The sequence below is a fragment of the Bacteroides finegoldii DSM 17565 genome, from assembly GCF_000156195.1.
In the GTDB taxonomy this organism is placed as follows: Bacteria; Bacteroidota; Bacteroidia; order Bacteroidales; family Bacteroidaceae; genus Bacteroides; species Bacteroides finegoldii.
The window spans coordinates 115,343-173,013 of the sequence record NZ_GG688317.1; the positions used below are offsets into that span (position 1 = coordinate 115,343).

34 protein-coding genes, 1 tRNA gene and 2 pseudogenes (2 of these 37 running past the window's edge) are annotated in these 57,671 nt (G+C 42.1%); 29 read left to right on the forward strand and 8 right to left on the reverse strand.

The genetic code is table 11. The features are described from left to right. From BACFIN_RS18805 to xerD, 4 genes are all read right to left on the reverse strand, one after another. A protein-coding gene (locus BACFIN_RS18805) for a YifB family Mg chelatase-like AAA ATPase (RefSeq protein WP_007747744.1) crosses the window boundary here: on the reverse strand, nucleotides 1-249 show its start. 1,290 nt of this gene lie to the left of the window's left edge; only the first 249 of its 1,539 coding nucleotides appear in the window; the start codon lies at nucleotides 247-249; its stop codon lies beyond the left edge, outside the window. A gap of 13 nt (nucleotides 250-262) precedes the next feature. Beyond that, nucleotides 263-1,333, reverse strand: coding sequence for a thioredoxin-like domain-containing protein (locus BACFIN_RS18800; protein ID WP_007747745.1), 1,071 nt, complete (start codon nucleotides 1,331-1,333; stop codon nucleotides 263-265). 112 nt (nucleotides 1,334-1,445) lie between these two features. Beyond that, entirely contained in the window at nucleotides 1,446-3,140 is a 1,695-nt protein-coding gene (locus BACFIN_RS18795; protein ID WP_007747747.1) for a tetratricopeptide repeat protein, read from the reverse strand. 136 nt (nucleotides 3,141-3,276) lie between these two features. Continuing rightward, entirely contained in the window at nucleotides 3,277-4,236 is a 960-nt protein-coding gene (gene xerD, locus BACFIN_RS18790) for a site-specific tyrosine recombinase XerD (protein WP_007747748.1), read from the reverse strand. A 72-nt stretch (nucleotides 4,237-4,308) separates the two neighbouring features. Between xerD and aroQ the strand changes: the two genes are divergently transcribed. The 28 genes and pseudogenes from aroQ (at nucleotide 4,309) to BACFIN_RS18650 (ending at nucleotide 49,174) form a co-directional block, all read left to right on the forward strand. Then, nucleotides 4,309-4,731: a type II 3-dehydroquinate dehydratase gene (gene aroQ, locus BACFIN_RS18785; RefSeq protein ID WP_022275603.1), complete on the forward strand. Its 423-nt coding sequence runs from the start codon at nucleotides 4,309-4,311 to the stop codon at nucleotides 4,729-4,731. A 31-nt stretch (nucleotides 4,732-4,762) separates the two neighbouring features. Beyond that, on the forward strand, nucleotides 4,763-6,220 hold the full coding sequence (pyk, locus tag BACFIN_RS18780; RefSeq protein ID WP_007747758.1) for a pyruvate kinase: 1,458 nt from the start codon (nucleotides 4,763-4,765) through the stop codon (nucleotides 6,218-6,220). Between the two features lie 8 nt (nucleotides 6,221-6,228). Continuing rightward, nucleotides 6,229-6,867: an O-methyltransferase gene (locus BACFIN_RS18775; RefSeq protein WP_007747759.1), complete on the forward strand. Its 639-nt coding sequence runs from the start codon at nucleotides 6,229-6,231 to the stop codon at nucleotides 6,865-6,867. Nucleotides 6,868-6,879: 12 nt separating this feature from the next. Continuing rightward, a complete protein-coding gene (rbfA, locus tag BACFIN_RS18770) occupies nucleotides 6,880-7,212 on the forward strand; it encodes a 30S ribosome-binding factor RbfA (protein ID WP_007747761.1) in 333 nt (110 codons plus the stop codon). A 17-nt stretch (nucleotides 7,213-7,229) separates the two neighbouring features. Beyond that, nucleotides 7,230-8,456: an FtsX-like permease family protein gene (locus tag BACFIN_RS18765; protein ID WP_007747762.1), complete on the forward strand. Its 1,227-nt coding sequence runs from the start codon at nucleotides 7,230-7,232 to the stop codon at nucleotides 8,454-8,456. A 124-nt stretch (nucleotides 8,457-8,580) separates the two neighbouring features. After that, nucleotides 8,581-9,123 (forward strand): RNA polymerase sigma factor, encoded by a 543-nt coding sequence (locus BACFIN_RS18760; protein WP_007747763.1) that lies wholly within the window; start codon nucleotides 8,581-8,583, stop codon nucleotides 9,121-9,123. Nucleotides 9,124-9,290: 167 nt separating this feature from the next. Beyond that, complete coding sequence (locus BACFIN_RS18755; RefSeq protein WP_007747764.1) at nucleotides 9,291-10,400, forward strand: FecR family protein; 1,110 nt, start codon at nucleotides 9,291-9,293, stop codon at nucleotides 10,398-10,400. Between the two features lie 154 nt (nucleotides 10,401-10,554). Next, nucleotides 10,555-13,945 (forward strand): annotated as a pseudogene (locus BACFIN_RS18750) (TonB-dependent receptor). 11 nt (nucleotides 13,946-13,956) lie between these two features. Continuing rightward, on the forward strand, nucleotides 13,957-15,903 hold the full coding sequence (locus BACFIN_RS18745; protein WP_007747767.1) for a RagB/SusD family nutrient uptake outer membrane protein: 1,947 nt from the start codon (nucleotides 13,957-13,959) through the stop codon (nucleotides 15,901-15,903). Nucleotides 15,904-15,935: 32 nt separating this feature from the next. Beyond that, nucleotides 15,936-17,576 (forward strand): SusE domain-containing protein, encoded by a 1,641-nt coding sequence (locus tag BACFIN_RS18740; protein WP_007747769.1) that lies wholly within the window; start codon nucleotides 15,936-15,938, stop codon nucleotides 17,574-17,576. Between the two features lie 98 nt (nucleotides 17,577-17,674). Beyond that, the gene (locus BACFIN_RS18735; protein WP_032839002.1) at nucleotides 17,675-19,237 is read left to right on the forward strand and encodes a hypothetical protein; all 1,563 of its coding nucleotides are present in this window, start codon (nucleotides 17,675-17,677) and stop codon (nucleotides 19,235-19,237) included. Nucleotides 19,238-19,248: 11 nt separating this feature from the next. Further along, a complete protein-coding gene (locus BACFIN_RS18730; RefSeq protein ID WP_007747780.1) occupies nucleotides 19,249-20,898 on the forward strand; it encodes a hypothetical protein in 1,650 nt (549 codons plus the stop codon). Nucleotides 20,899-20,948: 50 nt separating this feature from the next. Next, complete coding sequence (locus BACFIN_RS18725; protein ID WP_007747781.1) at nucleotides 20,949-23,156, forward strand: glycoside hydrolase family 3 N-terminal domain-containing protein; 2,208 nt, start codon at nucleotides 20,949-20,951, stop codon at nucleotides 23,154-23,156. A gap of 87 nt (nucleotides 23,157-23,243) precedes the next feature. Continuing rightward, the gene (locus tag BACFIN_RS18720) at nucleotides 23,244-24,356 is read left to right on the forward strand and encodes a glycoside hydrolase family 88/105 protein (protein WP_007747783.1); all 1,113 of its coding nucleotides are present in this window, start codon (nucleotides 23,244-23,246) and stop codon (nucleotides 24,354-24,356) included. A gap of 228 nt (nucleotides 24,357-24,584) precedes the next feature. Continuing rightward, on the forward strand, nucleotides 24,585-25,127 hold the full coding sequence (locus BACFIN_RS18715; RefSeq protein ID WP_007747785.1) for an RNA polymerase sigma factor: 543 nt from the start codon (nucleotides 24,585-24,587) through the stop codon (nucleotides 25,125-25,127). A 146-nt stretch (nucleotides 25,128-25,273) separates the two neighbouring features. Continuing rightward, complete coding sequence (locus tag BACFIN_RS18710) at nucleotides 25,274-26,200, forward strand: FecR family protein (protein WP_007747787.1); 927 nt, start codon at nucleotides 25,274-25,276, stop codon at nucleotides 26,198-26,200. A 143-nt stretch (nucleotides 26,201-26,343) separates the two neighbouring features. Continuing rightward, on the forward strand, nucleotides 26,344-27,900 hold the full coding sequence (locus BACFIN_RS18705; RefSeq protein WP_007747789.1) for a DUF4832 domain-containing protein: 1,557 nt from the start codon (nucleotides 26,344-26,346) through the stop codon (nucleotides 27,898-27,900). Nucleotides 27,901-27,964: 64 nt separating this feature from the next. After that, entirely contained in the window at nucleotides 27,965-31,354 is a 3,390-nt protein-coding gene (locus BACFIN_RS18700) for a SusC/RagA family TonB-linked outer membrane protein (protein WP_007747790.1), read from the forward strand. Nucleotides 31,355-31,373: 19 nt separating this feature from the next. After that, nucleotides 31,374-33,098 carry a RagB/SusD family nutrient uptake outer membrane protein gene (locus tag BACFIN_RS18695; RefSeq protein ID WP_007747792.1) on the forward strand — a complete coding sequence of 575 codons (1,725 nt, stop codon included), beginning with the start codon at nucleotides 31,374-31,376 and terminating at the stop codon, nucleotides 33,096-33,098. Between the two features lie 20 nt (nucleotides 33,099-33,118). Then, nucleotides 33,119-34,783, forward strand: a complete 1,665-nt coding sequence (locus BACFIN_RS18690) for a SusE domain-containing protein (RefSeq protein WP_007747795.1) — start codon at nucleotides 33,119-33,121, stop codon at nucleotides 34,781-34,783. An 89-nt stretch (nucleotides 34,784-34,872) separates the two neighbouring features. Then, the gene (locus BACFIN_RS18685; RefSeq protein ID WP_007747797.1) at nucleotides 34,873-36,474 is read left to right on the forward strand and encodes a DUF4832 domain-containing protein; all 1,602 of its coding nucleotides are present in this window, start codon (nucleotides 34,873-34,875) and stop codon (nucleotides 36,472-36,474) included. 21 nt (nucleotides 36,475-36,495) lie between these two features. Beyond that, nucleotides 36,496-38,364 carry an FAD-dependent oxidoreductase gene (locus BACFIN_RS18680; RefSeq protein WP_007747798.1) on the forward strand — a complete coding sequence of 623 codons (1,869 nt, stop codon included), beginning with the start codon at nucleotides 36,496-36,498 and terminating at the stop codon, nucleotides 38,362-38,364. A 7-nt stretch (nucleotides 38,365-38,371) separates the two neighbouring features. Then, on the forward strand, nucleotides 38,372-40,438 hold the full coding sequence (locus BACFIN_RS18675; RefSeq protein ID WP_007747800.1) for an alpha-galactosidase: 2,067 nt from the start codon (nucleotides 38,372-38,374) through the stop codon (nucleotides 40,436-40,438). Between the two features lie 25 nt (nucleotides 40,439-40,463). Then, nucleotides 40,464-41,765, forward strand: a complete 1,302-nt coding sequence (locus tag BACFIN_RS18670; protein WP_007747802.1) for an acetylxylan esterase — start codon at nucleotides 40,464-40,466, stop codon at nucleotides 41,763-41,765. Nucleotides 41,766-41,793: 28 nt separating this feature from the next. Further along, entirely contained in the window at nucleotides 41,794-43,590 is a 1,797-nt protein-coding gene (locus tag BACFIN_RS18665) for a glycoside hydrolase family 2 protein (protein WP_007747804.1), read from the forward strand. A gap of 21 nt (nucleotides 43,591-43,611) precedes the next feature. Then, nucleotides 43,612-44,466, forward strand: coding sequence for a DUF4886 domain-containing protein (locus tag BACFIN_RS18660; protein WP_007747807.1), 855 nt, complete (start codon nucleotides 43,612-43,614; stop codon nucleotides 44,464-44,466). A gap of 15 nt (nucleotides 44,467-44,481) precedes the next feature. Further along, nucleotides 44,482-46,688: pseudogene (locus BACFIN_RS20375) on the forward strand (glycoside hydrolase family 3 N-terminal domain-containing protein). 14 nt (nucleotides 46,689-46,702) lie between these two features. Continuing rightward, entirely contained in the window at nucleotides 46,703-49,174 is a 2,472-nt protein-coding gene (locus BACFIN_RS18650) for a beta-glucosidase (protein WP_032839080.1), read from the forward strand. A gap of 168 nt (nucleotides 49,175-49,342) precedes the next feature. On the opposite strand, the gene BACFIN_RS18645 is transcribed toward BACFIN_RS18650, so the two are convergent. Together BACFIN_RS18645 and BACFIN_RS18640 are read right to left on the reverse strand one after the other, a co-directional pair. Next, a complete protein-coding gene (locus tag BACFIN_RS18645; RefSeq protein WP_007747818.1) occupies nucleotides 49,343-50,347 on the reverse strand; it encodes a 2-oxoacid:ferredoxin oxidoreductase subunit beta in 1,005 nt (334 codons plus the stop codon). Nucleotides 50,348-50,359: 12 nt separating this feature from the next. Further along, nucleotides 50,360-52,207, reverse strand: a complete 1,848-nt coding sequence (locus tag BACFIN_RS18640; protein ID WP_032839008.1) for a 2-oxoacid:acceptor oxidoreductase subunit alpha — start codon at nucleotides 52,205-52,207, stop codon at nucleotides 50,360-50,362. 203 nt (nucleotides 52,208-52,410) lie between these two features. Here BACFIN_RS18640 and BACFIN_RS18635 point away from each other — a divergent pair. Beyond that, nucleotides 52,411-52,482 (forward strand) — tRNA-Arg (locus BACFIN_RS18635). Between the two features lie 172 nt (nucleotides 52,483-52,654). Here BACFIN_RS18635 and secDF read toward each other — a convergent pair. Next, a complete protein-coding gene (secDF, locus tag BACFIN_RS18630; RefSeq protein WP_007747821.1) occupies nucleotides 52,655-55,669 on the reverse strand; it encodes a protein translocase subunit SecDF in 3,015 nt (1,004 codons plus the stop codon). Nucleotides 55,670-55,834: 165 nt separating this feature from the next. Further along, a protein-coding gene (locus BACFIN_RS18625; RefSeq protein WP_007747823.1) for a M3 family metallopeptidase crosses the window boundary here: on the reverse strand, nucleotides 55,835-57,671 show its 3' portion. It continues 251 nt past the right edge of the window; only the last 1,837 of its 2,088 coding nucleotides appear in the window; its start codon lies off the right edge, out of view; the stop codon is at nucleotides 55,835-55,837.

The following is a 57,671-nucleotide window of genomic DNA, read 5'->3' on the forward strand; positions in this document are numbered from 1 at the left end:
AAGGGGTAAATCGTAGGCTGAACCTTCTTTGCGAATATCTGCCGGTGCCATGTTGACTATCAGGTTACTGGTCGGTATCTTATAACCGTTAACTTGAAGAGCGGAGATTATGCGTTGATGGCTTTCTTTGACCGCAGAATCCGGAAGGCCGACCAGATAGAACATACAGCCACGTGAGCTGTTTACTTCGATTGTGATGAGTGTTGCACCAATTCCTTGAACAGCCGCTCCGAATACTTTGATTAACACGTTTGGTTACTGATTATTTTTTCTTTTTGTTGTCTTTTTTATCTTTCTCTTCTGCTGCGGAAACGACTTCTTCGATTTTCTTCTTCAAATCTTCTCCACTGAGATTTTTAGCCAGGATTTTTCCGTCTGCCGACAGAAGAATGTTTGCGGGAATTTGCTTGATGGTATATTGTTTGGCAATCTCTGAATTAAGTCCGCTGAAATCACAGACTTGCTCCCAATCCAACGTGTCACGTTTTATTGCGTCTTTCCATTCTTTCTTGTCCACGTCGAAAGAGATACCGAGCATACCTATATATTTACTCTTTTTGTACTTCTTATAAAGTTCCTTTAGTTCATTGTTGTTGCGACGGTTGGAAATACTATCTCCCCAAGAAGCCCAGAAGTTGATTAAAAGGTTTTTCTTTTTGAAGTCTTCTGATGTGCGGGTAATTTTTTCTCCTTTGGTATTAGGCAAACTAAAGAAGGGGGCATATTTCCCTATTTCGGTTTTTTCGGCTTGGGATATGGTTTCGTTCAACTTCTCAATATATAATTTATCTTGCAATATTCCTGTCATGACTTCAATTAGTTTTTTTATCTTATTGAAGTCCGGAGATTCTTTTTGGACAAAATATTTATCTAGTAGATAGAGGCTTACGAAAGATGAATGATGTTGCTGTATGAATTCTTCTGCTTTTTGTTCTAAATCCTTTTCGGACGGGCTGTTTAAGCCGTTCAGTTCTTTTTGGAAGGCTGTAAACTCTTCATTGTATATATTGCCGTCGATGGTTAGGACTTTCAAATTGCCGGTATCTCCCTTTATTTTGATTTTATTCCCTTTATCAAGGAAAATAGGGTATTCTATCTGATTTTTAATGAGCAGAAAAGCGGAGGTAATAGTGTCTATTGGGGTTGAATAAGAGAACTTGTCGTCTTTGGTGAAAATAGTATCTATTTGGTCGTGCAATTCGTCCATACCGTATAGATAAAGTGTATCTGTTCCCAATCCTTCGATTTCTCCGGTTATGTTTACTTCCTTAGAAGACTTGCTGCAACCGAATAGACAGATGGCTATGAGGATTAAAATGCTACTCTTTTTCATTGCTTTTATTTCTTTTCTGCGAAAGTACGGTTTTTTGCAGATAAAAAAAAGAATTGCCCGTCATTTGTAATGACAGGCAATTCTTAATATTTAAAATAGAGTGGTAATTCTATTATTTAACGATGTTCATGAAATCTGCATTTGTGAAGTATTTTGCAAATTCCAAGTCTGTAGCTGCTTTCTTAGCCAATGAAGAATCTTTAGCAACTGCGCTTTTCAAGCTGCTTGTTACCATAGAAGAATTATTAGTTCTAGCGCCTAAAACAGCCATCAAGTAGTCTGTGTAAGCATCCGGTCTTTCTACGTTAGCCAAAGTATTTTTAGCTTTGTTGTAGTCTTTTGCCAAGATCTGAGCCAATGCGGCACTATTAGTCTTAGAGTCACCGAATGAGTTTACAGCTCTTTCATATTGACCTTGAGCGATGTACAGGTTACCCATAGATTCGCCAAGTTCTTTAGTACCGGCAGCTTTACCGAAGTAAGCTTCTGCAGCTGCTTTGTCACCCTTCATCAAAGAAACCAAACCTAAGTTCATGTTTACTTCAGGAGAAGCGTTTACGTTGGCTGCTTTCTTGAAATAAGATTCAGCTTTATCGATGTTGCCAGCTTGATAAGCTAATTTACCCAAGTTATTGTAAGCACGGTAATCGTTCGGGAATTGTTTTGTAGCTTGAGTATAGATAGCTTCTTGTTTAGCAGGATCGTTAGTCAGTGTAGCTGCGTACAGCAATTCTTCGATATTCAATTCAGAAGGATTGGAAGAAGCCAGCTTAGCGATTTCTTCGTCAGACTTACCGATGATTTCGTAGTTCAAAGTCAAACGAGAACGACGTAACTGAGGCAGGATTTCGTCAGCCAAAGTTTTGTAAACAGAAGAAATGTTTTTGATTTCTTGTTCTCTTTGTGCAGGATCTTGATACATAGACAATACGCGGAGGATCAACTCTTTGTCTTGAATGTTAGACTTAGAAACCAGTTCTTGGAAACCTTCCCAGTCCTGTGCAGTATATTTTGCATCGATCGGAGCATCGATTTTTGCTTTCTTCAGGTCTTTGTTCAACATCTTAGTAGTGTTGTTCTCACGGTTTTCAGCCAGTGTAGTATTCAAGCTTACACCACCATCTGGAGAAGCGTATGCAGATACTTCGATGTTGCTGATCTTCTTGTTAGCTGCTTCGTTTACGTTAGCAACTTCTTTGTTGAATTCTTTAGCAGTCTTCAACTCGCTTGAACGGATGTTAGCTTGTTGGATCAAGAACATGATGTTAGCATCGTGCTTTTCTTTGATGATACGTTGGAAAGCGTCTTCGCCCAATGCAGGATTAGCATTACCTAAAGTATTGTTAACTAATTCTGAAGTAGAAATTACACCATCAGCTATTTTCACAGCAGGAATAGTAACTTCTTTTTTACCGATAGTAGCTTTGAATTCGAGGTATAACTCGGACTTAGCCATTTCCGGAACATAGTCAAAAGAGGTTTTCATTGTGTAGCTACCACCCATCTTATAAGAGATAGATTGGTTGTTACCTTCCACCTTTTCACCTTGGAAAGTAGCCGGTTGGCCTTTAGCTTCACCGCCATTCCATTTCAATACCGGAGTAACTTCTACAACCGCTTTCTTGTTGAAATACTTTTCAGGGAATTTACCATTGATGGTAGCAGGAACTTTACCACTTACTGCTTCCAGCACTTGCGGAGTAACAGTGAAGTAATCAGCTGACAGCGGACCCATTTTTTTGCTGCAAGAAGAGAATAATGCAACAACCATTGCCATGAGTAAAGGCAAGTACAACTTCTTAGTCATTTTAGGTATAAATTAAATGTTTGTAATTGAAATATCGTCTATTCACAAATCTTCTTCTACTTTACGTAGAAAAAGTAACGCAAAGATATTAATTCTTAATATAAATATATGGATAAGGGGGCGATTTTATCATAATTTAATGAAATAATGACTCTTTTTCTTTCCGATACTTAATATTTCGGGGATGATGTTCAATAATCTCACTGCGAAGCACATTGCGGTCGATGTGGGTGTAGATTTCAGTTGTTGCGATTGATTCATGTCCGAGCATACATTGGATTGCCCGTAAATTGGCGCCGCCTTCTAGTAAATGAGTCGCAAAAGAATGGCGGAAGGTGTGCGGGCTGATGTTTTTGGTAATACTTGCTTGCTGTGCTAGTTCTTTTATCATGTGGAAAATCATAATTCGCGAGAGTCTTTTACCTCTTCGTAGGCTGATAAAAACAAAATCTTCATGTCCGCTCTTGACTTCTATCTGATTCCGGTCTGTAAAATAGAGCTTTATCTCATTAATGGCTCTGGGGGAAATCGGAATAAGACGTTGTTTGTTTCCTTTTCCTTCTACCTTGATGAACCCTTCATCAAAATAAAGGTCGGATAGTTTAAGATTGACAAGTTCCGAAACGCGGAGCCCGCAGCTATATAGGGTTTCCAGAATAGCTCTGTTCCGCTGTCCTTCGGCTTTGCTGCGGTCTACAGTGGCAATGATCCGGTCAATTTCCTCTACTGTCAGTACTTCCGGGAGTTTGAGGCCTATATTAGGGCTTTCCAACAGCTCGCTGGGATCTGCTTCCAGATAGTCTGCCATGATCAGAAAGCGGAAAAATGATTTGATACCCGACAGAATGCGTGCTTGTGAGCGTGGATGAATGCCGATGTCGTGCAGGCCTGCCGCAAAACGTTGGAGGTCAGCCAGACATACATCCAAGATATTAATCCCTTCTAAGGTCAGGAAACTTAATAGCTTGTCCAAATCTGTAAGATAAGCTTCCAGTGTGTTAGGAGATAAGGACTTTTCCAATTTAAGATACTGCTGATACTTTCTGATAATCAGTGCTTGTTGTTCCTTCTTCTGTTTTTTTTCGTTGATTTCCATTTCTTTTCTCTATCTTTGCACCTTGAAATATTGTTCTTTGGATACAAAGGTATAAAAAAACAGGATTGTGCGATGAAGATACAAATTATTAATGGCCCGAATATTAATCTGTTGGGTAAGCGTGAACCTTCTATTTATGGAAGCGTTACATTTGAAGATTATCTTGCTGAGCTTCGCAAAAGATATGCTGACTTGGAGATCGACTATTTTCAATCGAACATTGAGGGAGAAATGATAGACTGCATCCAGCAGGTCGGATTTGACGTGGATGGTATTATATTGAATGCCGGTGCATATACGCATACTTCTATTGCTTTGCAGGATGCAATTCGTTCTGTGACATCTCCCGTGATTGAAGTGCATATTTCTAATGTGCATAGCCGTGAGGAATTCCGGCATGTATCTATGATTGCTTGTGCCTGTAGAGGGGTTATTTGTGGTTTCGGATTGAACTCGTATCGTTTGGCTTTGGAGGCATTATTAGAGAATAAATAAAGATTATAATATATAAATAGGTAGAAAGACTATGTTATTGAAACAGACTAAAATTGTAGCTTCCATTTCGGATAGACGTTGTGATGTGGATTTTATCAAACAATTATTTGATGCCGGAATGAATGTGGTGCGTATGAATACTGCGCATGCCAGCCGTGAAGGTTTTGAAGCTTTGATTGCAAATGTGCGTGCGGTGTCCAACCGTATTGCGATTCTGATGGATACTAAAGGACCGGAGGTTCGCACGACTGCTAATGCGGAACCGATTCCATATAAGATAGGGGAGAAAGTGAAAATAGTTGGTAATCCGGAACTTGAAACGACCCGCGAATGTATTGCTGTCTCTTATCCCAATTTTGTGCATGACTTGAATATCGGTGGTACCATTCTGATTGATGATGGTGACCTGGAATTGGAGGTTATTGATAAGACTGCCGATTATCTGCTTTGTGAGGTGAAAAATGAAGCTACTTTAGGAAGTCGCAAGAGTGTGAATGTACCGGGTGTCCGTATCAATCTTCCTTCTTTGACGGAGAAAGACCGCAACAATATTCTTTATGCTATTGAAAAAGATATCGATTTTATAGCCCACTCTTTTGTGCGTAACCGTCAGGATGTGCTTGATATTCGTGAAATTCTGGATGCTCACAATAGCGATATCAGAATTATCGCTAAGATAGAAAATCAGGAGGGAGTGGATAATATCGACGAAATTCTGGAAGTGGCTGACGGCGTTATGGTTGCTCGTGGTGACTTAGGTATAGAAGTGCCTCAGGAACGTATTCCGGGTATTCAGCGTGTGTTGATTCGTAAATGTATTTTGGCTAAGAAACCGGTAATTGTTGCGACTCAGATGCTTCATACGATGATCAATAATCCTCGTCCGACTCGTGCGGAGGTTACGGATATTGCCAATGCTATCTATTATCGTACGGATGCTTTGATGTTGAGTGGGGAGACTGCTTATGGCAAGTATCCGGTAGAAGCTGTGAAAACGATGGCTAAGATTGCAGCTCAGGCTGAGAAGGATAAGTTGGAGGAAAACGATATTCGCATTCCTTTGGATGAAAATAGTAATGATGTTACGGCATTTCTTGCTAAACAAGCTGTTAAGGCTACATCTAAACTGAAAATACGTGCTATCATTACGGACAGTTACAGTGGACGTACTGCTCGTAATTTGGCTGCCTTCCGTGGTAAATATCCGGTATTGGCTATATGTTATAAGGAAAAGACCATGCGTCATCTGGCTCTTTCTTATGGAGTAGAGGCGATCTATATGCCGGAATTGGCAAATGGGCAGGAATACTATTTCGCTGCTTTACGCCGTCTGTTGAAGGAAGGTCGCTTGCAACCTTCCGACATGGTAGGATATTTGAGTAGTGGTAAAGAAGGTACGCAGACTTCATTCCTCGAAATCAATGTGGTGGAAGATGCTTTGAAGCATGCGGAAGAGACTGTTTTGCCGAATAATAACCGCTATTTGTAAAAAGCTATATGCAAGAGACTGAATCTATAGACGAATATATTTTGCAGCATATTGATCCCGAGAATGACTATCTGAAAGCACTCTATCGGGATACGCACGTAAAATTACTCCGTCCCCGTATGGCTTCCGGGCATTTGCAAGGGCGGATGTTGAAAATGTTTGTGGAAATGATTCGGCCTCGCCAGATATTGGAAATTGGAACGTATAGCGGGTATTCCGCCCTTTGCTTGGCTGAAGGGCTTCAGAAGGGCGGAATGTTACATACGTTTGAGATAAATGATGAGCAAGAAGATTTTACTCGTCCGTGGCTTGAGGAATCACCGTTTGCGGATAAAATCCGTTTTTATATAGGTGATGCGTTGAGCCTGGTTCCCGATTTGGGGATTATTTTTGATATGGCTTTTATAGATGGAGATAAACGCAAGTATATTGAATATTACGAAATGACGCTGGCGCATCTCTCACAAGGAGGATATATCATTGCCGATAATACATTGTGGGATGGTCATGTGTTGGAACAGCCTCGTAGTGCTGATACTCAGACGATCGGGATTAAGGCATTCAATGATTTCGTAGCAAAAGATGAGCGGGTGGAGAAAGTGATATTGCCCTTACGTGATGGGTTAACGATTATAAGAAAGAAATAAAGGAGTAGATTTATGGAAACAACTAGACAGAATAAGATATCTCGACTGTTGCAAAAAGAGCTTAGTGAGATATTTCTGCTTCAGACAAAAGCAATGCCGGGTGTTTTGGTATCTGTAAGTGCTGTTCGTATCAGCCCGGATATGAGTATAGCCCGTGTTTATCTTAGTGTCTTTCCGTCCGAGAAGGCAGAAGAAATAGTGAAGAATGTCAATGATAATATGAAGACCATTCGCTATGAGCTTGGAACCCGTGTACGCCATCAGTTACGTATTATCCCGGAGCTGAAGTTTTTTGTGGATGATTCATTGGATTATATTGAGAAGATTGATTCTTTGCTGAAATGAAATAATTTGTTGCAGAGTTGAATTTTCCTTTTTATATAGCCCGGCGTTATCTTTTTTCGAAGAAGAAACATAATGCCATTAATATCATATCCGGCATTTCTGTGTGCGGAGTAGCTCTTGCTACGCTTGCATTGGTCTGCACGCTTTCTGTTTTTAATGGATTTCAGGATATGGTAGCCAGCTTTTTTACAGCATTCGACCCGCAATTAAAAATTACTGTTCGTGAGGGGAAAGTCTTTGATGGTCAGGACAAACGGATTGGCGTAGTTTGCCTGCTTCCTGAAGTAGATGTATTTACAGAAACTCTCGAAGAGAATGCGATGGTACAATATAAAGACCGTCAAGCTATGGTTGTTCTAAAGGGGGTAGAGGATAATTTTGAAGAATTGACAGCCATTGATAGTATTCTCTATGGAGCCGGTGATTTTCTTCTTCATGATTCTATTGTGAATTACGGTGTGATGGGGGGAGAGTTGGTGGCAACCTTGGGTACGGGACTTCAATTTGTTGATCCTCTTCAAGTGTATTTACCCAAACGGAATGCTAAAGTAAATATGGCAAATCCGGGTGCTTCCTTTAATCGTGATTATCTTTATTCTCCCGGAGTTGTCTTCGTTGTCAATCAGCAGGAATATGACGGAAAGTATATTCTTACCTCTCTTGATTTTCTTCGTCAACTGCTGGATTATACAACAGAGGTTTCCGCTATAGAATTGAAATTGAAGCCTGGTGCAAATGTTTCATCTGTACAAGCCAAAATTGAGAAAATACTAGGTAATGATTTTATCGTTCAGAACCGCTATCAGCAGCAAGCGGATGTTTTCCGTATCATGGAGATCGAGAAATTGATCTCTTATTTATTCCTTACTTTTATCTTGATGATTGCTTGCTTCAATGTAATCGGTTCTCTTTCTATGTTGATTTTGGACAAGAAGGATGATGTTGTAACATTACGTAGCTTAGGAGCGGATGATAAACTGATCTCCCGTATCTTTTTATTCGAAGGTCGTCTTATTTCTCTTTTCGGTGCCGTTTCCGGGATTGTTTTAGGGTTGCTTTTGTGTTTCATCCAACAGGAATTCGGAATTATCTCATTAGGTGGTGGCGGTGGTACTTTTGTTGTGGATGCCTATCCTGTGAGTGTTCACGCTTGGGATGTGCTACTTATCTTTGTGACGGTTCTAACGGTCGGCTTTCTTTCTGTATGGTATCCGGTGCGATATTTGAGTAAAAGACTTTTGTAATATTTATTGTATATACTTTTCTATAATTGATAACTTTTAATTCGGTTTTTATTTTTATATTTCCTAATATACTACTATATTTGGCACAATTTTGTTAATTAGAAGTAATCTGTAAAACACTTCCGTGAAACTTGAAAGTAATGACATAGACAGAATTGTAAACAGTGATGAAGCGGCTTTTTGCCGTTTTATGGAATATTATTCCTCACGTTTATATCACTATGTTTATGCTTTGATTGGCCAAAAGGAGCCATCTGAAGAGGTTGTAAGTGATGTTTTCTTTGAAGTTTGGAAAAATAGAAGAACTTTGGCTGGCATAGAAAATATGAATGCTTGGATACAAACAATAACCTATCGGAAGGCTCTTTCTTATCTGAGAAAAGAGAAGGGAAAGGCAGATTTATTGCTTGATGATATAGGAGATTTTATATTTGCCCCAATCCAATCACCGGATGAGGCTATGATTAGCAGAGAAGAAATGGAGAAAATAAACAATGCTATTCAACAGTTACCACCGAAATGTAAACATGTTTTTTTCTTGGCGAAAATAGAAGGCCTACCTTATAAAGATATTGCGGCATTATTAGATATATCCGTGAAGACTATAAATAATCATATAGCTTTTGCATTGGAAGAAATTGCTAAGAAACTAAATATTCGCTTTTGAGAATAATATTTTTATTCTTGCCTTATTTATTTGATTATCAATAGCCTATTCGTGAAAAAATCTGTCTTATATATTTTTTTATATGAAATGAGAAAAAAGTTCATTTTTAACTAGGAGATTCTTTTTTTAATTGCGTCTTTAATTATAGAACAACATTAAAAAAGATTATGAACTTGAAAGAATACTTTCGCCTTGCAAATTTATTTGGTAAGTTGAATTCTCAGGAAAAACTTGAGGATGATTTTACCACTATGCCTGAAGGTGAGACGCTGAGGTTCTTTTGGGAAAGCTGCGAACAAGAGAAAATTGATGCTTCTTCCATTATAGAGAGAACTCGTATGAAGATACAAAAAAGCGAAAAGAAGCGCAAACGGAACTATTTGTTGATAACTTCCGCTTCTATTGCTGCTTCTATTCTGATTTGTATGTCAACTATTTATTTTATGAATCTAGAAACTGTTGTCGATTTAGACTTACAAGCTATTGCAGAAGGTCTAGATAGCCAGACTGTTGATGAAGTAACTCTGATAACTGCTAAAGAACAATTGAACTTAGATGAAGATGCCTTTATTAAGTATTCAAAGGAAGGAAAAGTTGCGGTTAATTCTCAGGTTATTAAAGAAGAAAAGGTAAAAGATGAACAAGAATATAATCAGTTGATTGTTCCCTCAGGTAAGAGGGCTAGAATAGAGCTGTCAGATGGGACTCGTCTAGTGGTAAACTCCCAGTCTAAAGTTGTTTATCCTCGTCGTTTTAAAGGTGACATTCGTAAGATATATACTCAAGGGGAAGTTTTTCTAGAGGTTGCTCATGATAAGAAACATCCTTTTATTGTTGAATCTGAGGATTTTAAATTACGGGTACTTGGTACAAAGTTTAATATTTCCAATTATCGGGGAAGTGCGACCAATATTGTATTGGTAGAAGGATCAGTAGAAGTAACTGATAAGAATGAGAAGAAGGCACAATTGGCTCCACATGATTTATTGAATATAGCAGATGGTTCAATTGTCTGTCAGAAGCAAGTGGATGTAGCTGAATATATTAGTTGGATAGATGGAATTATGCTGTTGAATGGCAATACTTTATCGCAGATTATTCAGAAGCTAAGCATTTATTATGGTGTATCCATACAGTGTGATCCATTGGTAGGTAGTGAGAAGGTCTATGGAAAACTAGATTTGAAAGATGATATAGATGAGGTGATTGAATGTATTCAGCAAACATTGCCATTTACGATAGAAAAAAGAGATACTAGTATATACTTGAATAAATAATAACTTTTTAATTAATCTTTTAAATATGCTTGCCTATGAAGAACAGATTATCATCATGACACAAAAAATCGGATAAATATTGCCGTATTTACCCGATAGTAATTCCTTAGTTAAATCAATAAATCCAAAATTGTTAACCTAAAAAGAAATTTTTATGGTAAAGAAAAGTATTTTTTTACACTTAAAAAAAAGACTTAAGCTTTTTTGTATTATAAACGTCTTTTTTATGATTCCTAGTTCTTCGTTCGGTACTAATTCTATCCGATGGAATTCCGAAGAAGATTTGTTCTCGGTACAATATGAGAATACCACAGTTAAAGATATCTTAGATTATATCGAAAAACATAGTAAGTACATTTTTATTTATTCAGCGAATGTTCAAAAAAAATCTGAATAATAAAGTCTCCATTTCAGTTTCCAATAAGAAAATAGATGCTGTGTTGAAAGAATTGTTTTCAGAGACAGGGCTGAATTATAAGATGTTGGGAAGGCAAATTACGATTTCGGTCCCAGAAGCTCCTAAAGTACAACAAACTACACAACAAAAGGGTATTAAGGTAACAGGTAACGTTTCAGATGAAAAAGGAGAGCCGCTAATTGGTGTAACAATCATTTTGAAGAATGATTCTACAGTGCATTCATTAACGGATATGAATGGTAATTATAGCATTATGGTTCCTACGAGAAAGTCAGTACTTTCTTTCCGTTATATTGGCTTTGTGCCTAAAGAGGAAATTGTTGATAACCGAAAGGTTGTTAATGTACAAATGGTAGAGGATGTAGGCCAATTGGATGAGGTGGTGGTAGTAGCTTATGGTGCACAAAAGAAAGAATCTGTAGTAGGGTCTATTACCACAATTGAACCGGCAAAATTGAAAGTGTCTACTAGTCGTTCATTGAGTAATAATTTGGCTGGTACAGTTGCCGGTGTATTAGCTGTTCAACGTTCTGGTGAGCCGGGATATGATAACTCTTCTTTCTGGATTCGTGGTATTAGTACATTTCAGGATGCCGGACAAAACCCATTGGTTTTGATTGATGGTATAGAACGTGATTTGAATAATATTGATCCTGAAGAAATAGAATCTTTTTCTGTGTTGAAAGATGCTGCTGCAAGTGCTGTTTATGGAGTACGGGGAGCTAATGGCGTTATTTTAATTAATACGAAACGTGGACAAGTTGGTAAACCTCGTGTGACTGTAAAGGCTGAATTTGCCGCTACACAACCGGTTAAACTTCCCGAGTATTTGGGTGCGGCGGATTATATGCAGGTTTTAGATGATATCTTGATTGATACAGGGCAACAACCTAAATATACGGATCGCATTGCAAAAACCCGTTCAGGTTATGATCCGGATTTATATCCAGACGTGAATTGGATGGATGCAATTACAAATGATTATGCTTCGAATCAGCGTGTAACAGTCGATATATCCGGTGGCACAGAGACATTACGTTATTCTTTTGTTGCTGCTGCGTATAATGAACGTGGTATTTTGAAACGTGATAAAAGCTATGATTGGGATCCTACTATTAAATTGCAACGTTATAATGTGCGTTCGAATGTGGATCTGAAATTAAGTCCAACTACGCAATTGCGTTTTAATATTGGTGGATATTTGCAAGATAGAAATTCTACAACGAAAGATATATCTCAAATTTTTCAGAAAGCGTTTGTTGCTGTTCCGCATGCTTTCCCTGCACAGTATTCTAGTGGACAGATTCCGACAACAGAAGAACCAAATGTTTGGGCATGGGCTACTCAAAGTGGATATAAAAGAAAAAGCGACAGTAAGATCGAAACATTGTTTTCGGTAGAACAAGATTTGAAATTTTTGCTTCCTGGATTGAAACTAAAAGGAACATTCTCATTTGATAGGTTTTCTTCGGGTACAGTTTCTCGTGGGAAGACACCGGATTATTATGTACCTGCAACTGGACGTGATGATGAAGGTAATTTGATTATAGCATCAAAATCCAATGGCACAAATTTCTTGGACTATTCAAAAAGTGGTGACTATGGGAACAAGAGTGTATATATGGAAGCTACTCTATCTTACGATCGCACATTCGCTGATAAACATGCTGTTGCTGCAATGTTGTTGTTTAATCGTCGTAATTATGATGATGGAAGTAAGTTGCCATATCGTAATCAGGGATTGGCTGGACGTGCATCTTATACCTATGCAGGTAAATATGTAGGTGAATTTAATTTTGGTTATAATGGTTCTGAAAATTTTGCTAGAGGTAAGCGCTATGGCTTTTTTCCTTCAGGAGCCATTGGTTGGATTGTATCGGAAGAGGCATTTATGCAACCATTGCGTAAAGTCATATCTAAATTGAAATTACGTGCATCCTATGGTCAGGTAGGTAATGCTAATTTAGGTGGACGCCGTTTTGCATACCTCTCTACAATTACCGATGACTATGAGACATTAAACATGTATAAATGGGGATTGGATAGCAGTTATGGCTTAACTGGTATGGCAGAAGGCGAGTTTGCAGTACAAGATTTGACATGGGAGATTGTTAATAAGATGAATTTGGGGGTTGAGCTAGGTTTCCTGAATGGTATGATTGATTTGCAATTAGACTATTTCGATGAACGCCGTAAAGATATATTTATGCCACGTGAGTCTGTTCCAATGACAGCTGGATTTATGAAGCAGCCTTGGAAGAATTTTGGAAAAGTGACTAATCAGGGTGTAGAAGTTTCTTTAAATGTTAATAAACAGTTTGGCAAGGATTTATTTGTCAGCTTAATGGGAACATTTACCTATGCTCATAATGAAATAACAGAAAAGGATGAACCTAGTGCAGTAGTTGGTACTAACCGTGCTGAAACAGGACATCCGGTAGGACAATTAACTGGCTATATAGCAGAAGGTTTGTTTACGGCAGACGACTTTGAAGACGTAAGTACAGGTAAACTGAAAGAAGGAATTCCGACTCAAAGTTTTGTAGGTAAATTACGTCCGGGGGATATCAGATACAGAGATGTCAATGGTGATGGTAAAGTAGATGTATTTGATAAATCTCCAATTGGAGGAACAAAAGATCCGGAGATAGTATATGGCTTTGGACTGAATATGAAATACAAGGATCTAGATTTTGGAGCTCTTTTTCAAGGAATAGGCCGTAGTTGGAATATATTAGGATCAAGCATTATTCCGGGTGCCAATAGAGGAGTGACAGGCAATATGTTTACTAATGCAAATGATCGTTGGACTGTAGACAATCCAAGTCAGGATGTATTTTATCCACGTTTGGATGATGGTATAAATAGTAATAATAACCAACCATCTACATGGTGGCTGCAGAATATGAGTTTTTTACGTTTAAAAAACATTGAACTTGGTTATTCTTTGCCAAAGAATTTGTGGAGAAATACTACAGTAATATCAGGCATTCGTTTTTTTGTGAGAGGAACAAATCTTTTAACATTTTCAAAATTTGATTTGTGGGATCCGGAAGTAGAAAATAATACGGGGGCTGCATATCCGATTATGAAATCGTTATCTGCAGGTTTTGAAATTAAATTCTAATAGTAGCGCATATGAAAAATAGCATATTAAAATTTATAGCATTAAGTATTATTACAATATTTGTCTTTTCTTCTTGTTCTGATTATTTGGATAAGCAACCTGACGATCAGTTGGACTTAGAATCAGTATTTGAGAATAAAAAGAATATGGAACGTTGGCTGGCATATATTTATCGCGGCCTACCAGAATATTATACCTATGATGGTCCAGATGCCATAGCTGATGAATTGATTCCTTCGGTTGGTTGGGAAGCACAAGGATTTAAAGCCATTCAGTATCAAAAAGGTAACTGGACGGCAGACAGTCCTGGAGTAATTACTTATTGGAATAATTATCCAAAATATATCCGCTCTGCTTATTTGTTTATTAAACATGCTCATCCACTAGAGGCTGTACCGGTTGAAGAAGTAGACTTTATGAAAGCAGAATGTCGTTTTTTTATAGCTTATTATAATTCAATGATGGCTATAGCTTATGGTGCAGTCCCTATTATTCGCGAGGCCAGTGAGAGTACTTCGGCTGATGACTTGATGTTGAAACAAGAGCCTTTTTATGATGTAATTGATTGGGCAGATCAGGAAATGTTAGAAGCTTCAAAACAATTACCTGCCACTCAAACTGAAGATAAGAAATATGGTCGTGTAACTTCTGTCGGATGCTTGGCAATGCGTGCGCGTATGTTATTATTTGCTGCCAGTGACTTGGTGAATGGTAATCCTGCATTGGCGAATATAAAAAACATTGATGGAACCCCTATCTTTAATTCTGTACATGATCCGGAACGATGGAAAAGGGCAGTAGATGCTTGTAAACTGGTTATCGATGAGGCGGAAGCCGCTGGCTATCATTTGCATTATGAATATTTGGATAATGGTGATATTGATCCTTTCCTTTCTTATCAGAATGCAGTGATGAAGAGATGGAACGAAGCCAACAGAGAGTTATTGTTTGTTCGTACAATGGATTCCGGTGGATGGTATGATAAGAACTGTATCCCACGAGGTTTGGGTATTAATGGAGTGGGAGCGATCGGAATAACCCAATCTTTGGTTGATGCTTTTTTTATGAGAAACGGGCAGAGACCTATTTTAGGTTATAATTCGGATGGCTCTCCTAAAATTAATCCAGATGCTGATTATTCAGAGACAGGCTTTAGTACACAAAAAGAAACCTATTCTACAAAATGGGAGTATGGGTCTTCCGAAGGAGACCGTAATAAAGATGAGAATGTAGTTGTAGATGCTAATACATATAAAATGTATTGTGGCCGGGAGCCTCGCTTTTATATTTCAGTATTGCATAATGAACAATGGCATATTGGAGGTAAGAGAAATACTGATTTTTATATGGATGGTAAAGACGGTGGCCCTTCTCATGATGCCCCATGGAGTGGCTATCTGGTACGTAAGAGAGTAGATCCATCTGCAAATCCCAAAGAAGGCAGTGGAGATTATAAAAATCGTCATGGTGCACTATGTCGTTTGGCAGAGATCTATTTAAGTTATGCTGAGGCGTTAAATGAATATAGCATTGAGAAGGGGACTTATACTGCTAATCAAAATGAGATTTTGAAATATGTCAATTTGATTCGTGAGCGTGCGGGTATTCCCGAATATAGTGTTTCAGCTGAAGAAGGCAAGATAACAGCCCCATCAGATCCTGTAGAAATGCGCGAGTTAATTCGTCAAGAAAGGCGTGTGGAATTGAATTGTGAATCTGGACTTCGTTTTAATGATCTGCGTCGCTGGAAATTAGCTGAGACAGTATTGGATGGTGATTTTTATGGAATGAATGCTTATATTAAAGTATCCGATGCGGACTATAGAAATAAATATTATACTCGTACAGTATATCAGACACGTAAATTTATAAGCTATTGGTGGCCTATTCCACAGGACGATATTGATAAGAATTGGAATTTGGTACAAACTCCTGACTGGACTGTCGGGAACCAATAAATAGTTATAATATTAATATATTGAATATAGATATGAAAAACGGATATATATTTAAGAAGAACCTTTTACGGTTCTTCTTCTTGACACTTGCTTCGTGTTTCATAGTAGCATGCAATGATGATGACGATGCTACTGATTCGCTCGACAATCGTACAAGTTTAGTTCTTACTCCTTCTGATTATGAAATAGAACTCAAGGAAGATACCCCGGATGAGGTTGCATTGACGTTAAACTGGACGGAAGCTGCCCCAATAGGCTCTGACTATTATATTTCCTATCTTTATAAAATGGATTTGGAAAATAATAATTTTGGAACGAATACAATGATAAGAGAATATATTGATGATGATTTTTCTAAAAGTTATACACACAAAGAATTGCAGAATTTATTGGTATCAAAGTGGAAACAACATCCTGGTGATTTAGTAAAGTTACAAGCCCGTATTATCGGTTCTGTAGAGGGCCCCAAGTTTGTAAAACCAGAAGTTTCTACAGTTACTATAAAAGTGAAAATGTATTCTGAAAAGACTTTTGTTGCAGATCATCTTTATATGTCAGGGACAGCCGTTAATGGTGAAGATATTGAAATCTTGCCAATGGAAAGTCAGCCAAAGCGTTATGTTTCCATTTGTGACTTGAAGGCTGGTAATCTTCACTTCCCGATTGTTTGGAAAGATGAAAATAAGATAAATGCCATTTCACCAGTTGCTGCAGAACAACAGATAACTGATGGAGCAATGGAAGCTAAAATTAAGGGGATAGATAATGCTGGATATTGGGTGATTCCTGAAGATGGGCAGTATCGTGTAGTGGTAGATTTTGAAACACGTACCGTTACTATAGGTTTGGCTAGTAATTTTATAGAAGCTGATAAAATCTATATTGCCGGAACTTGTGTTAGCGCAGATGTAGAGATGACTCGCACGATAGAAGATGAAAATCAATATGCGTTCCATGCAGAACTGCAACCAGGTACTATTTATTTCCCGATCTTGTTTAATGGACAGAAAGATATGGCTATTGCTCCGGAAGAATCAGGCGATTTTACAGATGGTACAGCAATGAATATCTCGACAATGAGTCCGGAAACAGCTGCGCTTGGTTATCATTGGAATATTAAGATTGCGGGTGTTTATCGTATTGTGATTAACATAAATACTAAAAAGGTTACGATTTACTCCCCCGAAACAGATCCTAAACCCATGGTTGTTTCGTGGACATGGAACAATAATACGGTGACTACCACTATTGAAAGAGTCTTTATTTGGGGACCATACGATGGATGGGCTAAAGATGGCACTGGTGATACAGGATTCACTATGGCTCATTCTATGACACCTAGTTTAGCAAATCCTTATTTGTTTATATACAAAGGAGCGGAGTTACCCAGAAAGAATTCCATTAAAGACAAAGATGGAAATGCACATCCGGGTGGATTGAACTTTAAAGTCGGACCACAAAGTGCAGGTTGCTATACCTTTGGTTCAACAGCAGAGGCCATCAGAGGATCTTATGATGGTTGCCTTGATATTGCAGAGAGTGACTACAATCAGAAACAGACTGTAGTCGGAGGGCAATCTCATAACCGCTATGCCTTCTTTAGTGTACCTGTAGGAGTTAATTACATAGAATTAGATATTAAAGAACTGACAGTATTCTTTGATAAGAGATAATCAAGCAGGATAAAATTAAGAGTGCTATATCAATCTCGTGATTTTTATATGAATAAAGAGAACAATGATATAGCACTCTTTAAAAAACAATTAGTAGTATGGTTATAAGAAAGATTAGTTATTATAGAGTAATTGTATCTCTTTGTCTGTTTATGTTCCTTTTATCTCCTGTTTTCGGAGACGAGAATTCAGCCGTTTCATTTGATAAGGAACTACCGGAGAATAACATAGTTACGATTCAGCCTGATTCTTTGCGTATTCTTCATAACCCGCTTACAGGATGGGTGCTCTATGCAAGTATGGGAGTGGATGCTGCAGATTTTTGGGCACAGTATGACCATATGTATATTCCTGAACTGGGACACAATGTTAGTGTGACAGATTATGCTCATACGCTTTATATTCGCGCTAGTTGGACAGATTTTAATCCACAGGAAGATGTATATGGTTGGAAAATTGATTCTAATTTGAGAGCATATATTGAAGGAGCTTATCAGCGGAATATGCGCTTGGCATTTCGTGTTGTAGTTGACAGTCGTGATAAAAGAACGGAATTTACTCCTCAATTTGTAAAAGATGCCGGTGCAAAAGGATTTATGAATAAAGGTAAATGGTCACCTTATTCTGACGATCCTATTTTTCAGAAGTACTATACTAAATTTGTGAAGACTCTGGCTAAAGATTTCAACGATCCTTCGAAAGTTGAATTTATAGATGGATTCGGACTTGGGAAATGGGGAGAATATCATACAATGATTTATTCAACAGGTGATGATACTCCAAAGAAAGCTGTTTTCGATTGGGTGACAGATATATATTCTCAAGCTTTTGATAAAGTTCCGGTAGTAATTAACTACCATAGATGGATTGGTGCGGGAAAAGATTGGGTAGATGATGAACATTTTGCTGCTGACAGTGAAGAAATGCTGGAAGAAGCAATCAAGAAGGGATATTCATTACGTCATGATGCATTTGGTATGACAACCTATTATGGCAGTTGGGAACGTAGGTTCGCAAAAAAATATCGTAATATCTGCCCCATTATTATGGAAGGTGGCTGGATTGTCAAATCACATAGTTATTGGCAGGATCCTAGAGGATATCGCAAGGATTCACACGAGGACGTAAGACGCGGTGAGTTTGATGACAGCAAAGAGGCACATGTTAATATGATGGATTTCCGTTTTGGCGATACAGAGTCCTGGTTTAAAGATGCTTTTAGTTTAGTACGCCGATTCCTTCGGGAAGGCGGGTATAGGCTCTATCCCAGTGAGATCTCTTTACCGCTAGAAGTCTCTAAAAAAACAACTCCGACTATTAAACATTGCTGGAACAATTTGGGATGGGGGTACTGTCCTACTAATATTCCGCAATGGAATCAAAAATATAAAGTAGCTTTCGCTTTGCTCGATTCTGAAACGAATGAGGTGCGATATACATTTGTGGATACGAATACTGATTTATCGAAGTGGATAAAAGGAAGTCCCGCTGAATATGTATTTGAGCCGGATATGTCCAAAGTTGAAACGAGTACTTATGTTTGGGCTGTGGGTTTGGTTGACCGGAGTAATAAAGATCTCATAGGGCTGGATATTGCCGCCAAAGGGGATATATTGGATTCGGGCTGGTTAAAATTGTCGAAAGTAAGCATAAAAAAATAAGAGCTATAGGTATGAAGATTAATTTTCAAAATATGTGCAGTTTGAGAAAAATAAGTTGTGGGCTTATTTTTTCTATGGCTATATCATTAGTCGCTTGCGGCAGTGATAATGATGAAGAAAGAGGTGATAATGGTGATGATGGTTTGGTAGAAGATACTTCTATTCCAGGAAACAGCATTGTCATGATAAAGCAGAATCGAAATATCATTTTGCATAATCCTCTTTCCGGATGGGTATTATATGCGGGTATTGGTGATGGTTTATCTTCCACATTCTGGCAGGATTATGATAATTTCCCGTCATCGGAAGGCACTGTAAAGGTCTCTGATTATGCAAATACTTTATACCTTCGTGGTGCCTGGGCTGATTTTAATCCTGAAGAAGGAAAATATGCATGGAACTCCGATTGTGATACCCCTTCGGCTAAGCGACTGAAGATGTTGATAGAGGGAGCTAAGCAAAGAAATATGAAATTGGCCTTTACTTTTGTGGTAGATAGCCGTGATAAGCACTATAATTTTACTCCGAATTTTGTAAAAGAGGCTGGCGCGAAAGGATATGAAACACAAACAGGTTCAGTAAAAGTATGGTCTCCCTATCCGGATGATCCTATTTTCCAGAAATATTATGAGAAATTTATCAGGGCTTTGGCTAAGGATTTTAATGATCCCGACAAAGTACAGTTTGTAAGTGGTTCAGGATTTGGAAAATGGGGAGAGTATCATAGTGTATGGTACTATCAGGTGCGTGAGTTGGGAAAACCGGAGCTGCCGACTCGTGAGGCTGTTTTCGATTGGGTGACAGATTTATATTCTCAAGTATTTGATAAAGTTCCTGTGTTTATAAATTATCATCGTTGGATAGGTACAAGTAAAGAATGGGACGGCAATAACTATGATAAAGATAGTGAAAGATTAATAGGAAAAGCAGTAACTAAAGGATATTCATTACGTCACGATGCGTTTGGTATGAAAACTTACTATTCTACTTGGGAACGCAATTTTATAGCCAAGTGGAAGTATCTCGTTCCTGTAGTAATGGAAGGCGGCTGGGTGAAAAATTCTCACGGAAACTCGATTCAGGGAGATGGATATGCCAATTATGCAGAAGTACGTCAAGGTGAGTTTGATGAGGCTAAAATTGCATGTGTTAATATGATGGATTTACGTTATAATTCGGACTTGTATAATGGAGAAACTTATTCATGGTTTAATGAAGCTTTTCATTTGGTTAAACAGTTTAGTACAGAAGGAAGCTACCGTTTATTTCCTGATAGGATTTCTTTACCTACAACCATTTCTAATGGTAAGCAGATTGAAATAGCACATCGTTGGAATAATTCTGGTTGGGGATATTGTCCAACGAATATTCCCCAGTGGAAGAATAAATATAAAGTAGCTTTTGCTTTATTGGATGTTAAGGATGATAAACCAGAGTATGTATTTGTTGATGGAGAACCGGAAGCTTGTGATTGGGTGAAAGGTACGGCTAAATCCTATATGTTTACAACTCAGATTAAAGGTGTGAGGGCTGGTAAATACATGTGGGCTGTTGGTATTGTTGACACAACTAAACAGAATGAAATTGGAATTCGTCTTGCTGTGAAAAATAATGTAACATCTGCTGGCTGGTTGAAGTTATTTGAGGTTTCCGTACGATAAGTTTAAAATCAATTGAAAAATAAAAATGATAACTAACCGACGAAAACGTAATGAAAAGAAAAGTATTAATTTTCGGTTTATGCCTGTTGGAAGTAACATGTGCCCTTTCGGCAAAAGATAAAAAAAGTATTCCTTTGTATAAGGATGCCAAAGTACCGATTGAAAAACGGGTTGATGATTTGTTGTCACGCATGACTTTGGAAGAGAAAATTCTGCAACTGAATCAATATACCATGGGGCGGAATAACAATGTGAATAATATAGGAGAAGAGGTTAAAAAAGTTCCGGCGGAAATTGGTTCGTTGATTTATTACGATACCAATCCTACTTTGCGTAATAATGTGCAAAAGAAGGCTATGGAAGAATCTCGTTTGGGCATTCCTATTATTTTTGGTTACGATGCCATTCACGGATTTCGTACTGTGTATCCTATTTCTCTGGGACAGGCTTGCTCTTGGAATCCTGAACTGGTAGAAAAAGCGTGTGCAGTTACTGCGCAAGAAGCCCGTATGTCGGGGGTGGACTGGACATTTTCACCGATGATTGACGTAGCGCGCGATCCCCGCTGGGGACGTGTTGCCGAAGGATACGGTGAAGACCCGTATACGAATGGGGTATTTGCTGCTGCATCGGTGCGTGGTTATCAAGGAGATGATATGTCTGCCGAAGACCGCATAGCGGCTTGTTTGAAACATTATATCGGTTATGGCGCTTCCGAAGCCGGACGTGATTATGTTTATACCGAGATTTCTAGACAAACTCTTTGGGATACTTATCTGCTCCCTTATGAAATGGGCGTGAAAGCGGGTGCAGCGACTCTGATGAGTTCTTTTAATGATATCAGTGGTATCCCTGGATCTGCCAATCACTATACGATGACGGAAATTCTGAAAGAACGTTGGGGACACGATGGCTTCATCGTTTCCGATTGGGGAGCAATCGAGCAACTGAAAAATCAGGGACTGGCAGCTAATAAAAAAGAGGCAGCAGTGTATGCCTTCAATGCAGGTCTTGAGATGGATATGATGTCTCATGCTTACGACCGCTATATGAAAGAGTTAGTTGAAGAAGGAAAAATAACGATGGCTCAAGTGGATGAATCAGTCCGCCGTGTTTTGCGAGTGAAATTCCGTTTAGGTTTGTTTGAACGTCCCTATACTCCGGTTACAAGTGAGAAAGAACGTTTTTTCCGTCCGCAAAGCATGGATATTGCCGCCCAGCTTGCGGCTGAATCCATGGTATTATTGAAAAATGAGAATCAGATATTACCACTGACAGATAAAAAGAAGATTGCCGTAGTAGGCCCCATGGCAAAAAATGGCTGGGACCTATTAGGTTCTTGGTGTGGACATGGGAAAGATACGGATGTAGTAATGCTCTATAACGGACTGGCAACCGAGTTTGTGGGAAAAGCTGAACTGCGTTATGCGTTAGGTTGTAGAACACAAGGGGATAATCGAAAAGGTTTTGAAGAAGCATTAGAAGCAGCCCGTTGGTCTGATGTCGTTGTTCTTTGTCTGGGCGAAATGATGACTTGGAGTGGTGAGAATGCTTCTCGTTCCTCTATTGCATTGCCTCAAATTCAGGAAGAACTGGCAAAAGAGCTGAAGAAAGTCGGCAAACCCATCGTGTTGGTATTGGTGAACGGACGCCCGTTGGAATTGAACCGGTTGGAACCGATTTCGGATGCTATATTGGAAATTTGGCAGCCGGGTGTGAATGGTGCGCTTCCAATGGCTGGAATATTGTCTGGACGTATCAACCCTTCCGGTAAACTGGCTATGACTTTCCCTTATTCAAATGGGCAGATTCCTATCTATTATAATCGTCGTAAAAGCGGACGTGGTCATCAAGGATTCTATAAAGATATAACAAGTGATCCTTTGTATCCTTTCGGGCACGGTCTGAGCTATACTGAATTCAAATATGGCGTTGTTACTCTTTCCGCTTCTAAAGTAAAGCGCGGCGAGAAATTGTCGGCCGAGGTAACTGTTACTAATACGGGGAAACGTGATGGTTTGGAAACGGTACATTGGTTCATCTCCGATCCATATTGCTCAATTACACGTCCTGTAAAAGAGTTGAAGTATTTTGAAAAACAATCTATTAAAGCCGGAGAAACGAAAATCTTTCGTTTCGACATAGATTTGGAACGTGATTTGGGCTTTGTAGACGGAAATGGAAAACGTTTTCTGGAAGCTGGAGAGTACTATATTCAGGTAAAAGACCAGAAAGTGAAGATAGAATTAACGGATTAATTTGAATCTTTTACAGGCTCGGTTGTCAACCGGTTAAGAAAAATACGGTTGATTTGAATTGCCTAGTGATCAATAAATGAATATATAATGAAGAAAATACTTTTACTAGGAGTGTTTCTGTTATGTGTAACTTTTATACAAGCAACAGAAGTTCCTTTTCAAAAAGCAGAAATTAAGTCTATCATGCGAAAGGTGGCGGATTGGCAGATTGCCAATCCACACCCCGCTCCTGAACATGACGACTTGAACTGGCCGCAAGGCGCTCTTTATGTCGGCATGGTGGATTGGGCGGAATTAGCTGAAAAAGAAGACAATGATGATACATATTATAAGTGGCTGACTCGTATCGGGCAGCGGAATTGTTGGCAGCCGGACAAACGGTTTTATCATGCTGATGACATCGCTGTTTCACAGTCCTTTTTGGATTTATACCGCAAGTACAAAGATGAAGCAATGATTATCCCTACGCTCGCCCGTACGGAATGGATTGTCAATCATCCCTCTGAAGGCAGTTTCAAGCTGGTGGAGGGAGACTTAAAGACCTTGGAACGTTGGACTTGGTGTGACGCTCTCTTTATGGCTCCTCCTGTATATGCCAAATTGTATATGCTGACCGGAGAGAAAAAGTATATCAAATTTATGAATCGTGAGTATAAAGCGACTTATGATTACTTGTTCGATAAAGAAGAAAATTTGTTCTACCGTGACTGGCGTTATTTTGATAAGCGCGAAGCCAATGGCAAGAAAGTCTTTTGGGGACGTGGCAACGGTTGGGTGCTTGGTGGTCTGGTTGAAATATTAAAGGAACTGCCCAAGAAAGATAAGAACCGCAAATTCTATACGGAATTGTTTGTAAAACTGGCTACCCGTGTTGCCGGATTGCAGCATCCGGACGGTTTCTGGCATGCCAGTCTCTTGGATCCTGCCTCTTATCCATCACCGGAAACAAGTTGTACTACTTTCATTGTCTATTCCATTGCTTATGGAATAAACGAAGGTTTATTGAATAAGGGAACCTATCTTCCAGTGTTGGTAAAAGGCTGGAAGGCATTAGTCTCGGCTGTGGAACCGAATGGGAAATTGGGTTATGTGCAGCAAATCGGTGCTGACCCGAAGAAAGTGACTCGTGACATGACGGAGGTTTATGGAGTTGGTGCTTTTTTGATGGCGGGCAATGAAATTTACAAAATGGTGAGATAATCTGTTCCCTTATATATATATAGAGAGAGGGAGCCCAAAAATAGAATATCTGCTTTATACAGTTCCGATTGTAACTGTTGAGTATAGAAGGGCTATATCAAGCTTCGTTTCAAAGCAATGATATGGCTTCTTCTATTATTGATAAAGAACGTTAATATTATATAGCTCTACCTATATGATATACAAGAATTCTGCGCCTATAAATATATAAAATAGTAATCTAATTAAATGGAAGACTTGGAAAGAGAACTTTTGTTGATTTCCAAAGGGGATGAGCTAGCTTTTAATAGTTTCATGAACCGATATTCAAAGAAGTTATACTACCACGCCTTTGGTATCCTTAGTAATAAGGAAATGGCTGAAGAAGTGGTAGGCGATGTTTTCTTTGAAGTGTGGAAACTACGTAAGACGCTTTTAGAAATAGCCAGTATATTGAGTTGGCTGAATACGATTGTATATCGTAAGTCAATCTCTTATTTGCGCAAGGAGGCAAAGGGTAATCAAGAGATATCTTTTGAGGAGCTTCAAGATTTCTCTTTTCCTGATATGCAAACTCCAATGGATGATATGCTTTCGCGCGAAGAACTCCAATGCTTGAATGAAGCGATCAATAGTTTGCCGCCCAAGTGCAAGCATGTATTCTTTTTGGCTAAACTGGAACAAATGCCTTATGCGGAAATTGCGCGTATGTTGCAAATCTCGCTACCTACGGTGAATTATCATATAGGATATGCTATGAATGCTTTGAGAAAGAGACTTGTGGACGGGTGATTTAGAAAAAGAAAGCACTAAAAGAAAAAAATAGAATTTCAACCTATAGATAAATCTAACATTTGCGTCTTTATAAATAGAAGGGAACTTCTCATGAGAAGATTATAAAAAGGAAAGAGATATTGAAAGGATAAAAAGATTTGAAGATGGATAAAGATATTAATGATTATACATATGGGGATTTACAGGGTGACATCAAGTTGAAGTCATTTATAGAACACAGTACCCCGGCCGAGATAGATATCTCCGGTATTAAGAAAAAAGCTTTTTTGAAAATGCATCAACATGAACGTAAATCTAGGCAGCGACGCGTTTTGATGTATATTGGCTCAGTAGCTGCTACGCTGCTTTTTTTAATAGGTATAAAATATATAATTACAGAGGATGCGATGGGCGGTTTGTCCCGCATGGAAGTTACAGAATTGATGGCTGATTCATATGACGAAGAGGTGGAAGTGCCTGTTGGAGAAAAGATGACACTGATGTTGGTCGATGGTACAAAAATCGTAGCCAACTCGCGGACAATTGTACGCTACCCCAAACGTTTTGATGGCGATTGCCGTGAAGTATATGTGAAAGGTGAGGCTTACTTCGATGTGGCACATGATGCAGAGCATCCGTTTTTGGTTCATTCGGATAATTTCAGAGTGAAAGTACTTGGAACAAGATTTAATGTGAACAACTACGATACTTCGGATTCGCAAGTAGTATTAGTTCAAGGCTCGGTAGAACTAAAAACGACAAACAATGATCGGGTTCGTATGAAACCGAATGAAATGGTGAATTTGCAGGAGGGTGGTTTCGCTGAAAAGCGGTTAGTAAATACCGACGAATATACTTGTTGGATGCAGGGTATGATTAGCCTGACCGGTGAAAGTGTAGAGTCTGTCACCCAACGACTCAGTCATTATTATGGAGTGACGATTCTGCCTGATGATAAGATATCGGTTAATAAACTTTATGGCAAGCTGATACTTGGTAATCGTGTGAAAGAAGTTTTGCAAACCATTGAAACCATGACGCAAACCCGTATGAAAGTTCATGGTGATACGATCTACTTAGTGAAGAAGTAACTGCTTTTGTAGTTAGTTGCTACTGAATGAAATAATTACATAAGAACTTATTATCAAAATTTATAATGCCTTTATAGCAAGGAGAGGAGGTTTATACGCTTTTTCGTAAGGAGAAGCTATGCTTTTTAATACCATTGAAGAATATGAAAAAATACACTTTGTTACGTACATTTATGCTTTTTATAGCAGCTCTGATACTCTGTGGATGGTTTTCGATACATACACAAGCAGCTATAACTAAAGGAGTGAAGGCGCCTGAACAAACAGTATGTTTTGAGCCTGATACTACTTCTGTACTCAAAAATCCCCTTACGGGTTGGGTAATGTACTTGGGACGTGCATGGGATGAAAACTTTTGGCAGACCCAACGCTATGATGCTATGCCCGTAAATGGTGGGGATTCCACTGTTCGTGTGAGCGATTACGCCGGTACATGTTATATTCGCATCAATTGGAATATGCTTGAAAGTAAAGAGGGAAAGTATGTATGGAACGATCCGGACTCACGTATCTATAAATTGCTTGCTTCGGTGCGTGAACGTGGAATGCGTTTGGCTTTCCGTATTAATGTAGACAGCCGCGACCAGGGACAGAATACACCTCTCTATGTAAAGGAAGCCGGTGCGAAGGGTTTTCAGGATCCTAATAATTCCCAAATATGGTCGCCTTATCCCGACGATGCCGTATTCCAACAGAAATACGAAAAATTCCTTCAAGCCTTTGCCGTTGCTTTTGACGACCCTGATAAAGTGGATTTTATTGATGCCTATGGTCTTGGTAAATGGGGGGAAGCACACGGTGTGAAATATAATGATTATTCAAAAAAAGAAGAAGTATTCGAATGGATTACCGATGTTTATACAAAAGCTTTCAAACGTGTACCGTTAGTGATAAACTACCATCGCTTGGTGGGGGATACTATTAGTTGGGCAAAACCACACCCTGATAGCAAACGGTTACTCGAAAGGGCTATAGCCAAAGGATATATCATCCGTCACGATGCTTTCGGCATGACCGGTTATTATGAACAATGGGAGAAAGATTTTGCCCGTGCTTACCGCTATCGTCTACCCATTATTATGGAGGGTGGATGGATTACCGGAGCACACCATCGTTACTGGATTGATCCCAGCGGCAAGTATCGCGAAGGGCATTCGGAAGATGTGCGTTTGGGTGAGTATGAAGAAAGCCGTAATGCTCATGTCAATATGATGGATCTTCGTACAGGAGATGAAGTAGCTTCATGGTTTAATACTTCTTTCGATTTGGTAAATCGTTTCGTACGTGAGGGAGGATATCGTCTCTATCCTACTAAGGTGAGTTTCGTGAATAAGGCTCGTCAAGGTGAACTGGTGAGTATGCAGCACAATTGGCGTAATTTGGGTTGGGGATACTGTCCTACCAACATTCCTCAGTGGAAAGGAAAATATAAAGTCTGTATCGCTTTGATGGATACCGGTCATAGCATTGTGAAAAAGCAGATTGCAGAGGAGGCTGATCTCTCTGCCTGGGTGCAGGGCTGTGATGGTCATTACACCACAAATATCAGTCTGGAGGGTCTTCAAAAAGGAAGTTATACGTGGCTCATTGGACTGGTTGATACTACCAAGGCATACCAACCGGGTTTGAAGATGGCAGTTGACAAGAATCTTCTTTTCGATGGATGGTGTAAAGTCGGTACGCTCGAAATCGGAAAGTGACTGGTGTACGGTGCATTCATCGCAAATCATTATACAATAAATACTAATTATTAATCTTAATATTATGAATCGGAAAACAATCGTAACTAAGGTGGCAAGCTTTGCAAAGGCTTTCTGTTTGGCAGGACTGCTATCTGTCCCCGTCTATTCTAGTGCGTCGACTGTTTCATTCGAGAAGCTAAATGGAATATATATTCTTAAAGCTGAAAATTCGACAGTGAAACAAGTGTTCGACTATATCGAGAAGCATAGCAAATATGTTTTTGTTTATGACCAATCGGTCAAAGAGCGTCTTGAATATAAGGTAAATATTGAATTGCAAGGAAAGTCAATTGACACCATCTTGGCGGAGGTGTGTCGGCTGGCTAATTTGAAGTATTACATTCAGAACCGTCAGGTAACTATCACTGTTAATTCTTCCCCAAAGCCTACTACTAAGGTAAAAAAAACAAAGCATATTTCAGGGCAGGTAGTTGATGTTACTGAACTTCCGATGATTGGTGCTACGGTTCGTGTGAAGGGTAGTGATGTGGCCACCATCACCGATCTTGATGGCAAATTTCAGATAGATGTTCATGAAGGTAGCGAACTGCTCATCAGTTATGTCGGTTATATGGATAAAATAGTACGGATAGATAGCAAGAATATGTATGCTGTCGTTATGGAAGAAGCTAGTAAGACACTTAATGAAGTGGTGGTTATCGGTTACGGTGCTGTGAAAAAGAAAGACCTCACTGGAGCGGTGGCGGCTGTGAAAGGGGAAGAGTTAGTAAACAAACGTACAGCCATGCTTTCCAATGCCTTGCAGGGATCACTTTCGGGAGTGATGGTGACACGTAATAGTTCGGCTCCCGGTTCGGGTGCCGCCTCTATCCGTGTGCGTGGTATTACTACGATGGGTGAATCGAGTCCGTTGGTGATAGTAGACGGTGTGCAAAGTTCGCTCGACTATGTGAATTCTAATGATGTAGAGAGTATTTCGGTATTGAAAGATGCTGCGGCTGCTAGTATTTATGGTTCAAAAGCTGCTGCTGGCGTTATCCTTGTTACCACTAAGCGCGGTAACGATAGTGGTAAAATCAATCTGAAGTACAATGCTGAATTTGGTTGGGAAATTCCTACCAAACAACCCGGTATGGTAGGAGTTACCCGCTACCTGGAAATGAGTAACGAATTGAAGTACAACGATAACCCTACCGGTGGCTTTTTTCAGGAATATACGGCCGATCAGACAAAGAATTGGGTAAAGTATAATGCTGTCGATCCTAACCATTATCCTATTACTGACTGGACTGATTTGATTTTGAAGTCGAGTGCTCCCCGCATGACTCACACTCTTTCCGTATCGGGTGGTAACAAAACGGTAAAGTCGGTAGCTACTCTTTCGTATGATGAGGTGGACGGGCTTTACGATGGTCGTGGATTCCAGCGTTATATGTTTCGTTCGAACAACGACTTTAATATCAACGATAAACTCAGTGCTCAAATAGACGTAAATATCCGTCATGCTAAGAGTAGTACTAAAAATTATGATCCTTTCGATACCATGCGTAAGATGCCTGCCATCTATCCCGCTACGTGGGACGATGGTCGTCTGGCTTCGGGTAAGAGTGGTTCAAATCCCTACGGACTGCTTGTGGCTGGTGGTAATTCAGTTGCTCACAGTACTCAGGTGGCTGGTAAAGGTTCGCTCACTTTCAAACCTGTCAAAGGGTTAAGTATCTCGGGTATCGTATCTCCTTTTATTAATTATCAAAAGAAAAAAGCATTTAAAAATTCGTGTGGATATACTTTAGCGGATGATCCCGAAACATTTGGCGGTTATTTTGACTCCGGTAGCACTTGGACTACCAATTCGCTTACGGAAACCCGTAAGGATGATTATCATGTCACTAGTCAGGTTATTGCTAATTACATGGGAACGTTCGGCAGTCATGATCTCACTGTGATGGCGGGTTTTGAGAACTACTATATGAAAGATGAAGAACTGACTGCAGCACGTGATAAATACGAACTTACCGGTTATCCTTATCTCAATATTGGTTCAGAAGACTTTCAGACTAATAGCGGTAAAGGTTCTGAATATACTTCAAATTCTGTTTTCGGTCGTGTTATCTATTCGTATGCTGATCGTTACTTGTTTCAGGCTAATATACGTCACGATGGTAGTTCGCGTTTTGCTAAAGGTTATCGTTGGGGTACCTTTCCTTCATTCTCAGCAGGTTGGGTAATGAGTGAAGAGAAGTTTATGAAAAGTCTTAATTGGGATTGGCTTTCATTCTTGAAGTTGCGCGGCTCATGGGGTATACTGGGTAATGAACGTATTGGTGACGATTACTTTCCTTATATAGCTCTGATGAGTTTTGGCAATTCGTTATTTTATATGGCTGACGGAAGTGTTGTTTCTGATAAAACAGCTCGTCCCGCTATATTGGCTGTAGAAGATATTACTTGGGAAACCACTACTAGCACAGACTTTGGTTTGGATGCAAATTTCTTCAATAATCGTTTGCAGTTCCACTTTGACTATTATTGGAAACAAACTAAGGATATGTTACTGAAAATTGAGATCCCCTACTTCATGGGATACAATAACCCTAATACAAATGCGGGTAAAATGTCTACTCATGGTTATGATATTGAACTGGCATGGAATGATCGGATAGGCGACCTCCAATATGGAGTGAATGTAAATTTCTCGGATTTCCTTTCAAAGATTGATTATATGAATGATGGTGAGCAAATCAGCAATGGTAAAATTAAGCGCGCCGGCGTTCTTTTCAATGAATATTATGGTTATGTATGTGATGGCATTTATCAGACCCAGGAGGAAGTGAATAACTCAGCCCGTACGAGTACAACCGTTACGGTAGGTGATTTGAAGTATCGAGACATCAGTGGTCCGGATGGCGTACCTGATGGTATAATCAGTCCTGAGTATGACCGTGTACCTTTAGGTAATTCGTTGCCCCGTTTCCAATATGGTGGCACATTCAATGCTTCTTACAAAGGTATTGACTTCAGTATTGCTTTTCAAGGCATCGGCAAGCAAAATTCATATCTTTCTACTGCCATGGTGCAGCCACTACGTGATAATTATGGGAGCGTTCCGTCTATTATCGAAGGTAAATATTGGAGTCCTTTTAATACAGCAGAAGAGAATTTGTCAGCTAGGTATCCCCGTCTTTCGAATGTATCGAAAAGTAATAACTATGCTACGTCTAGCTTTTGGATGTTTAACGGCTCATATTTCCGTTTGAAGAATCTCACATTGGGTTATACTCTTCCTGAAACATGGACACAAAAAGCGGGTATAGACCGTGTCCGCTTTTATATAAGTGGTAGTGATCTTTTCTGTTTGAGTAATTTCCCTGATGGGTGGGACCCTGAAATGGGTGCCTCATCTTATCCGATTACAACTTCTTTAGTAATGGGTTTGCAAGTTAACTTTTAAATAAATTTAGGAGTAGAATATGAAAACAAGAATATTATTATTAGTTGGAATGTGTTTGGGGCTCGCAGCCTGTGAGAGCATGGATCTGGTTCCTAAATCGCAAGGTAATACCGAGTCATGGTATACAACCGAAACAGAATTGCGCTTGGCATCTAATGAATTTTACATTTTGGGTTATTGGCAAGAACCTCTTAATTCGTCCGAACAATGGTCAGATAACACTACCTATCGTCAAACGAACCGTAATCCGGGAAGTGGTGGAACTATACTTGATGGAACTATGAATGGCCAGCAGTATGAAGTATATGCTTTGTGGCAACAATCATTTAAATTGATTGCTCGTGCCAACACAATGCTTGAAAATATTCATAAGGCGAAGGATAATGTAACACAGGAAGTTTACGACCGCTATGCTGGTGAAGCGTATTTTTGCCGTGCTTGTAAATACGCGGATTTGATTTTTTTCTATGGTGATGTGCCTTATCAGGAAGAGACTATCACTATTTCTGAAGCTTTGCAGCGTGGTCGTAGACCTAAAGCGGAAGTAATTCCTTTGGTATATGCTGATTTCGATAAAGCTGTTGCTAGACTGCCCGAAAGCTATGGACAGGACGAAAATATTCATGCCACTAAAGGTGCGGCACTAGCTATGAAAGCACGTTTTGCCCTTTATATGGGGGATTATGAAATAGCTGCTAAAGCTGCTAAAGACTGTATGGATCTTGAGCTTTATTCATTGGAGCCCGACTATGCCAAACTTTTCAGGCAGAGTACCAAATTAAATGATGAAAAGGTATTTGTAATACCACGCTCTATTGAAAACAGTGTGATACTTGACTCTTGGATTGTGAAAAACGCTCTTCCTCGTAATGCTGGGGGATATGGATCGTATAATCCTTCATGGGATCTTTTCGCTGCATACCTCTGTACTGACGGACTTCCTATTGACGAATCTCCATTGTTTGATCCGCACAACCCATTTAAGAATCGAGACCCACGTTGTATAATGACTATTGTTGAGTTCAACACTGAACATTGTGGTTTTGAATATGACCCTAGTCCTGCAGCTAAAACCGTGATGAATTATACTACAGGTAAGAAACAAAGCAATCAAGATACTCGTATCGTGAATCAATATAGCTCATATACGGGTTTGCTGTGGAAGAAAGGCATTGATGCTAGTTGGACAGTAGACCAAAAGGTAGAGCAAGACTACATTATAATGCGTTATGCTGATGTACTGTTGATTTATGCTGAGGCTATGATAGAACTGAACCGGATTGATGACAGTGTGTTGAAAGCTATTAATATGGTACGTGCTCGTGCTTATGGAGTGAATGTAACAGCGACTGATAGCTATCCAGCCGTGACTACTACCGACCAGACTGAACTACGACGCGCTTTGCGTATAGAACGTCGCATGGAGTTTGCTATGGAAAATCAACGTTTGCAGGATTTGATGCGTTGGAAGTTGGCAGAAAAAGCACTGAACGGTTACAACTATATTATGCTTATCGATCCGACGGAGTTATTGAATAATATTGTGAATAAGAATCTTTGGTTTTGGGGAAAGACTCCGCAAATTGACGAAGATGGTCTGGCTGACTTTTCGGCTCTCTTCAATGCCGGTTATTGTTCGCAGGGTGCTAAACGTATCTTCCCCGAACGTGAATATTTGTGGCCACTACCTACACATGATGTGGAGTTGTGTCCCAACTTGTTACCTAATAATCCGGGTTATTAATCCTATAAATTATTACGAATATGAAAACAATGCATTTATATAGAAATCTTGGCGTGGTGGCTGTGGGAATGATGAGCATGCTTGCTACCTCGTGTGAAGAGGATATAGACAATACTGTCTCACGCAATCAGTCGGAGATTGAACTGGCTCCTTCGGGTGAATTTATTAAGCTCGATGAGAGCAAACCCAACGAAACAGCTGTCACTCTGAAGTGGAGTACCGCTCACGATTTTGGTGAGGATTATATCACGACTTACAAATACGAGATGCAGCTCATCGGTAGTGAGGCTACGAATATCAAGGAGTTTGACGACGATGGAGAATTCTTTCGCTCGTACACCAACGAGGAGATGCAGAAAATACTGGTCGACCATTTCGGACTTACCACCAGTACCATTGGCGAAGTACTGTTTACTGTAACAGCCAACTTTGAGGGTCCCCGTCTGATAGTGCCTGATATTGCTACGACTACGTTAAAGATAAAAACGTATGGTCCAAAGCAGTACAAAGCCGATAATCTCTATGTGGGAGGTTCCGCTGTAGGCGAAGATAATATCAAGTTGACGTTGAAAGACGAGATAAACAAGATTTATAGTTACGAAGGCGCTTTGGTAGCCGGTAAGATAAACTTCCCTGTTGATTATGCCGATGAGTTGAATGCCATTGGCCCGGAAACTGCCGATGCTCCTATAACTAAAGGTGAAATGACAGGTGTTATATCCGACCGCGCCGAAGCCAATTCGTGGGTGATTCCGTCAGCGGCTACTTATCGTATCACTGTGAATATGAGCAAGCAGACTGTGAAGATAGTAGAAGCCGGTGCGGTAGTTGAGGCTGAGCAAATGTTCCTGGCGGGTACTGCTGTAGGTGAAGAACAAATTGAGATAGCCCAAACTCTCGAAAATGATCAACTTTATGCTTGGCGCGGTGAATTGAAAGCCGGTAGCCTTTACATACCGCTTACTTTCGAGGGCGAACAATCGATGGCTATTGTGCCGGAAGTAGCAGATAACCATGACATCGAAGATGGTCAGTTGGCAACGTTCGGGCAAGCACTTATCAGCAAAGTAGACAGGCAGTATTGGACTATTCCGGCTGACGGGACTTATCGTATTGTATTGAATAAGGAGGAAAAGACCATTGCTATCTATTCGGCTGCAACTGACTTGAAACCGCTTACCGTATCGTTTAATAATACAATACTGGGGATAAACCCATGGAGGCAAGAGGTGAATGTATTGCATATGTATGGTGGTTTTAATAGTTTTGCTAAAGACCCTGGTACTGACGAAGAAATTGAAGAAATTAAAGATATCATAAAAAATCCTCAGTGGTACTGTCAAGTGAAGTATAACCTAATCCAGAGTCTTGCCAATCCGAAAGTCTTTGTTTATAAAGGTGATGTATTGCCTCGTGATGAATATACAGATGATTATGAGAAGACATATAGAGGTTGGGTGAACTTCAGCACTTTACGATATGCTAATAACGGATGGTTTGTTGGATCTACAGCTGACGCTAAACGTAAGGATCACAATGGATATACTAAAGTAATAGCAGGCAAGGTAGAAAAGGCTGTAACAGGTCAAGCTGATAACCGCTACGCTTACTTCCTCATCCCTGAAGGCTGTAATTATGTAGTAGTGGATATAGAGAATAACACTGTACTCTTTGATATTAAATAAATCTAAAATGAAAGAATAAGGGGTGAAGCTTCAATCACTTCACTTTTTATTCTACCTTTTAAACAATAACAATTAACGACATATATTCTATGAACAAAATAATAAAAAACAGCATCAAGACCTTGTCGATGTGCCTGTTGGCTGCTACAGCTTTTATAGGCACTGCTTGTTCAGACGATGATGACCTTACAACCGACTACAGTTGGAACATCGAAGGCAACACTACCGTTAGCATTAAGCCTGAGCGCTACAAACTGCTGCGTAATCCCATGAGTGGATGGGTGATCTACGCTGGTATCGGAAGTGGCATGATGATGAATTTCTGGGATCTCTACGACAATTTCGAGTCGTCCGAAGGCACCGTGAAAGTATCCAACTATGGCAATACTCTCTATATACGTGGTCTTTGGAGTCATTTTAATCCTGAAAGGGGGAAATATGTGTGGGATGAGACTTTGCAGACTGAACCGGCGAAACGTTTCCGTATGTTGGTAGAAGGAGCTAAAGAACGCAACTTGAAACTCGCTTTCACCTTTGTGTGTGACAGTCGCGACAAGCATGAAAATGCCTGTCCCGAGTATGTGAGAGAAGCCGGTGCCGAAGGATTCACCACTACTACCGGTAGTGTAGACGTATGGACGCCTTATCCTGACGACCCCATCTTTCAGAAAGAGTATGAAGCCTTCCTCACTGCTTTCGCTGCCAAATACAATGACCCTGATATCACTCAGTTTGTAAGCGGCTTTGGCTTGGGCAAATGGGGGGAAACTCACACACTGAAATACTCTACAGGTGATGAGAGCCCTAGACAAGCTGTATTCGAATGGATTACCGATGTAATGTCTCGTCTTTTCACCAAAGTGCCTATCATGATAAACTATCACCGATGCCTGCTTTCTACCAAAGGATCTGGTGATGTTGATACCGGTATATCTGCCGATTTGGTGAAACGTGCTGTAGCCAAAGGTTTCTGCCTGCGTCACGATGCTTTTGGTATGAAGCAATATTATAAGGATTGGGAGCGTGGCATCGCTGCCGCTTATCGTGGCATTGTACCTATCACTATGGAAGGTGGTTGGGTGGAATCATCCCACGGTGGTTCTATTGCCGGCGACGGTTATAAGAATTTTGCCGAAGTGCGTCAGGGAGAATATGATGAGGCTAAGGGAAGTTATGTCAATATGATGGACTTTCGTTTTGCTACCAACGTGAATACTGGTGAAACACACTCTTGGTTTAACACTGCTTTCCACTTGGTAAAGGAGTTTATAGCCGAAGGTGGTTACCGTCTCTATCCCGACCGTTTATCTATTCCTACTACAGCCCGTAGTGGTAGCAACGTGTCACTTACTCACCGTTGGTCGAATCTGGGTTGGGGGTATTGCCCTACCAATCTGCCGCAGTACGGTGACAAATACAAATTGGCCATCGCTTTGCTTGATAAAAATACAGAAAAGCCTGCCCGCATCTATATAGAAGAGAAAGCGGACATTGCTACCTGGATGAGCGGAAAGCCCAAAACTTATACTAGTAACATCAAACTCACCGATGTAGCCGCAGGTACTTACACTTGGGCAGTGGGATTGGTAGATACGACCAAAGAGAACGCTATCGGTATCTTACTCTCGGCCCGCGATGAGTATCAAACCGCCGAAGGTTGGGTAAAAGTAGGAGATATAACTATTCAATAATCATAAAAACGCTGTGCTGTGATGAAAAAAATCTTACTGACATGCATAGCCGTAGCCTGTAGCCTTGTGGCTGTAGCCGAAGAACTGCTCATCGAAGCAGAAAGCTTCAGCCAGCGAGGCGGCTGGGTGCTCGACCAGCAGTTTATGGATCAAATGGGTTCGCCCTATCTCATGGCACATGGCATGGGCATCCCTGTGGCGGATGCTACGGCAGAAATCAACATTCCCGAGGCGGGCACTTACTACGTATATGCCCGTACTTATAACTGGACTTCACCTTGGACCGATGCTGAGGGCCCCGGAAAGTTCCGCCTGGCTTTAGGCGGCAAATTGCTGAAAGCTACATTAGGACATACCGGTAATTCCTGGCAATGGCAATTTGCCGGAAAGACAGTATTGAAAGCAGGGACTACTATCCTTGCCCTGAAAGATCTCACCGGTTTCGACGGTCGTTGCGATGCCATTTACCTTACGACCGATGCGAACACGCAGCCCGCTACCTGGGATGCGGCAGAGACAGCCGCACTTCGTGCCCGCTTGCGACAACAACAGACGGTGCCCGCTCATCAATACGACTTTGTGGTAGTAGGAGGGGGAATAGCCGGAATGTGTGCTGCAGCATCTGCTGCCCGATTAGGTTGTAAGGTAGCACTAGTGAACGACCGTCCTGTATTGGGCGGCAATAACTCGTCAGAGATTCGTGTACATCTCGGCGGTATCATCGAAATGGGACCTAATCAGGGATTGGGTCGTATGATACGTGAGTTTGGCCATGAGCGTTCCGGCAATGCCCAACCGGGCGACTACTATGAAGACCAGAAGAAGGAAGACTTTATAGAGGCCGAAAAGAACATTACCCTTTATGCCTCTCAGCGTGCGGTAGCCGTGAAGATGCAAGCAGACCGCATTGCGTCAGTCACTATCCAACACATTGAGACGGGCGAACAAACCGAACTTACCGCTCCTCTCTTTAGCGACTGCACAGGTGATGCTACCATAGGCTATTTAGCCGGTGCCGATTGGGCTATGGGGCGTGAAGGTCGCGATGAATATGGCGAGAGCCTTGCTCCCGAGCAACCCGACTCATTGGTGATGGGGGCTTCTATACAATGGTATAGTAAGGATATGAAGAAGAAAACCTCATTCCCTCATTTTGAATATGGCGTGCGCTTTGACGCTGAAAACTGTGAGCCTGTAACTATGGGCGAGTGGAAATGGGAAACGGGTATGAACCGCAATCAAGTCAGCGAAGCTGAACGTGTACGCGACTATGGACTTTTGGTGATATATTCCAACTGGAGCTATCTGAAGAATCACTATAAAGACCATAAGAAGTATGCCAACCGTTCCCTCGACTGGGTGGCGTATGTTTCAGGCAAACGCGAATCACGCCGTCTCTTGGGCGACTACGTACTGTCACAGGACGATATAGACAAGAATGTGGCGCATGAGGATGCTTCGTTTACCACGACCTGGAGCATCGATCTTCACTTCCCTGACAGTGTGAACAGTGTCCGCTTTCCCGGCAATGAATTCAAGTCGGCTACGGTGCATCGTTGGATCCATCCTTATGCCGTTCCCTATCGCTGCCTCTATTCGCGCAATGTGGACAATCTCTTTATGGCAGGTCGTAATATGAGTTGCACCCATGTAGCTTTGGGTACGGTACGTGTGATGCGTACTACCGGCATGATGGGTGAAGTAGTAGGTATGGCAGCCGGACTCTGCCACAAGCATAGTGTAGAGCCGCGCGACATCTATCATCATCACCTGCCGGAACTGAAGCAACTTATGCAAGCGGGTCTGGGCAAACGCGATGTGCCCGATAACCAACGCTTCAACGAACCCAACAAATTGTTGGAAGTTCCGGGAGCTTACATCAAACCGTAGACAAACTATGAGCAAAAAAAATATTATCACGATATTTCTATCGGCAATATGTACCTTGCCGCTTTGGGGGGGACAACAGTATTACGCTTTTCTGAAAGGTGACACGCTACGTATGGGCAATAACTATATGGAACGCGTCATGCTGTGGAATAACGGTGCGCCTGTTACCATCAGCCTTACTGACAAGCAACACGGAAAAACCATTCCGGCACAGGGCAAACAACCCGATTTCTCGATTGTGAAAGGTATCCCTACGGATGCCACGCTTACCGTGAACGAGATACCGACGAACGGCATCCACGCCAGTTATCTGCAGGCTACCGTGGCTTGCACTATCGGTTCGCTGAATATAGAGCGTCGCTATCGCATTTATGCAGACTGTTCCGCCATTGCTTGCGATACCTATCTGAAAGGGCAAGTGGAACTTTATCAGAATAAGGAGGATAACCGCTCTAACGCTGACCGCAAAAATATAGAGCACACGGCCGATATGGCTACGGGGGTGAAAACTCCCACGCTCGACAGGCTGCAACTATCCGGCAATCATTGGAGTGCCCGCACAATAGAGTTTTTCGACTACACCGATTGGAACGACAATCTGGTGACCGGGCGTACCTGGCTTCCTTACCGTCGCAATACGTATCGTGGTAATTTGCTTTTTGCTCATGACGTAGTTACGCGTCAAGGCTTCTTTTTTTTGAAAGAGGCTCCTAGCAGCAGTACCCAATTACATTATCCGGGTTCTGACTTCGTGGCGGACTTTAGCGATTTTATGGTAGTGGGGCTGGGCGTTGCGTCTCATGATGTAAAGCCGGATAGCTGGACCCGCGTTTATGGATGCGTTACCGGCATCTATACCGGCGGCGAGCAAGAAGCGCTTACTGCCTTGCGCCTCTATCAGAAACAACTGCGTCATCATACCGCCGCACAGGATGAGATGATTATGCTCAATACCTGGGGCGACCGTAGCCAGGATGCCAAAATAGATGAGGCTTTCTGTCTGGCAGAACTAGACCGTGCCGCACGCATGGGCATCACCCTCTTTCAACTGGATGATGGCTGGCAGAGCGGAAAAAGCCCTAACTCAAAGACCGCCGGAGGTAGTTTTAAGGATATTTGGAAGAATACCGGTTACTGGACGCCCAACCCCACGAAATTCCCTCATGGTCTGAAACCTATTGTAGAGAAAGGCAAGAAATTGGGTATTCGCATCGGATTATGGTTCAACCCCAGCATACAGAATGATTTTGCCGATTGGCAAAAAGATGCGCAAGCCATTATCGGACTTTATAAGAAGTACGGCATCTGCTGTTTCAAGATAGACGGCCTGCAGATACCTACCAAGACAGCCGAACAGAATCTGCGCCGACTGTTTGATACCGTGTTGGAGCAAACCAACTATGAAGTGATTTTCAACCTCGATGCCACTGCCGGTCGTCGCGGCGGGTATCACTATATGAACGAGTACGGCAACATCTTCCTGGAAAACCGCTATACCGATTGGGGCAACTATTACCCTTATCGCACCTTGCGCAACCTCTGGATGCTGTCTCGCTATGTACCGGCGGAGAAGATGCAGATAGAGTTTCTTAATAAATGGCGTAATGCCGACAAGTATGACGCTGCCGATCCTTTTGCCCCCGCCCGTTACAGTTTCGATTACCTCTTTGCTATCACCTTGGCGGCACAGCCGTTGGCTTGGATGGAGGCTTCGAACTTGCCCGAAGAGGCTTATATTACGGCATCTCTGCTCAAGAAATACCAACCCTTGCAACTCCGGTTTCATCAAGGCGTCATACTGCCTATTGGTGAAGAACCCTCGGGACGCTCGTGGACCGGATTTCAATCGACCGTCTCCGGCACGCAAGGTTATCTTGTTGTTTACCGTGAAGACAACGAGCAAGCCAGGGGGACTATTGACACCTGGCTTCCTGAAGGCAAGAAAGTGGATTTTATCCCTGTGATGGGAAGTGGCAAGAAGTTTGCTGCAAAAGTCGGCGCACAGGGTAAAGTCAGTTTCGAACTGAATGATAAGAACTCTTTCGCGCTTTATCAATACGAAGTGAAACCATGAAAAGACTATTAACAATAACGGAATTATGATAAAAAGTTTGCGTTTTGTTTTTCTTGCTTTGTTTGTCGTCCTGCAATTTGTTGCATACGGGCAACCGGCAGAAAGACTGATTCAAGTGCAGGTCACTCCCGACCACACCAATTGGCTGTATAAACCGGGAGAAAAAGTGAAATTCAAAGTGACGGTATTGAAATGCAATATCCCACAGGATAATCTGGAAGTGCGCTATGAGATTTCGGAAGACATGATGAAACCTCATCAGACAGGCAAACAGCCTTTGAAGAACGAAAAGCTTGAAATTAACGCAGGGACTATGAAAAAAGAAGGGTTCCTGCGTTGCCGTGCTTTTGTCACTTGCCAAGGGCGTGAGTATGAAGGCGTGGCTACCGTCGGCTTCTCTCCTGAGAAATTGCAACCGACCACTCCTTTGCCCGCCGACTTTCTGGAGTTTTGGAAAAGCACCAAAGAAGCCGCTGAAAAGTGGGCACTGGAACCGATAATGACTTTACTGCCGGAAAGGTGCACAGATAAGGTGAACGTATATCATGTTTCCTTCGCGAACAATGACTATGCGTCCCGTATGTACGGCATCCTTTGTGTTCCGAAGGCTTCCGGGAAATATCCGGCGATTCTGAAAGTGCCGGGGGCAGGTATCCGTGCCTATAACGGAGAAGCCGAACGTGCCGGAAAAGGTTTTATCATTCTGGAAATCGGTATTCACGGCATCCCGGTCAATATAGAGGGGGATGTCTATCACCGCCTTTATAACGGAGCTTTGAAGAACTACCACTCGTTCAATATGGACAATCGGGACAAATACTATTACAAGCGGGTTTATACAGGCTGCGTGAGAGCCATTGATTTCATTTACACACTTCCCGAGTTCAATGGCAATCTGGCGACCTTTGGAGGAAGCCAGGGCGGTGCGCTTTCCATTGTAATTGCCGGACTGGACGCTCGTGTCAAAGGATTGGTTTCTTTCTATCCAGCCTTGTGTGATATGGCGGGTTATGCCCACGGTCGTGCAGGCGGTTGGCCGCATATGTTGAAGGATGAGAAGAACCGGACACCGGGAAAGATGAAAACCATTCAGTATTTTGATGTAGTCAACTTTGCCCGTCAGGTTAAAGTGCCGGGATTCTATACTTTTGGTTATAATGATATGGTTTGTCCGCCTACTACTACTTACTCCGCTTACAACGTGATTAATGCTCCGAAAGAACTGTTTGTAGCTGAGACGACCGCCCATTATGCCTATGCCGAACAGTGGAGCGCAGCCTGGAACTGGGTAATGAATTTCTTGAAAAATAAATCGAAAAACGAATAATATACTAATACCATAAACTAATAGATAAATGAAAACAGGTAAGAAATTAAACCTATGTTTATTGTTGCTGATTGCTTTTGCTGGAAGCGTTGCGGCACAAGAGCTGATAACGAATGTATATGGCCGTGACATCCATTCGCTGAATGGTAAATGGAATGCCATCATCGACCTGTACGACCAGGGACAACGGATGAAAATCTATGAGAACCGGCAACCGGAAGGAAATATTGATTTCTACGAATACGCATTCGAAGGCGGGTTGCGTCTTAACGTTCCGGGAGATTGGAACTCCCAGTCGCCCGAACTGAAATATTACGAAGGAACTGTATGGTATGCCCGTCACTTTGACGCCAAACGCTTGGCAGACAAACGCCAGTTTCTTTATTTCGGCGCTGTCAGCTATCGTTGTAAAGTCTACCTGAACGGAAAAGAGATAGCAGAGCACGAAGGCGGTTTTACTCCTTTCCAAGTGGAAGTGACAGACTTGTTGAAAGACGGTGACAACTTCCTGGCGGTAGAAGTAAACAACCGCCGCACCAAAGACGCCATTCCCGCTCTGGCATTCGATTGGTGGAACTATGGCGGCATCACAAGAGATGTGCTGTTGGTGAAAACTCCCCGGACATTTATAGAAGATTATTTCGTCCAATTGGATAAAAATGCTTCCGACCGGATAATTGCCCGCGTGCGTCTTTCTGATAAAAAAGCAGGTGAGAAAGTAACAGTTGCCATCCCCGAACTCAAAATCAACGCGGAGCTCACCACCGACGCAGAAGGAAAGGCGGAAACCGTATTGAACGCAAAGAAGCTGCAACGCTGGTCGCCGGAAGAACCGAAACTCTATGGCGTGACTGTATCTTCAAATACCGACCGCGTGGAAGAACAAATCGGCTTCCGCAATATCACCGTGAAAGGAACAGATATCTACCTGAACGGGAAGCCGACATTTATGTGCTGTATCTCTTTTCACGAAGAAATTCCGCAACGTATGGGGCGTGCTTTCTCGGAAGCCGATGCAGCCATGTTGCTGAATGAAGCGAAAGCGCTTGGCGTGAACATGATTCGCTTGGCACATTATCCGCAGAATGAATACACAGTACGCCTGGCGGAAAAGATGGGCTTCCTTCTCTGGCAGGAGATTCCTATTTGGCAAGGCATTGACTTTACAGACAATGATACCCGTCAGAAAGCGCAAAGGATGCTTTCTGAAATGATTAAGCGCGACCAGAATCGCTGCGCGGTAGGTTATTGGGGTGTTGCCAATGAAACACAGCCTTCCAAAGAACGGAATGAATTCCTTGCTTCCCTGCTCGAAACGGGAAAACAGCTGGACACTACCCGCTTGTATGTTGCCGCTTTCGACCTTGTGCACTTCAATAGCGAAAAACAGCGTTTTGTAATGGAAGATTCTTTTACTTCGCAACTGGACGTCGTAGCTATCAATAAATATATGGGCTGGTATCATCCGTGGCCTGTGGAACCAAAAGACGCTATATGGGAAGTAGTGACGGACAAACCGTTGATTATCTCGGAATTTGGCGGCGAAGCATTGTACGGTCAGTCCGGTGATGAGAATGTAGTCAGTTCTTGGAGTGAAGAATACCAGGCACGTCTGTATAGAGACAATATCCGTATGTTCGACAATATCCCGAACCTGCGTGGCGTATCTCCCTGGATTCTGTTCGACTTCCGTTCGCCGTTCCGTTTCCACCCCACCAATCAAGATGGCTGGAACCGCAAAGGACTCATATCCGACCAGGGTATGCGTAAGAAAGCGTGGTATCTGATGAGAGATTATTACATGAAAAAGAGAAATAACCGATAAGTTTAGCTATATTTGAATGTGATGAAGCAATATAAGATTGTAGCGATTTGTATGTGCATACTGCTCCTTCTTGCCGGAGGAGCGTATGCGCAGCAAAAGACGGTCAGGATACTTGCCATCGGCAACAGCTTCTCCCAAGATGCCGTGGAGCAATATCTGCATGAACTTGCCGAAGCCGAAGGCATTTCAACCATAATCGGCAATATGTTTATTGGCGGCTGTTCTCTAGAACGTCATGTGAAAAATGCCCGTGACAATGCTCCTGCCTATGCCTACCGGAAAATCGGTACGGATGGAAAGAAGCGGGAAAAGGGCAAGATGTCTTTGGAAACGGTGCTGGCAGATGAAGACTGGGATTACGTCAGCCTGCAACAGGCAAGTCCTTTTTCGGGAATGTACGAGACGTATGAAGCCTCTCTGCCGGAACTTATAGAATATGTAAAAGCACGCCTTCCAAAGAAAACAAAGCTGATGCTGCACCAAACCTGGGCATATGCGTCTACTTCCAAGCATAGTGGATTTAAAAACTACAACTGCAATCAACTGACCATGTATCAGGCCATTGCCGATGCAGTGAAGAAGGCGGCTAAGGTGAATAAGATAAAGATTGTCATCCCTTCGGGCACTGCTATACAGAATGCCCGTACTTCTTTTATCGGCGACCATCTGAACAGGGACGGCTATCATCTGGATGTGAAGGTTGGACGTTATATCGCTGCCTGCACCTGGTTCGAACGAATCTTCAAACACAATGTAGTCGGGAATCCTTATGCTCCGGAAGGGCTGGATGAGGCGCGGAAAGCTGTTGCCCAGAAAGCTGCCCATGCAGCAGTAAAGCATCCGTATAAAGTGACTGACCTGTTTATTACTAACTAACCGACGAAAATACAAATGAGAAAAAAAGCATTAGTTTACGGAATCTGTTTGTTGGGTACGGTATGTACCCTTTCAGCAAAGGATAAAAAAGGGGTGCATTATATAAAGACGCAAAGGCTCCGATTGAGAAACGCGTAGACGACTTGTTATCCCGCATGACTCTGGAAGAGAAAGTGATGCAGTTGAACCAATATACCTTGGGACGGAACAACAACGTGAATAATGTAGGCGAAGAGGTAAAGAAAGTGTCGGCGGAAATCGGTTCTCTGATTTACTTCGAGACAAATCCCGAACTGCGTAATAATATGCAGAAGAAAGCGATGGAGGAATCCCGCCTGGGTATTCCTATTATTTTCGGTTATGACGCGATTCATGGATTCCGTACCGTGTATCCTATTTCGTTGGCGCAAGCTTGTTCCTGGAATCCGGATTTGGTGGAACAGGCGTGTGCTGTATCTGCGCAGGAAGCCCGTATGTCGGGAGTGGACTGGACGTTCTCGCCGATGATTGACGTAGCACGTGACCCTCGTTGGGGACGTGTGGCGGAAGGCTATGGCGAAGACCCTTATGCGAACGGAGTGTTCGGCGCAGCTTCTGTCAGAGGGTATCAAGGTGATAATATGTCGGCAGAAAACCGTGTGGCAGCTTGTCTGAAACATTATGTAGGCTACGGGGCATCCGAAGCCGGACGTGATTATGTTTATACCGAAATCTCCCAACAAACTCTTTGGGATACTTATCTGCTCCCTTATGAAATGGGGGTGAAAGCCGGTGCGGCAACTCTGATGAGTTCTTTTAATGATATCAGCGGTGTACCGGGTTCGGCAAACCCTTATACTATGACCGAGATATTAAAGAACCGTTGGAGACATGACGGTTTTATCGTTTCAGACTGGGGAGCTATCGAACAGTTAAAAAATCAGGGATTGGCAGCAACCAAAAAGGAAGCAGCCCGGTATGCGTTTACCGCCGGTCTTGAAATGGATATGATGTCTCATGCTTATGACCGTCATTTGCAGGAGTTGGTAGAAGAAGGCAAGGTATCAATGGCTCAAGTGGATGAAGCTGTCCGCCGTGTCTTACTTCTGAAATTCCGTCTTGGCTTGTTCGAACGTCCTTATACTCCCGCTACAACAGAGAAAGAACGTTTCTTCCGTCCGAAAAGCATGGATATTGCCGCCCGGCTTGCGGCAGAATCCATGGTATTGCTGAAAAACGAAAACAACGTTTTACCACTGACAGATAAAAAGAAGATTGCCGTGATAGGTCCTATGGCAAAAAATGGTTGGGACTTGTTAGGCTCCTGGCGTGGTCACGGAAAGGATACCGATGTGGCAATGCTTTATGATGGTCTGGCTGCTGAATTTGCAGGAAAAGCCGAACTGCGTTACGCATTAGGCTGCAATACACAAGGAGATAACCGCGAAGGATTTGCAGAAGCATTGGAAGCTGCACGCTGGTCTGATGTTGTTGTTCTTTGCTTGGGCGAGATGATGACTTGGAGCGGAGAGAATGCTTCCCGTTCTTCTATCGCACTACCACAGATGCAGGAAGAACTGGCAAAAGAACTGAAGAAAGCCGGCAAGCCTGTCGTACTGGTATTGGTCAACGGTCGTCCGTTGGAATTGAACCGTCTGGAACCGGTTTCTGATGCCATACTGGAAATCTGGCAGCCGGGTGTGAATGGCGCACTGCCGATGGCGGGGATATTGTCCGGACGTATTAATCCTTCCGGTAAACTTGCCATGACCTTCCCTTATTCGACGGGGCAGATTCCTATTTATTATAACCGCCGTAAGAGCGGACGTGGACATCAGGGATTTTATAAAGATATCACAAGTGACCCGTTATATCCTTTCGGTCACGGACTGAGCTACACAGAATTCAAGTATGGCACTGTTACCCCTTCTGCCACTAAAGTGAAGCGTGGCGAGAAGCTCTCGGCGGAAGTGACTGTCACCAATATCGGTGCCCGTGACGGAGCAGAAACTGTCCACTGGTTTATTTCCGACCCGTATTGCTCGATTACCCGTCCTGTAAAAGAACTGAAACACTTTGAAAAGCAGCTTATCAAAGCCGGAGAAACGAAAACTTTCCGTTTCGACATAGACCTGGAACGTGATTTCGGATTTGTCAATGAGGACGGTAAACGATTCCTCGAAACCGGAGAATACAATATTCACGTACTGGAACAGACCGTTAAAATAGAATTGATAGACTAAAACACATGATCACCATGAAAAAGAAAACAGGCATTATCGGTTTATGTATGCTCGCATGCAGCATCTTGACCCATGCACAGACAATTACTCCTCAAGTAGAACAACGCGCGAAGGAGATTGTATCCAAAATGACTTTGCAAGAGAAAATAGAGTATATCTCCGGATATACCAGCTTTTCCCTGCGTGCCATTCCCCGTTTGGGAATTCCTGAAATACGTCTTGCCGACGGCCCGCAGGGAATCCGTAACCATGCTCCTAAAAGCACCCTTTATCCGTCCGGTATCCTTTCCGCTTCTACCTGGAACCGTGACTTGCTTTATAAGTTAGGGCAAGGCTTGGGGCAGGACGCCAAGGCAAGAGGCGTTAATATCCTGCTTGGGCCGGGCGTGAATATCTATCGCGCTCCGTTGTGCGGCCGTAACTTTGAATATTTCGGTGAAGACCCTTACTTGACGGGTGAGACAGCCAAGCAATATATTCTTGGCGTGCAATCGGAAGGAGTCATTGCGACCATCAAGCACTTTGCCGCCAACAACCAGGAGTGGAGCCGCCATCATGCGAGTTCGGACATAGACGAGCGTACTTTGCATGAGATTTATTTCCCGGCTTTCCGCAAGGCTGTACAGGAAGCGAACGTGAGTGCTGTGATGAACAGCTACAATCTCCTGAACGGTGTCCATGCCACTGAACACAAATGGCTGAATATTGATGTCTTGCGCAATCTTTGGGGCTTCAAAGGTATTCTGATGTCGGACTGGACTTCGGTATATTCCGCTATCGGAGCAGCTAACGCCGGACTTGACCTCGAAATGCCCAAAGGGCGTTTCATGAATGCCGACAATCTTATCCCCGCTATCAAAACAGGCACGGTGACCGAAGAAACCATTAACCTGAAAGTACAACATATTTTGCAGACTTTAATAGCTTATGGAATGTTGGATAAGGAACAGAAAGACAGTAATATTCCGTTGGATAATCCATTCTCTCGCCAAACAGCTTTAGAACTGGCACGCGAGGGAGTAGTATTGTTGAAGAATGAAGCAAACTTGCTCCCGTTGAAAGGAAAAACAGCCGTAATGGGTCCTAATGCAGATTTGATACCTACCGGTGGCGGCAGTGGTTTTGTCACTCCTTTTTCTACCATTTCAGTGGCTCAAGGCTTGAAAGAACTGAAGAAAAAGAATCTGGTATTATTGACGGATGATGTGATTTATGAAGATATTATCAATGAGTTTTATACTGACGTCAATCGTCAGGTGAAAGGCTTCAAGGCTGAATACTTTAAGAACAAGACGCTTTCGGGACAGCCGGAAGTAATACGCACGGAATCCTCTGTTGATTATGACTGGGGATATGGAGCACCTTTGGACGGCTTTCCGACAGATGGCTTCTCTGTCCGTTGGACAGCCTGCTACATGCCACAAACTGATGGTCAGTTGAAACTTCATATCGGTGGTGATGACGGTTATCGTCTGTTTGTGAATGACAAGCATATTACGGGAGATTGGGGAAATCATTCATACTCTAGCCGTGAAGTTGAACTGCCGGTTGAGGGTGGTAAGGAATACCGTTTCCGGATTGAATTCTTTGATAATATTTCTTCGGGCATCATTCGTTTTAATGCTTATAGCCTTAATGAGATGAAACTTCGTCAAGGATTGGCAAAGGTGGATAATGTTGTGTTCTGCACAGGTTTCAATAGTAATACCGAAGGCGAAGGCTTTGACCGTCCGTTTGCTTTGCTTCGGTATCAGGAATTGTTTATCAAAAAGATTGCCTCTATGCACCCTAATGTCGTGGTTGTGCTGAACGCCGGTGGCGGTGTGGATTTCACCGGTTGGTATGATGCCGCAAAAGCTATTCTTATGGCTTGGTATCCTGGACAGGAAGGCGGACAAGCGATAGCTGAAATCCTGACCGGCAAGATTTCTCCAAGCGGAAAGCTACCGATTTCTATCGAAAAGAAATGGGAAGATAATCCGGTGCATGGTAGTTATTACGAGAACTTAAAGGCAGAGATTAAACGTGTAGATTATTCCGAAGGTGTTTTTGTCGGTTATCGTGGATACGACCGTTCGGGAAAAGAACCTTTCTATCCGTTTGGCTACGGTTTGTCCTATACTACTTTCGCTTATAGTAATATAGCTGCGGAGAAAACGGGTGAGCATCAGGTTACCGTTAGCTTTGATCTCGAGAATACAGGGAAGATGGATGCCTCGGAAGTGGCACAAGTGTATGTACATGATGTACAGTCCTCTGTCCCCCGTCCCTTGAAAGAATTGAAAGGATATGAAAAGGTTTTCTTGCAGAAAGGGGAGAAGAAGCGGATTTCTGTTGTGCTGAATGAGGATGCATTCGCTTATTACGATATGAATCAGCACCGCTTTGTAGTGGAAAAAGGCGAGTTTGAGATTCTTGTAGGCCCGGCTTCTAATCAATTACCTTTGAAAGCTACGGTTGAACTTTCCGGTTCATACTCGTTCTAATTTCCTCGTAAAGTCACATTTGATCTGTCTTAAAACAGGCTTATTTGATAAGAAAAACATAATAGAACCTCATCTCCCCAAAAAGATGGGTTATCTTGGAAAATGACAAAGGCGTAGAAAGAGAATTACTTCTCAATCTACGCCTTTATCTTTCTACGGATAGTGTGATTATTTTACTTCCCAAATGTCATTAGTCATCAAAAGCTCCTCGAAATTATGGTATTTCTTTTTGCTTTTTACTTCTTCGATTTGTGCTTCTACCGCATCATTATAAGTCGGGGCGTCTACATCGCGGATGACACCAAGTGCGATGGGGAAGTCAGGGCCTTCCATCAAGGCGAGTTTTAACTGGAGTGTGTTGTCCAGGCAGTGTGCATCATGTATCAGAATATCTCTTTCTGTGATACCGTTCTCGCCTAGTTTCACAACTTTCAGCCCAAAACCTTCCTGCATTAATCCGAACTCCTTGTTTTCACCGAATAACATCGGTTTGCCATGTTCCAAATAAATTGCATTTTTTGCACGCCCTTCCTTGTTATATACGGAGTTGTGTGTACCATCATTGAAGATGACGCAGTTCTGTAAAATCTCGCAGACAGCAGTGCCCTTATGATTATAGGCAGCTTTCAATATATCTATTGTACCGGGAGCGTCTGTGGCAACAGCACGTGCGAAAAAATGTCCGCGTGCGCCAAAACATAGTTCAGCCGGATTGAACGGGTCTTCTACGGTGCCGTAGGGAGAAGACTTGCTGACAAAACCACGCGGTGAAGTGGGTGAGTATTGTCCTTTAGTCAGACCATAGATACGGTTGTTGAGCAAGATCATGTTGATGTCGATATTGCGTCGGTTGGCATGAATGAAATGGTTACCTCCGATAGCAAGACCGTCACCGTCACCGCTTACCTGCCATACGGTTAGTTTGGGATTGGCGACTTTGCACCCTGTCGCGATAGCGGCAGCACGACCGTGAATTGTATTCATGCCGTATGTATTCATATAGTGAGGAAGGCGGCTGGAACAACCGATACCGGAAATTACTGCCGTATCCCATGGAGCGACACCGATTTCTGCCATAGCCTTGTGTAACGAAGCCAGGAAAAAGTGGTCACCACATCCCGGACACCAGCGTGGCTGTCCTTTTTTAAAGTCTTTAGCTGTATATTCGCTCATAATTTCTTGATTTTACTTGTTGATAATCTCAGTGAATGCATTGACTAGTTCATTGACAACAAAGGGCTGTCCTTTCACTTGGTTGAACTGATAAGGAACGAAACCGTCCACCTTCATACGGAGATATCCGGCAAACTGTCCCATATTTTGCTCGGCTACCACCACTTTTTTGTATTTCTTCATCAAGGCTGCCGTATTCTTTGGAAGAGGATTGATGAACTTAAAGTGTGCTAATGCTACTTTTTTACCATTAGCACGGAGTTCGTCCATAGCGGCGTGTAAATGTCCATAAGTACCTCCGAAACCTACAATCAGCAATTCGGCATCTTCCTTGTCGCCTTCAACTTCTACGTCAGGTACTTCGATATTGGAAATTTTCTGCTGGCGTAATCGCGTCATCAAGTCATGGTTTTCCGGATCAGTTGAGATAGCTCCTGTCTTGTTGTCTTTTTCAAGACCTCCTAATACATGAGTGAATCCTTCTGTACCCGGAACTGCCCAATAACGAACGCCTGTCTGCGGGTCCCGTTGATACGGTGTCCAGGTTTCAGACATTTCCGGGCGTACGTAAGGAGGATTGATAGCAGGATAATCAGCCAATTTAGGCAATTTCCATGCACCAGAACCATTGGCAACAAATGCGTCTGTCAACAACACGACCGGAGTCATGTGTTCCAAAGCGATCTTAGCAGCCATATAGGCTGAGTCAAAACAGTCTGTAGGGGATGTCGCAGCAATGACAGGCATAGGGCTTTCACCGTTACGACCGAAGAGAACTTGCAACAGGTCTGTTTGTTCCGATTTGGTCGGTAGACCGGTAGCGGGACCGCCACGTTGTACATCCAATACGACCAATGGCAATTCCATGATAACGGCCAAGTTCATGGCTTCTGATTTCAAACAGATACCAGGTCCTGAAGTGGAAGTAACAGCTAATGCACCGGCGTATGAAGCACCGATAGCAGAAGCACAACCGGCAATCTCATCTTCACATTGCACGGTGGTTACGCCCAATGATTTATGTTTTGAGAGTTCATGCAGTACATCTGTTGCAGGAGTGATAGGGTAAGACCCTAAATAGAGTTTCAGTCCGGCTTTCTCTGCAGCTGCGATGAATCCGTATGCAGTCGCTTTATTTCCGGTGATATCCATATATTTTCCGGGAACGGCTGCTTTACTTTCAATCTTATATGTATGTGCTACGGAAGCGTGTGTGTTGTGTCCGTAATCATATCCGGCACGAACAACTTTGATATTTGCTTCCGCTATTTCCGGTTTCTTGGAGAATTTCTCGCGGATAAAGTCTTCCGCTATGTTAAGGTCGCGGTTGAACAACCAGCATACCAGTCCTACGGCAAACATATTACGGCATTTCAGCATGGACTTATTATCCATTCCCGTATCTGCCAAACAGTCTTTTACCATCTGCGAGATAGGTGCTGCAATCACGTCCTGCTTGATACCCATTTCTTCAATAGGATTATCGGTGGTGAATGCCGCTTTATCTAAATCTGATTTTTGAAAGGCGTCTGTGTCGATGATGATACAGGCGGTGGATTTTGCGAATTTATATTGTGTTTTCAATGCGGCGGCATTCATAGCTACCAATACGTCGCATTTGTCTCCCGGAGTATAAACTTTTTCTGCACCGATGTGTACCTGAAAACCGGAAACACCGGTTAGCGAACCTTGCGGTGCGCGGATGTCTGCCGGATAGTCGGGGAATGTACTGATGTCATTGCCAATCGTAGCCGACACGGTCGAGAAGATGTTGCCGGCCAACTGCATACCGTCACCGGAGTCGCCGGAGAAACGTACTACTACTTCCTCCAATTCTTTAACCATCATTTCGTCTGCCATAACTTTAATTACTATATTTAATTTAAAAACTGCTTTTACTTTCAATTTGTGAGCGCAAAGGTCGGAAAGTTAATCGAATTATCAAAATAAAACGTACTTTATTGTCCTATTGACGCAAAATATTTGAAATATCTGGAAGGAACCTGTATTTTTATTCTTGTTAAATCAACAGAAACCGTTATCTTTGCAATCAAAATAGGAACGGCCTTGTAGTTCAACGGATAGAATAGAAGTTTCCTAAACTTTAGATAGGGGTTCGATTCCCCTCGGGGCTACTACAAAGAATCTATAGGAAGTTGTGTTGGATGCTTTCATGCTGTATCGAGTTTTAAGTTTTACAATGGCTTCTTTTAAGATGAACGTCTTATAGCTTCTATTTGTTTTAATAATCAATAGAAAAAGCCTCCTCCGAACTTCGGAAGAGGCTTTTTCTATTTTTGGAATATTTTATTCTCCCGCAGTTGTTGCTACAGTCTTTTTGTTCTTCATAAAGTTGTATGCAATCGGAGATGCAATAAACAGTGAAGATAAAGTACCGATTACAACACCGAGAATCATCGCGAATGCAAAGCTGCGGATAGAGTCACCACCGAGGATGAAGATACACAACAATACGATCAATGTACTCAATGAAGTATTGATGGTACGAGCCAGTGTAGTGTTCAGAGAGTCATTGAATAACTGACGCTTGTCACGTTTCGGATACAATCCGAAGAACTCACGTACACGGTCGAAGATTACCACCTTATCATTAATAGAGTAACCGATAGCCGTCAGGATAGCACCGATAAAGGTCTGGTCGATTTCCAGTGAGAATGGCAGGATACCCCAGAATAATGAATAAGCACCGATAATCATGATTGTGTCACAAGTCAATGCTGCAATAGAACCAATACTGTATGCAATGTTACGGAAACGAATCAAGATATACAAACCGATGGCAATCAATGCCAGAACGACTGACCAGATAGCACCGGTCTTGATATCGTCTGCGATACTCGGCCCTACTTTCTGTGAGCTTACAATGCTGCCGCCTGTGTGGTTATCACGGTCGATGAAAGTTGCCAGGTCAATGTTCTGAGTCAACAACGGTTTCAGTGTTTCATATAAATATGATTCGATTTCCGAGTCAACATTATTGCCTCCGTCTTCGATACGGTAGTTGGTACTGATGCGAACCGTTTTCTTATCTGTTCCGATGGCGATAACGCTAACGTTCGCATCACCGAACTTGCTTGAGATCAGCTCGCGCACCTGTTCCGGTTCTACCGGGTTTTCAAACTGTACCTTGAAGTTACGTCCACCAGTGAAGTCGATACTTTGACTTAGCCCGCGGATAGCGAACGAACCGATACAAACGATGATAACTGCACTGACGATAATAAGGGATTTTTTGTTTGTTCCCATAAAATCGAAGTGTGTATTGGCCATCAGGTTCTTTGAAATCTTAGTGGTAAATGTCAGGTTCTGCCATTTATCTTTACTCAAGAAATGTTCGTAAACCAGACGAGTCATGAACACTGCGGTAAAGAACGATACGAGGATACCGATAATCAAAGTCGTTGCAAAACCACGGATAGGTCCTGTACCGAAATTGAACAGAATGATACCTGTAATAATAGATGTCAAGTTAGAGTCAAAGATAGCGGAGAAGGCATTAGAATAACCGTCAGCCAATGCTTTCTTCACTCCCTTGCCTGCACGAAGTTCTTCTTTAGTACGTTCATAAATCAATACGTTCGCATCCACTGCCATACCCAGCGACAATACCATACCGGCAATACCGGACATCGTCAATGCAGCCTGGAAAGAAGAAAGGATACCTAATGTGAAGAAGAAGTTCAGGAACAAAGCACCGTTGGCAACCATACCCGGGATGAAACCATACATAGAGCACATATAGATCATCAACAGGATCAAAGCTACAACGAATGAGAAAATACCGGCATTGATAGATTCCTGACCCAACGACGGACCAACGATATCTTCCTGTACGATGTGAGCCGGAGCCGGCATCTTACCTGATTTCAATACGTTTGCTAAGTCTTTTGCTTGTTCAGGAGTAAAATGACCTGTAATCTGTGAACGTCCGCCTGTAATTTCTGAATTTACGTTTGGTGCAGAATATACATAATTATCAAGAACAATAGCAATAGAACGACCGATATTCTGTTTTGTCAGCTGAGCCCAACGGCGTGCACCGTCAGAGTTCATTGTCATACTTACAGCCGGTTTGCTGTATTGGTCAAATTCGTCTTTAGCGTCTGTTACTACATCGCCTTCCAACGGAGCTTTACCGTTACGTTCGGTAGACTTGATCGCGTATAATTCGAATGTTTGTCCTTTTTTGTCGAACTCAGAAGGAGAAACGCCCCATTTCAGACGAAGGTCTTTCGGAAGTTCTGCCTTGATTTCCGGCATAGCCAGATACTTGTTGATATCAGCAGTATCTTTATAGTTTGCATAACCGATAACAGGACCTTGTCCGCTTGAATTCAGTTGAAGCATAGACAACAGAGGATATTGTTTCTTGAGCTCTTCCATGTTTACAGAAGGCTTTTCAGAGGCTGTTGTGTCACCTTTCAGTGCAGCGGCAAGGCTATCGGCAGCACTTACAGCTTTTGTCTCCACCGGAGTAGCTTCAGTAAGAACGGCAGTCTCTATTGTATCTCCATCAGTTGTTGTTTCTTCAGCTAAGATAGCGCGCAATTTGGCGTCAGCAGACTGCATGGAAGGAAGAACTTCCTTGGCTGTATAAGTTTCCCAGAATTCCAGGTTAGCAGAACCTTGGAGAAGTTTTCTCACACGTTCCGGTTCTTTGATACCCGGCAGCTCCACCATGATACGTCCCATTTTGTCTTCCAGACTTTGGATATTCGGCTGAACAACACCGAAGCGGTCGATACGGGTACGAAGTACATTGTATGAGTTCTCAACGGCTGCTTTTACTTCTGCTCTCAATACTTTTTCAACTTCAGTGTCTGTTGATTTTTGGTTAACCTTGTCTTTCAACTGTTGTGTTGCGAAGAGTTCGGAAAGTTTCGCTTCCGGAGCAGCTTTGTGGTATTCTCTGATGAACAGGGTAATGATATCATCCTGACTGTTGATTGCCTGCTTTGCTGCTTCTGCCAATGCATTGTTGAAAGCTTCGTCCGGCTTGTTGTCAGCCAGTGCTTTGATAACATCAGGTACAGAAACTTCAAGGATAACGTTCATACCACCCTTCAGGTCCAAACCTAAACTAATCTCCATCTCACGACATTGTTTCAGCGTCCAGTTACCCAGCCAGACTTTCTCGTTGGAGAGAGAGTCGAGGTAGTCTTGTTCTACTTTCGGGTCGCCGTTCGCAATTTCTTTCGCCTTGTTGGTATAGTGGCGTGTTACGAAGGAGAAGGAGAGGTAGAACACGCATACCAGCGTGAGTAATACCGCAAAAACCTTTACAAATCCTTTGTTTTGCATTTTACTTTTAATTTATGATGATTACTTTTTTAATTTAATATTCAGTTAAATTCTGTCGTATACAAGTTCTTTTTGCCGCATACAAGGCTGCAAATATAGTTTTTTTTTCACATTTATATGTAACAAGCCCTCAAATATTTGATGTTTAAGGGCTTTTTTGCAGAATTATTTCATTCCCCTGTTTTTCAATAATGGTTCCAAGCTAGGCTCTGTTCCTCGGAAATTTTTATAAAGCACCATCGGGTCTTCACTGTCTCCTTTTTCCAAAACATTGTGGCGGAACAGATCTGCGGTGGTTTTATCAAAAACTCCGTGTTCTTTGAAAGCTTCAAAAGCATCGTTATCCAATACGTTGGCCCACAGATAACTGTAATATCCGGCAGCGTACCCACCGATGATATGATTGAAGTAAGTAACGCGGTAACGTGGCGCTATCTCAGGGATCAGATTGAGTTTGTCCATCGCTTCTTTCTCGAATGAAAGTATATCCATATTATTTACATCTGTTATTGTGTGCAGGTTCATGTCAAGGATAGCGGCTGCCAGCAATTCGGTAGTCATGAATCCTTGATTGAAAGTCTTCTGTTGCAGTATCTTTTCGATGATTTCATCGGGGATTACTTCTCCGGTCTGATAATGTTTGGCATACATTTTCAGTACCTCTGGTTCGGTAGCCCAATGTTCGTTGATTTGAGAAGGGAGTTCTACAAAGTCACGTACTACGTTTGTGCCGGATGTTCCCTTGTATTCACATTTTGTCAGTAAGCCGTGTAGGGCATGTCCAAATTCGTGGAACAAGGTTTCCACTTCATCCATTGTCAATAGTGATGGAGTATCGCCTACCGGTTTGGTGAAACTGCAAACGTTGCACACTAACGGACGGGTTGCTCCTTGTTGCTCACGGTAATTACTCATCCAGGCACCTCCGCTTTTTCCGGCACGCGGGAAATAGTCCACATAGAAAATACCGAGTTGAGAACCGTCAGTGTCTTTCACTTCAAACACCTCAACATCCGGATGATAGGTCGGAATTCCTTTCAGCTTGTTGAAAGTGATACCATATAACTTGTTGGCTACGGCAAAAGCACCTTCACGTACATTTTCCAATTTAAAATAGGGCTTTGTCTCCTCTTCGGACAGATTATATTTCTCTTTTCGTAGCTTTTCGGTATAGTACCACCAGTCCCATGCCTCCAACTTTTCGCCTTTACCTTCCTTGTCCATCAGCTTTTGAAGCTCGGCGGCCTCTTCTTTGGCTTTAGGCAGTGCATAGCTCCAAAGATTGTTCAAAAGGTCCATTACGTTCGTCGCGTTTTTAGCCATCGTCTCATCCAGCACGAAATTTGCGTAACAGTCGAAACCTAACAATTTTGCTTTTTCCAAACGGAGAGAAACGATTTTGCGGATGTTCTCTTTGTTGTCGTTCTCATTGTTATTATTTCCCCGATTGATATACGCTTTGTATATTTGTTCCCGAAGCGGACGATTCTCGGCATATTGCAGGAATGGCAGACGGCTGGCGTTATGCAGAGTAAATAACCATTTGCCCGGTTGTCCGGCGGCTTTTGCTTCTTCAGCTGCACTTTGACGGAACCATTCGGGCAATCCTGCTAAGTCCTCTTCTTTCTCGACGAAGAGCTGGTACGCATTATTCTCGTTCAGTACATTATTGCCGAATGTGATACCAAGTGTGGACAGCTCTTTGTTTATTTCACGCAAACGTGCTTGTTTTTCTGCGCTAAGATTGGCACCTGAACGGACAAACTGTTTGTAGGTCTTGTCCAGCAGGCGTTTCTGCTCTGTGGTCAGATTCAGGGAATCTTTTTGTTGGTAGACATCGTTTACACGCTTGAAAAGTTTCTCATTCAAGGATATATTGTCTTCATGTTCCGAAAGAACCGGAGCTAGCTTGATGGATAGTGCAGTTAATGAGTCGGTTGTTTCAGCATCTGTCATATTGAAGAAAATAGCGCTTACCCGATCCAGGATTGGTGCACTGTTA

What these genes read in the sequence shown, in the direction of transcription:
- BACFIN_RS18705 (WP_007747789.1), top strand. Translation starts at nt 26,344, where the DNA reads ATGAAAAAATACACTTTGTTACGTACATTTATGCTTTTTATAGCAGCT.
- BACFIN_RS18660 (WP_007747807.1), top strand. Translation starts at nt 43,612, where the DNA reads ATGAAGCAATATAAGATTGTAGCGATTTGTATGTGCATACTGCTCCTT.
- BACFIN_RS18715 (WP_007747785.1), top strand. Translation starts at nt 24,585, where the DNA reads ATGGAAGACTTGGAAAGAGAACTTTTGTTGATTTCCAAAGGGGATGAG.
- BACFIN_RS18710 (WP_007747787.1), top strand. Translation starts at nt 25,274, where the DNA reads ATGGATAAAGATATTAATGATTATACATATGGGGATTTACAGGGTGAC.
- BACFIN_RS18665 (WP_007747804.1), top strand. Translation starts at nt 41,794, where the DNA reads ATGAAAACAGGTAAGAAATTAAACCTATGTTTATTGTTGCTGATTGCT.
- BACFIN_RS18680 (WP_007747798.1), top strand. Translation starts at nt 36,496, where the DNA reads ATGAAAAAAATCTTACTGACATGCATAGCCGTAGCCTGTAGCCTTGTG.
- BACFIN_RS18740 (WP_007747769.1), top strand. Translation starts at nt 15,936, where the DNA reads ATGAAAAACGGATATATATTTAAGAAGAACCTTTTACGGTTCTTCTTC.
- aroQ (WP_022275603.1), top strand. Translation starts at nt 4,309, where the DNA reads ATGAAGATACAAATTATTAATGGCCCGAATATTAATCTGTTGGGTAAG.
- BACFIN_RS18640 (WP_032839008.1), bottom strand. Translation starts at nt 52,207, where the DNA reads ATGGCAGACGAAATGATGGTTAAAGAATTGGAGGAAGTAGTAGTACGT.
- BACFIN_RS18735 (WP_032839002.1), top strand. Translation starts at nt 17,675, where the DNA reads ATGGTTATAAGAAAGATTAGTTATTATAGAGTAATTGTATCTCTTTGT.
- BACFIN_RS18720 (WP_007747783.1), top strand. Translation starts at nt 23,244, where the DNA reads ATGAAGAAAATACTTTTACTAGGAGTGTTTCTGTTATGTGTAACTTTT.
- BACFIN_RS18670 (WP_007747802.1), top strand. Translation starts at nt 40,464, where the DNA reads ATGATAAAAAGTTTGCGTTTTGTTTTTCTTGCTTTGTTTGTCGTCCTG.
- BACFIN_RS18685 (WP_007747797.1), top strand. Translation starts at nt 34,873, where the DNA reads ATGAACAAAATAATAAAAAACAGCATCAAGACCTTGTCGATGTGCCTG.
- BACFIN_RS18695 (WP_007747792.1), top strand. Translation starts at nt 31,374, where the DNA reads ATGAAAACAAGAATATTATTATTAGTTGGAATGTGTTTGGGGCTCGCA.
- BACFIN_RS18675 (WP_007747800.1), top strand. Translation starts at nt 38,372, where the DNA reads ATGAGCAAAAAAAATATTATCACGATATTTCTATCGGCAATATGTACC.
- BACFIN_RS18800 (WP_007747745.1), bottom strand. Translation starts at nt 1,333, where the DNA reads ATGAAAAAGAGTAGCATTTTAATCCTCATAGCCATCTGTCTATTCGGT.
- secDF (WP_007747821.1), bottom strand. Translation starts at nt 55,669, where the DNA reads ATGCAAAACAAAGGATTTGTAAAGGTTTTTGCGGTATTACTCACGCTG.
- BACFIN_RS18775 (WP_007747759.1), top strand. Translation starts at nt 6,229, where the DNA reads ATGCAAGAGACTGAATCTATAGACGAATATATTTTGCAGCATATTGAT.
- BACFIN_RS18690 (WP_007747795.1), top strand. Translation starts at nt 33,119, where the DNA reads ATGAAAACAATGCATTTATATAGAAATCTTGGCGTGGTGGCTGTGGGA.
- BACFIN_RS18700 (WP_007747790.1), top strand. Translation starts at nt 27,965, where the DNA reads ATGAATCGGAAAACAATCGTAACTAAGGTGGCAAGCTTTGCAAAGGCT.
- BACFIN_RS18755 (WP_007747764.1), top strand. Translation starts at nt 9,291, where the DNA reads ATGAACTTGAAAGAATACTTTCGCCTTGCAAATTTATTTGGTAAGTTG.
- BACFIN_RS18725 (WP_007747781.1), top strand. Translation starts at nt 20,949, where the DNA reads ATGAAAAGAAAAGTATTAATTTTCGGTTTATGCCTGTTGGAAGTAACA.
- BACFIN_RS18650 (WP_032839080.1), top strand. Translation starts at nt 46,703, where the DNA reads ATGAAAAAGAAAACAGGCATTATCGGTTTATGTATGCTCGCATGCAGC.
- pyk (WP_007747758.1), top strand. Translation starts at nt 4,763, where the DNA reads ATGTTATTGAAACAGACTAAAATTGTAGCTTCCATTTCGGATAGACGT.
- BACFIN_RS18745 (WP_007747767.1), top strand. Translation starts at nt 13,957, where the DNA reads ATGAAAAATAGCATATTAAAATTTATAGCATTAAGTATTATTACAATA.
- BACFIN_RS18645 (WP_007747818.1), bottom strand. Translation starts at nt 50,347, where the DNA reads ATGAGCGAATATACAGCTAAAGACTTTAAAAAAGGACAGCCACGCTGG.
- BACFIN_RS18795 (WP_007747747.1), bottom strand. Translation starts at nt 3,140, where the DNA reads ATGACTAAGAAGTTGTACTTGCCTTTACTCATGGCAATGGTTGTTGCA.
- rbfA (WP_007747761.1), top strand. Translation starts at nt 6,880, where the DNA reads ATGGAAACAACTAGACAGAATAAGATATCTCGACTGTTGCAAAAAGAG.
- BACFIN_RS18730 (WP_007747780.1), top strand. Translation starts at nt 19,249, where the DNA reads ATGAAGATTAATTTTCAAAATATGTGCAGTTTGAGAAAAATAAGTTGT.
- xerD (WP_007747748.1), bottom strand. Translation starts at nt 4,236, where the DNA reads ATGGAAATCAACGAAAAAAAACAGAAGAAGGAACAACAAGCACTGATT.